Annotated in this window: 48 protein-coding genes, 1 tRNA gene and 3 rRNA genes (2 of these 52 only partly in view); 17 read left to right on the top strand and 35 right to left on the bottom strand. The window is 67.0% G+C overall.

The genetic code is table 11. The annotated features are described in order from the left end of the window. From TPAU_RS06350 to TPAU_RS06335, 4 genes are all read right to left on the bottom strand, one after another. A protein-coding gene (locus TPAU_RS06350; RefSeq protein WP_013125937.1) for a tetratricopeptide repeat protein crosses the window boundary here: on the bottom strand, positions 1-963 show its 5' portion. Its footprint begins 9 nt before the window's first position; 963 of the gene's 972 nt are visible here — the first part of the coding sequence; it begins with the start codon at positions 961-963; its stop codon lies off the left edge, out of view. A gap of 88 nt (positions 964-1,051) precedes the next feature. After that, on the bottom strand, positions 1,052-3,997 hold the full coding sequence (locus tag TPAU_RS06345; RefSeq protein ID WP_013125936.1) for an AMP-binding protein: 2,946 nt from the start codon (positions 3,995-3,997) through the stop codon (positions 1,052-1,054). A 70-nt stretch (positions 3,998-4,067) separates the two neighbouring features. Further along, on the bottom strand, positions 4,068-4,424 hold the full coding sequence (locus TPAU_RS06340) for a DUF3817 domain-containing protein (protein WP_245537851.1): 357 nt from the start codon (positions 4,422-4,424) through the stop codon (positions 4,068-4,070). Between the two features lie 2 nt (positions 4,425-4,426). After that, complete coding sequence (locus tag TPAU_RS06335; RefSeq protein ID WP_013125934.1) at positions 4,427-5,629, bottom strand: acetyl-CoA C-acetyltransferase; 1,203 nt, start codon at positions 5,627-5,629, stop codon at positions 4,427-4,429. Between the two features lie 64 nt (positions 5,630-5,693). On the opposite strand from TPAU_RS06335, the gene mce reads away from it, so the two are divergent. Together mce and TPAU_RS06325 are read left to right on the top strand one after the other, a co-directional pair. Next, a complete protein-coding gene (gene mce, locus TPAU_RS06330) occupies positions 5,694-6,197 on the top strand; it encodes a methylmalonyl-CoA epimerase (protein ID WP_013125933.1) in 504 nt (167 codons plus the stop codon). A 99-nt stretch (positions 6,198-6,296) separates the two neighbouring features. Continuing rightward, a complete protein-coding gene (locus tag TPAU_RS06325; protein WP_013125932.1) occupies positions 6,297-7,343 on the top strand; it encodes a coiled-coil domain-containing protein in 1,047 nt (348 codons plus the stop codon). On the opposite strand, the gene TPAU_RS06320 is transcribed toward TPAU_RS06325, so the two are convergent. From TPAU_RS06320 to murA, 6 genes are all read right to left on the bottom strand, one after another. Next, a complete protein-coding gene (locus TPAU_RS06320; protein ID WP_041944320.1) occupies positions 7,324-7,569 on the bottom strand; it encodes a hypothetical protein in 246 nt (81 codons plus the stop codon). The two genes, TPAU_RS06325 and TPAU_RS06320, sit on opposite strands and share 20 nt — an antisense overlap. Before the next feature lie 47 nt (positions 7,570-7,616). After that, complete coding sequence (gene nucS, locus TPAU_RS06315) at positions 7,617-8,312, bottom strand: endonuclease NucS (RefSeq protein ID WP_041944776.1); 696 nt, start codon at positions 8,310-8,312, stop codon at positions 7,617-7,619. Positions 8,313-8,444: 132 nt separating this feature from the next. Continuing rightward, positions 8,445-8,561, bottom strand: a 5S ribosomal RNA gene (gene rrf / locus TPAU_RS06310). A 132-nt stretch (positions 8,562-8,693) separates the two neighbouring features. Further along, positions 8,694-11,781 (bottom strand): 23S ribosomal RNA (locus TPAU_RS06305). 402 nt (positions 11,782-12,183) lie between these two features. Continuing rightward, positions 12,184-13,702: ribosomal RNA gene (locus TPAU_RS06300) — 16S ribosomal RNA — on the bottom strand. Together the 16S, 23S and 5S rRNA genes form the textbook arrangement of a ribosomal RNA operon. 712 nt (positions 13,703-14,414) lie before the next feature. After that, the gene (gene murA / locus TPAU_RS06295; RefSeq protein WP_013125928.1) at positions 14,415-15,668 is read right to left on the bottom strand and encodes a UDP-N-acetylglucosamine 1-carboxyvinyltransferase; all 1,254 of its coding nucleotides are present in this window, start codon (positions 15,666-15,668) and stop codon (positions 14,415-14,417) included. Positions 15,669-15,731: 63 nt separating this feature from the next. Between murA and TPAU_RS06290 the strand changes: the two genes are divergently transcribed. Then, the gene (locus TPAU_RS06290) at positions 15,732-16,328 is read left to right on the top strand and encodes a cob(I)yrinic acid a,c-diamide adenosyltransferase (RefSeq protein WP_013125927.1); all 597 of its coding nucleotides are present in this window, start codon (positions 15,732-15,734) and stop codon (positions 16,326-16,328) included. Between the two features lie 3 nt (positions 16,329-16,331). Here the strand turns inward: TPAU_RS06290 and TPAU_RS06285 are convergent, their stop codons facing one another. From TPAU_RS06285 to TPAU_RS06235, 11 genes are all read right to left on the bottom strand, one after another. Further along, positions 16,332-16,766: a DUF2550 domain-containing protein gene (locus tag TPAU_RS06285; protein WP_013125926.1), complete on the bottom strand. Its 435-nt coding sequence runs from the start codon at positions 16,764-16,766 to the stop codon at positions 16,332-16,334. 93 nt (positions 16,767-16,859) lie between these two features. Beyond that, a complete protein-coding gene (locus TPAU_RS06280) occupies positions 16,860-17,243 on the bottom strand; it encodes a F0F1 ATP synthase subunit epsilon (RefSeq protein ID WP_013125925.1) in 384 nt (127 codons plus the stop codon). A 7-nt stretch (positions 17,244-17,250) separates the two neighbouring features. Further along, positions 17,251-18,696, bottom strand: coding sequence for a F0F1 ATP synthase subunit beta (atpD, locus tag TPAU_RS06275; protein ID WP_013125924.1), 1,446 nt, complete (start codon positions 18,694-18,696; stop codon positions 17,251-17,253). Positions 18,697-18,714: 18 nt separating this feature from the next. Beyond that, positions 18,715-19,635 (bottom strand): F0F1 ATP synthase subunit gamma, encoded by a 921-nt coding sequence (locus TPAU_RS06270; RefSeq protein ID WP_013125923.1) that lies wholly within the window; start codon positions 19,633-19,635, stop codon positions 18,715-18,717. Beyond that, positions 19,628-21,262, bottom strand: coding sequence for a F0F1 ATP synthase subunit alpha (atpA, locus tag TPAU_RS06265; protein WP_013125922.1), 1,635 nt, complete (start codon positions 21,260-21,262; stop codon positions 19,628-19,630). Before atpA ends, TPAU_RS06270 begins: the two co-directional genes overlap by 8 nt. Positions 21,263-21,309: 47 nt before the next feature. Further along, entirely contained in the window at positions 21,310-22,656 is a 1,347-nt protein-coding gene (locus TPAU_RS06260) for a F0F1 ATP synthase subunit B/delta (RefSeq protein WP_013125921.1), read from the bottom strand. Then, the gene (locus TPAU_RS06255; RefSeq protein WP_013125920.1) at positions 22,657-23,169 is read right to left on the bottom strand and encodes a F0F1 ATP synthase subunit B; all 513 of its coding nucleotides are present in this window, start codon (positions 23,167-23,169) and stop codon (positions 22,657-22,659) included. Positions 23,170-23,198: 29 nt separating this feature from the next. Then, positions 23,199-23,444, bottom strand: a complete 246-nt coding sequence (locus TPAU_RS06250) for a F0F1 ATP synthase subunit C (RefSeq protein WP_013125919.1) — start codon at positions 23,442-23,444, stop codon at positions 23,199-23,201. 77 nt (positions 23,445-23,521) lie between these two features. Beyond that, entirely contained in the window at positions 23,522-24,274 is a 753-nt protein-coding gene (atpB, locus tag TPAU_RS06245) for a F0F1 ATP synthase subunit A (protein ID WP_013125918.1), read from the bottom strand. Continuing rightward, positions 24,271-24,684, bottom strand: coding sequence for an ATP synthase subunit I (locus TPAU_RS06240; RefSeq protein WP_013125917.1), 414 nt, complete (start codon positions 24,682-24,684; stop codon positions 24,271-24,273). Before TPAU_RS06240 ends, atpB begins: the two co-directional genes overlap by 4 nt. Before the next feature lie 204 nt (positions 24,685-24,888). Further along, positions 24,889-26,049, bottom strand: a complete 1,161-nt coding sequence (locus TPAU_RS06235; protein WP_245537892.1) for a glycosyltransferase family 4 protein — start codon at positions 26,047-26,049, stop codon at positions 24,889-24,891. Between the two features lie 326 nt (positions 26,050-26,375). Between TPAU_RS06235 and TPAU_RS06230 the strand changes: the two genes are divergently transcribed. From TPAU_RS06230 to TPAU_RS21825, 8 genes are all read left to right on the top strand, one after another. Further along, positions 26,376-27,233 (top strand): MlaE family ABC transporter permease, encoded by an 858-nt coding sequence (locus TPAU_RS06230; RefSeq protein WP_013125915.1) that lies wholly within the window; start codon positions 26,376-26,378, stop codon positions 27,231-27,233. A gap of 48 nt (positions 27,234-27,281) precedes the next feature. Further along, positions 27,282-28,145, top strand: coding sequence for an ABC transporter permease (locus tag TPAU_RS06225; protein WP_013125914.1), 864 nt, complete (start codon positions 27,282-27,284; stop codon positions 28,143-28,145). A 3-nt stretch (positions 28,146-28,148) separates the two neighbouring features. After that, complete coding sequence (locus TPAU_RS06220; protein ID WP_013125913.1) at positions 28,149-29,303, top strand: MCE family protein; 1,155 nt, start codon at positions 28,149-28,151, stop codon at positions 29,301-29,303. Between the two features lie 6 nt (positions 29,304-29,309). Then, positions 29,310-30,344, top strand: coding sequence for an MlaD family protein (locus TPAU_RS06215; RefSeq protein ID WP_013125912.1), 1,035 nt, complete (start codon positions 29,310-29,312; stop codon positions 30,342-30,344). Next, a complete protein-coding gene (locus TPAU_RS06210) occupies positions 30,329-32,452 on the top strand; it encodes an MlaD family protein (RefSeq protein ID WP_013125911.1) in 2,124 nt (707 codons plus the stop codon). Before TPAU_RS06215 ends, TPAU_RS06210 begins: the two co-directional genes overlap by 16 nt. Beyond that, positions 32,452-33,507: an MlaD family protein gene (locus TPAU_RS06205; protein WP_013125910.1), complete on the top strand. Its 1,056-nt coding sequence runs from the start codon at positions 32,452-32,454 to the stop codon at positions 33,505-33,507. The genes TPAU_RS06210 and TPAU_RS06205 overlap by 1 nt, the downstream gene beginning before the upstream one ends. Next, the gene (locus tag TPAU_RS06200; RefSeq protein ID WP_013125909.1) at positions 33,504-34,466 is read left to right on the top strand and encodes an MlaD family protein; all 963 of its coding nucleotides are present in this window, start codon (positions 33,504-33,506) and stop codon (positions 34,464-34,466) included. The genes TPAU_RS06205 and TPAU_RS06200 overlap by 4 nt, the downstream gene beginning before the upstream one ends. A gap of 70 nt (positions 34,467-34,536) precedes the next feature. Continuing rightward, positions 34,537-35,388: a hypothetical protein gene (locus tag TPAU_RS21825; RefSeq protein WP_013125908.1), complete on the top strand. Its 852-nt coding sequence runs from the start codon at positions 34,537-34,539 to the stop codon at positions 35,386-35,388. Positions 35,389-35,458: 70 nt separating this feature from the next. On the opposite strand, the gene TPAU_RS06190 is transcribed toward TPAU_RS21825, so the two are convergent. The 4 genes from TPAU_RS06190 to rpmE all read right to left on the bottom strand — a co-directional run bounded on the left by TPAU_RS06190 (position 35,459) and on the right by rpmE (position 38,360). Then, positions 35,459-36,109 (bottom strand): L-threonylcarbamoyladenylate synthase, encoded by a 651-nt coding sequence (locus TPAU_RS06190; protein ID WP_013125907.1) that lies wholly within the window; start codon positions 36,107-36,109, stop codon positions 35,459-35,461. After that, positions 36,106-36,948: a peptide chain release factor N(5)-glutamine methyltransferase gene (gene prmC, locus TPAU_RS06185; protein ID WP_013125906.1), complete on the bottom strand. Its 843-nt coding sequence runs from the start codon at positions 36,946-36,948 to the stop codon at positions 36,106-36,108. The genes TPAU_RS06190 and prmC overlap by 4 nt, the downstream gene beginning before the upstream one ends. A gap of 5 nt (positions 36,949-36,953) precedes the next feature. Continuing rightward, positions 36,954-38,042, bottom strand: coding sequence for a peptide chain release factor 1 (gene prfA / locus TPAU_RS06180; RefSeq protein ID WP_013125905.1), 1,089 nt, complete (start codon positions 38,040-38,042; stop codon positions 36,954-36,956). An 87-nt stretch (positions 38,043-38,129) separates the two neighbouring features. Further along, positions 38,130-38,360, bottom strand: a complete 231-nt coding sequence (rpmE, locus tag TPAU_RS06175; RefSeq protein WP_013125904.1) for a 50S ribosomal protein L31 — start codon at positions 38,358-38,360, stop codon at positions 38,130-38,132. 220 nt (positions 38,361-38,580) lie between these two features. Here rpmE and TPAU_RS06170 point away from each other — a divergent pair, with 220 nt between their 5' ends. Then, positions 38,581-40,200 carry a serine/threonine-protein kinase gene (locus TPAU_RS06170; RefSeq protein ID WP_013125903.1) on the top strand — a complete coding sequence of 540 codons (1,620 nt, stop codon included), beginning with the start codon at positions 38,581-38,583 and terminating at the stop codon, positions 40,198-40,200. A gap of 63 nt (positions 40,201-40,263) precedes the next feature. On the opposite strand, the gene rho is transcribed toward TPAU_RS06170, so the two are convergent. The 6 genes from rho to argS all read right to left on the bottom strand — a co-directional run bounded on the left by rho (position 40,264) and on the right by argS (position 48,999). Further along, on the bottom strand, positions 40,264-42,225 hold the full coding sequence (gene rho / locus TPAU_RS06165; protein ID WP_013125902.1) for a transcription termination factor Rho: 1,962 nt from the start codon (positions 42,223-42,225) through the stop codon (positions 40,264-40,266). 338 nt (positions 42,226-42,563) lie between these two features. Then, a complete protein-coding gene (thrB, locus tag TPAU_RS06160) occupies positions 42,564-43,556 on the bottom strand; it encodes a homoserine kinase (RefSeq protein WP_013125901.1) in 993 nt (330 codons plus the stop codon). Between the two features lie 7 nt (positions 43,557-43,563). Next, complete coding sequence (gene thrC / locus TPAU_RS06155; RefSeq protein ID WP_013125900.1) at positions 43,564-44,664, bottom strand: threonine synthase; 1,101 nt, start codon at positions 44,662-44,664, stop codon at positions 43,564-43,566. Beyond that, a complete protein-coding gene (locus tag TPAU_RS06150) occupies positions 44,657-45,973 on the bottom strand; it encodes a homoserine dehydrogenase (protein WP_013125899.1) in 1,317 nt (438 codons plus the stop codon). Before TPAU_RS06150 ends, thrC begins: the two co-directional genes overlap by 8 nt. Beyond that, complete coding sequence (lysA, locus tag TPAU_RS06145; protein WP_013125898.1) at positions 45,973-47,334, bottom strand: diaminopimelate decarboxylase; 1,362 nt, start codon at positions 47,332-47,334, stop codon at positions 45,973-45,975. Before lysA ends, TPAU_RS06150 begins: the two co-directional genes overlap by 1 nt. A gap of 12 nt (positions 47,335-47,346) precedes the next feature. Next, on the bottom strand, positions 47,347-48,999 hold the full coding sequence (argS, locus tag TPAU_RS06140) for an arginine--tRNA ligase (RefSeq protein ID WP_013125897.1): 1,653 nt from the start codon (positions 48,997-48,999) through the stop codon (positions 47,347-47,349). A 132-nt stretch (positions 49,000-49,131) separates the two neighbouring features. Between argS and TPAU_RS06135 the strand changes: the two genes are divergently transcribed. Together TPAU_RS06135 and TPAU_RS06130 are read left to right on the top strand one after the other, a co-directional pair. Beyond that, positions 49,132-49,204 (top strand) — tRNA-Arg (locus tag TPAU_RS06135). Positions 49,205-49,355: 151 nt separating this feature from the next. After that, positions 49,356-51,008 carry an FUSC family protein gene (locus TPAU_RS06130; RefSeq protein WP_041944316.1) on the top strand — a complete coding sequence of 551 codons (1,653 nt, stop codon included), beginning with the start codon at positions 49,356-49,358 and terminating at the stop codon, positions 51,006-51,008. Positions 51,009-51,348: 340 nt separating this feature from the next. Here TPAU_RS06130 and TPAU_RS06125 read toward each other — a convergent pair whose 3' ends face one another. Further along, positions 51,349-51,810: a hypothetical protein gene (locus TPAU_RS06125; protein WP_013125895.1), complete on the bottom strand. Its 462-nt coding sequence runs from the start codon at positions 51,808-51,810 to the stop codon at positions 51,349-51,351. Between the two features lie 147 nt (positions 51,811-51,957). On the opposite strand from TPAU_RS06125, the gene TPAU_RS06120 reads away from it, so the two are divergent. Continuing rightward, positions 51,958-52,815: a universal stress protein gene (locus TPAU_RS06120; RefSeq protein ID WP_041944314.1), complete on the top strand. Its 858-nt coding sequence runs from the start codon at positions 51,958-51,960 to the stop codon at positions 52,813-52,815. Positions 52,816-52,819: 4 nt separating this feature from the next. Here TPAU_RS06120 and TPAU_RS06115 read toward each other — a convergent pair whose 3' ends face one another. The 3 genes from TPAU_RS06115 to TPAU_RS06105 are packed head-to-tail and all read right to left on the bottom strand — an operon-like array spanning position 52,820 to position 56,260. Continuing rightward, positions 52,820-53,344 carry a hypothetical protein gene (locus TPAU_RS06115; protein ID WP_013125893.1) on the bottom strand — a complete coding sequence of 175 codons (525 nt, stop codon included), beginning with the start codon at positions 53,342-53,344 and terminating at the stop codon, positions 52,820-52,822. Between the two features lie 51 nt (positions 53,345-53,395). Then, positions 53,396-53,797, bottom strand: coding sequence for a hypothetical protein (locus tag TPAU_RS06110; protein ID WP_013125892.1), 402 nt, complete (start codon positions 53,795-53,797; stop codon positions 53,396-53,398). A 3-nt stretch (positions 53,798-53,800) separates the two neighbouring features. Beyond that, the gene (locus tag TPAU_RS06105) at positions 53,801-56,260 is read right to left on the bottom strand and encodes an HAD-IC family P-type ATPase (protein WP_013125891.1); all 2,460 of its coding nucleotides are present in this window, start codon (positions 56,258-56,260) and stop codon (positions 53,801-53,803) included. A 67-nt stretch (positions 56,261-56,327) separates the two neighbouring features. Between TPAU_RS06105 and TPAU_RS23425 the strand changes: the two genes are divergently transcribed. Both TPAU_RS23425 and TPAU_RS06095 read left to right on the top strand, forming a co-directional pair. Further along, positions 56,328-56,771 (top strand): hypothetical protein, encoded by a 444-nt coding sequence (locus TPAU_RS23425; protein ID WP_245537850.1) that lies wholly within the window; start codon positions 56,328-56,330, stop codon positions 56,769-56,771. Beyond that, positions 56,768-57,671, top strand: the 5' portion of a protein-coding gene (locus TPAU_RS06095) for an MFS transporter (RefSeq protein WP_013125889.1). The gene runs 230 nt beyond the window's last position; the window shows 904 of its 1,134 coding nt (coding positions 1-904); its start codon is at positions 56,768-56,770; the stop codon falls past the right edge of the window. Before TPAU_RS23425 ends, TPAU_RS06095 begins: the two co-directional genes overlap by 4 nt.

Genomic DNA, 57,671 nt, shown 5'->3' with positions numbered 1-57,671 from the left:
GGCGGCAGCGAGGTCCCGGCGGGCCGCGAGCACCATCGCGTCGGACGGGTCGAACAGCTCGAACAGCTCCAGAAGCCGGGTCCGCAGCGCAGCCCGCTGGTCACCGGCGGTGATTCGAATCGCGCTGATCAAACGAGCGAATGCGGCCTGCGGGGCACCGGTCAGCAACTCCTCGTCGGCGGCGGCCAGCGCAGCGTCCACATCTTTCGGGTCGGCATCGGCGCGGGCCACCGCCCCGGGCTCGGCGGCGGTCGCGCGGGCGAAGAATCCCATCTGCTTCACGGCGGCGGCCGCCTCCGCATCGCCGGGATCGGCGTGCAGGATGGCCTCGTAAGCGGCCTGCGCCCCGGCGTAGTCGCCGTCCGCAGCCAGTTGCTCGGCCGCCTCACGCCGCGGATCCGACGCCGCCTCGGCCGGCGCGTCCTCGGCGCCGCCCAGCGCGGGGCCGATCTGGGCCAGGACATCGTCGAGCCACTGCCGCACGGCGGACTCGGGCTGGGCCCCCGCGAACGCGGTCACGGCCCGGCCACCGGCGACCGCGATCACCATGGGCACGGACTGGGCGCCGAAGGCCTGCGCCACCCCGGGCGCTGCGTCGACGTCCACCCGGACGAATTTCCACCGGCCGCCGTCCTGCGCGGCGAGCTGGGCCAGCACCGCCGTCATCGCCGCCGACTGCTCGCTGTAGGACGCGGTCAACGCCACCACCACGAGCTGCCGCGCCGAGGCGTCGATGACCTCAGCCGGGAAGGTCTGGTCGGTCACGTCGAGGACGGCGCCGCCGCCGGCGGGCGCACCGTCCGGCTCCGCACCCGCCGCGGAACGGGCCTGCTGCGTGGCCTTCGCCTCTGCGCGGGCCTTGAGACCCGACAGGTCGACCGCCCCCGACATGGCCGCTGCGGTGCGCAGCGCTCGCTCCTGATCCTGCCTCGATGCGCCCCGGGGCGCGCGCGGTGTGCTCACTCCTCCATCTTGGCACGGGGCCTCGAACGGGCGCCGTCCGGAAGTGTCCGACCGCGACCGGACGCGGCCGGACGCGCTGCCGGAACCGCTACACGTACCGAGCCGCGACGGCGTCGTAACGCCAGGACGCGGGACCCGGCTCAGGCATGCCCCGAGCCGCGAGTTCGCCGCCACGGGGCCGGTACCAACTGGTGAGCGGCACCTCGTCGACCACCTGGACCGCATCGGGATACTGCTCGTGCCGCCCGGCGAAGGCGTCGGTCACCTCATGAGCGGTGAGCGCTCCGCCGGGGCGCAGCGTGACCGCGGCGACCACCCGGGGCGGTGCCGCCTCGGTCTCCCCCGGTACTCGGTACACGACCGCCTGGTCCACCTGGCCGAGTTGCTCGAGGACGTCGGCGATCGGGATCGAGTACACCGGGCCCCGCTCGGTCAGGGCGACGGTGCGGACATCGTCGACGAGCCAGTAGTCACCGTCGTCGTCCTGCCGGAACAGATGTCCCGTGGAGAACCAGGCGTCGCCCGGCCGGAACGCACCCCGCAGCAGCACATCGCGCTGGGTGGTATCCGGGTCGGCACGGCCGATCAGGACGCCCACCTGACCCCGCTCGACCTCTTGGAGGTAACCGTCGTCGGTCTCGACGAACCGTCCGGAGTCGATGTAGAAGTCCACCAGTGTCACCTCGGCGCTGCCGGGCAGCCGGCGCCCCTTGGCGCCCGGCTTGCCGCCGCCCACCTTGGCGAGCACGATCTCTCCCTCGGTGGAGGCGTAGAACTCGACGACGCGGGCGCTGAAGGCTTCGCTCACGCGGCGGGAGAGTTCGGACGACATGCCGGAGCCGATGAACGCGCGGATCGGGTGGTAGCGCGGGATCTGCAGGTCGGGCTCGTCGAGCACGGCCCGCATCAGGTTCCAGGTGTAACAGACCACCGTGACGCCGTAGCGCTGCACCTCGATCATGAACCGCGCCGGATCGAAATCGCGGGTGAGCGCGATCCGGGAACCACCGGCGAGCGCGCCGCCGAGGCTGGTCATCAGGCCGGAGCTGTGGCTGAGCGGGGTGAGGCAGTAGACGGTATCGCTCTCCGAGAGCCGGGTGGCCGAGGCCGTACCGAAGGCCGACAGCGCCCACCGGCCGTTGGTGACCCGCTTCGCGCGCAGCGTACCGCCGACTGCGGAGAACATGACGAAGGCCAGGTCGCGGCCGAGCCCCGCATCGGGGCGGTACCAGCGCGGGATCCGGACGTTGTCCGGGTCGACCTGCTCGAGGTCGACCAGTTCGGCGGCCAGGTCCTGGCGCGATGCACCCGGCCGGTCGCGACGGTCACCGCCGCCGACGACGAAGACGCGCTCGGCGACCGCACTCGCCTCCTCGGCGTGCTCCGGGTCGGTGATGACGGAGGTGGCCTCGCCCAGTTTCAGCGAGGCCGCGTAGTCGGTGCCCGGCGACAGCAGCACGGACACCGCACCGAGCCGGGACAGCGCAGCGATGGTGACCAGCGCCGAGGGACGGGTGTGCATGAGCACGCCCACGTGCTCGCCCTGTCGGACGCCCACTTGCAGCAGTCCGCTCACCACGCGGTCGATGCGCTCGTTCACCGCCTGCTTTGTGTGCACCCGGTCCTCGTAGAGGAACAGCTCGCCGTACGGGTCCTTCGCGGCCTGCTCGGCGAGCAGCTTGCCCAGCGAAACGCGGGTATGCGCCTGAAGCTGGTCCAAGCGGGCCAGTTTGGGCAGGCCGCGGGTCACTTCGCGGGCCACCGCGCTCGCGCCCGCAGCGGCGCCGGCCGCAGCGTCGATCACGTCGCGGGCGGCGACGAAACCGACGGTCGCGAGGCCTGCGACACCGGCGACGAGCGGATTCACCGGCGCGTCGAGGCCGTCATGGGGCTGCATCCGGTCGATATTCGCCGGCTCGGTGCCGCGGCCCTCGCGCCACTTCACCCATTCGGCCACCGTCGGATAGGTGACGCTACCGGCAGTACTGCCCACCACGAGCCCGAAGTGTCCGGCGGAGGCCTGCGCCTCGTAGACCGGCGCCGACGGTGCCGCCTGCAGGATCCCGCGCACCGCGCTGGGCCGTCCGATCTGGTCGGACAGTCCGACGAAGGCGAGCACGGGACAGGTGATCGAGGCCAGCGAAACGGCCTCGCCGTCGATGGAGAAGCCACCGGTGAGCATTCGGTTGTGCACCACGAACTGCTTGAGCAGGTCGGCGACGGCGGGACCGGAGTAGGCCACCCAACCGTCGGACTCGAGGAACCGGCGCTGGTCCTCCCGGGGCAGCAGTGCGGACCGGTCGTGCAATTGGCGCACGAAATCAACCCGTGAGCGGACCGCCTTGACGGGATTGAGCAGTTCGAAACCGCGCTGCGCCATCCAGCCGGGGAGGAAGAAGCGGTTGAAGACGTGGTCGGCGACGAACTCGGCGCCCTTGTTCACCAGAGCGGGCGGCGCGCCGAGCGGGAGTCCGGCCGAGATGTCGACGGGGCTGCCGAAGGTGATGAGGCTGGCGAGACTCCGGGACTGCCGGTAGGCGGCAACCTGATAGCAGAACATCCCGCCCTGCGAGTACCCGCCGAGGTGCACATCGCGGGCGCGCAGCGCCACGATCTGGTCGATGGCGCGCGAGATCGCGACCACATGGTCGGCGAGGTTGCGCTCGAGACCGCCCTCCTCCCGGTCGGGCGAACCGAAGTCGATCACCCACGGGTCGAGACCGGCTCGGTGCAGCACGGAGACCGCGCCCTTATCTGCGGTGACGTCGAAGACGTTGGCGTCCACCATCATCGGCGGGACGAGCAGGATCGCCGGACGATCGTCGTCGGCGGGGTCCGGCGCGGTCTCGGCGTAGTAGCGCCGCAGCCGGTACATCGGGCTGCGCTCGACGACGGTGAACGGCGAGGGCTTGGCTCCGGTCTCCAGGCCGCCCTGCCGCAGCACCTCCATGCCGTTGCGCGCGGTAGCCGCGAGCCGGTTCACCGAGGCCTCCAGTGCCCTCGCGCCCGGCAGTCCTCCCAGGATGTCCACCATCTCCCCGCTTCCAGTGAAGAATCGATCCGGTCAGCGAGTCAACGTACCGCCGGGCGGGACGGATCGTGCGTCAACCGCTGATTGCGTTGGCCGACTCGGGCTCCGCAGCCGGTGCGTCGAGCTTGCCCGCCTTCTGCGCCCACACCTCGAAGACCACCGAACAGAACGGCAGAACAGTGGCGGCGAGGCCCAGAACCAGGGTCTTGACGTCCCACTTGCGCACGTACGCGACGGCCAGGGTGAGCACCACCAGCACCATGAAGACGATGCCGTGGGTCATGCCGGGCGTGGCGACGGCCTCCTCGTTGCCGCCGACCCACTTGCCGTACATGCCGATCAGCAGCCAGACCCACGTGAGCGCCTCGGCGAAGGCGACCACCTTGAAGGCCAGGACGATCTTGGACGCGGTGGACTCGTTCACGCTCACGCTCACTTCTTCGGGACGGTCAGGATGAGGGCGTCGCCTTGGCCACCCGCGCCGCACAGCGCCGCGACGCCGGTGCCGCCACCGCGACGCTGCAACTCGTACGCCAGGTGCAACACCACGCGGGCACCGGACACCCCGAGCGGGTGACCGATGGAGATGGCACCGCCATCGACGTTGACGATCTCATCGGAGACGCCCAGATCGGCCATCGACGCCAGGCCGACGGCGGCGAACGCCTCGTTGATCTCGATCAGGTCGAGATCGGCGACGGTCAGGCCCTGCTTGCCGAGCGCCTTCTTGATCGCGTTCGAGGGCTGGTGCTGCAGCGTCGAGTCCGGCCCGGCGACCACACCGTGCGCGCCGATCTCGGCGACGTAGTCCAGGCCCAGCTCCTGCGCCTTGCTCTTCCGCATGACGACCACGGCGGCGGCACCGTCGGAGATCTGGGAGGCGTTGCCGGCGGTGATGGTGCCGTCCTTGGCGAACGCGGGTCGCAGACCGCTCAGCGACTCAGCGGTCGTGGATCCCCGCACGCCCTCGTCCTCGGCGAAGACCACCGGATCGCCCTTGCGCTGGGGGATCTCGACGGGGACGACCTCGTCCTTGAACCGGCCCTCCGCCCAGGCGGCGGCGGCGCGCTGGTGCGACTTCGCCGCGACCTCGTCCTGCTGCTCGCGGGTGAAGTTCTGTCCCTCGACGCGGTTCTCCTGCTCGGTCAGCCCACCCATCGGCTGATCGGTGAACACGTCATGGAGGCCGTCGTAGGCCGTGTGATCGAGCAGCTCGGCGGCGCCGTACTTGAAGCCCTCGCGGCTGCCCTTGAGGATGTGCGGGGCCTGGGTCATCGACTCCTGCCCACCGGCGACGACGACCTCGTACTCGCCGGCCCGGATCAGTTGATCGGCCATGGCGATCGCGGTCAAACCCGACAGACACATCTTGTTGATGGTCAGAGTGGGTACGTCCCAGCCGATGCCGCCGCCGACCGCGGCCTGACGAGCCGGCATCTGGCCGGCGCCCGCGGTGAGCACCTGGCCCATGATCACGTAGTCGACGAGCTTCGGATCGACGCCGCCCTTGTCGAGAGCCCCCTTGATGGCGATCGCCCCGAGGTCGGTGGCCTTGAAGCCCTTGAGCGCACCGAGCAGCTTCCCGATCGGGGTCCGGGCCCCGGAGACGATGACGGACGGATCGGGGTTGGACACAGCTGACTCCTCGAGTTCGTACACCTGCGAATGATCGCACCTGCTTCCACGCTACATTCGGACAATGACCGCAAGCCAATCGCATCCCGGCGCTCATCCGGCCGCCGCTGACCTGCCCGCCCAGTACGTGCTCGGCATCGATCATGTGGGGGTCGCCGTCGCCGACCTCGATGAGGCGGTGCAGTGGTATGCCCGCGTCCTCGGCTTCGTCTGCACCCACGAGGAGATCAACGAAGCGCAGGGCGTCCGCGAGGCGATGCTGTCCCCCGCGAAGCTGCTCGCCGAGGGCGCCGAGCCGGCTGCGGCAGCGCAGTTGCAGGTGCTGGCCCCGCTCACCCCGGAGTCGACGATCGCGAAGTTCCTCGATCGCAACGGCCCGGGCATGCAGCAGCTGGCATACCGGGTCTCGGATCTGGACAAGGTGACCGCGCATCTGCGCGACCAGGGCGTCCGGCTGCTGTACGACGCGCCGCGCAACGGCACCGCGGGATCGCGGATCAACTTCGTGCACCCCAAGGACGCGGGTGGGATTCTGGTCGAGCTGGTGGAGCCGGCGGCGGCGCACTAGATCGTCGCTGCACAACCGGGAGTTCGGGGCCGATAACGATTCGGACGCTACGGCCCTGCTGATCAGAGCGTGGCCGGATCGGCCACGTACCATCGGGCTATGGCGAATTCGGACAATCCCTCGGCCGGGCCGGCCCCCGCGCCGTTCGCGGTGGTCCTCCGTGGATACGACCGCGAGCAGGTCAGCGAGCAGTTCCATCGTTACCAGGCTGAGCTGCGGGTTCTCGCGTCCGACCGGGATGCGGCGTCGGCGCACGCGCGCGAATTGACCGACCTCCTCGACGAGGCGCAGGACGAGATCGACAACCTGCGGCGCGAAGTGGACCGGCTCAGTGTCCCGCCGACCACGGCGGAGGGCATGAGCGACCGCATCGCCCGCATGATGCGCCTGGCCTCCGATGAGGCCTCCGAGATCCGTGCCGCTGCCGCCAACGAAGCCGCCGAGGTGCGTTCGCTCGCCCGCCAGGAGGCCGAGGCCACCCGCCGCGAAGCCGATCGCATCCGCTCCGATATGACCAACCGCCGCCAGGCGATGGAGGACGAGCACAAGGAGACGATGCAGCGCGCCGCCGACGAGGCCGCACGGATCATCGCCGAGGCGAAGGCCGAGGCGGCCAAGCTCCAGCGCACCGCGGAGGAGAACCGCGAGCGCGTACAGAACGACTTCGACCTCGCGATGTCGATGCGCCGCGATAAGGCGATCCGCACCATCACCGAGCTCGAGGACGCGTCGAAGAACGAGGCCCGCGAGCGGGTCGACAGTGCGAACGAGCGGGCGGAGCAGACGCTCAACACCGCGAACGCGACCGCACAGCAGAAGCTCGATGAGACCAACACCCGGATCTCCTCGCAGGTGGCCAATGCACGCCGCATCACCGAGGACATGCAGGCGCTGCGCTCGTCGATCCTGGATCAGCTGGAGACGGTGCGCCGGCAGCTCTCGTTGGTGCCGGAGGCCCTCGCGGCCGGCAGCGGCGAGGCCGAGGTGGTCGACAAGCACGTGGAGCCGGCTGCCTTCACACCGGCGCGCCCGCAGCTGGCCGCGCATGTCAGCGATGCCCGTCCCACGGCCTCCGAACGGGCCGACAAGATTCTCGGTGCCGACGATTTCGCGGCACCCGATCCGGCTACCGCGAGCGCCGACTGACCTCGCGTCGCCAGCACCCGGTGTGCCAGTGCCGGCGTTCGGTCACGCCGCCGGATTCGGCGGCGGGCCACGCCACGATATGCGCGGTGCCCGATGCGATCACCTGTGCGCACCCCGGACACCGGTAGTCCTTGGCCGCGGCCGTCCCGGTGACGGTGCGTACCTGATAGGCGTCGTCACCGAGGTCGACCCGGGAGCCGAACCCACCCGCGCTGAGCGGACGCACGGGCCCACCGGCCCGCCGCCTCGAGACCGGCCGCTTCCCCATCGTCGTCAGAAGAGCTTGTAGGACGTGTCCTCGGTGCCGCGGAGCACGTCGTAGTCGACGGTGACGCACCGGATTCCGCGGTCCTCGGCGAGCGTCCGTGCCTGGGGCTTGACCTGTTGGGCGGCAAGAATGCCCGTGACGGGCGCGATGAGCGGATCGCGGTTGAGCAGTTCGAGGTAGCGGGTGAGCTGCTCGACACCGTCGATCTCGGCGCGGCGCTTGACCTCCACGGCCACGGTGCCGCCGTCGGCATCGCGGCACAGTAGGTCGACGGGTCCGATGGCCGTCATGTATTCACGCCGGATCAGGGTGTAGCCCTCACCGAAGGTATGCGTGTGCTCGGCGAGCAATTCCTGCAGGTGTGCCTCGACACCGTCTTTCACCAGGCCGGGATCGACACCGAGCTCGTGGCTGCTGTCGTGTTCCACCTCGCCGATCAGGATCCGCAGTTGCTCGTCCGCCTTGTTCCGGACGATCCACAGCTGCTGCCCCTCGGGCACGTCCTTGGCGTCCTCGCCCGACGGCGCGGTCTCGAGCCAACACGGCGGGCTCATCCAGTTGAGCGGCTTGTACGCGCGGTCGTCTGCGTGGATGCTGACCGATCCGTCGGCCTTGACCAGGATGAGCCTGCGGGCCATGGGGAGGTGGGCGGTGAGCCGTCCCACGTAGTCGACCTGGCAATCGGCAATAACGACACGCACGAGCTCCACCATACGGCACGGAGGTACGCCGATCGCGCTGCCCTTTCCCTCCCCCGAGAACGACGAAAACCCCCGGAGGCGGGAGCATTTCTGCTCACCAGCCTCCGAGGGCTTCATCTGTATCTAATTTTAGTCCGGCGGTGTCCTACTCTCCCACACCCTCACGAGTGCAGTACCATCGGCGCTGGAGGGCTTAGCTTCCGGGTTCGGAATGGAGCCGGGCGTTTCCCCTCCGCTATGGCCGCCGTAACACTGCGAAACAACACATGTGTTGTCTCAGACATTGCATAGTGGACGCGAACCAAACCCTGCGGCTTGGTTTCTTTCATTGTTACATGCTCTTGTTAGCACACACGTGTTCGTTTTGGCGAATGTTATGTGTGTGGTAAGTCCTCGACCGATTAGTACCAGTCACCTGCACGCATTACTGCGCTTCCAGTTCTGGCCTATCAACCCCATAGTCTGTAGGGGGTCTTACCCACTCAAGGTGGTGAGAAACCTAATCTTGGAACAGGCTTCCCGCTTAGATGCTTTCAGCGGTTATCCCTTCCGAACGTAGCCAACCAGCCGTGCTCCTGGTGGAACAACTGGCACACCAGAGGTTCGTCCGTCCCGGTCCTCTCGTACTAGGGACAGCCTTCCTCAAGTTTCTAACGCGCGCGGCGGATAGAGACCGAACTGTCTCACGACGTTCTAAACCCAGCTCGCGTGCCGCTTTAATGGGCGAACAGCCCAACCCTTGGGACCTACTCCAGCCCCAGGATGCGACGAGCCGACATCGAGGTGCCAAACCATCCCGTCGATATGGACTCTTGGGGAAGATCAGCCTGTTATCCCCGGGGTACCTTTTATCCGTTGAGCGACACCGCTTCCACTTGCCGGTGCCGGATCACTAGTCCCGACTTTCGTCCCTGCTCGACCTGTCAGTCTCACAGTCAAGCTCCCTTGTGCACTTGCACTCAACACCTGATTGCCAACCAGGCTGAGGGAACCTTTGGGCGCCTCCGTTACATTTTGGGAGGCAACCGCCCCAGTTAAACTACCCACCAGGCACTGTCCTGAACCAGATCATGGTCCGAGGTTAAGGTATCCAATACGATCAGAGTGGTATTTCAACAACGACTCCACGAACACTGGCGTGCCCGCTTCACAGTCTCCCACCTATCCTACACAAACCGAACCGAACACCAATACCAAGCTATAGTGAAGGTCCCGGGGTCTTTTCGTCCTGCCGCGCGTAACGAGCATCTTTACTCGTACTGCAATTTCGCCGAGTCTGTGGTTGAGACAGCAGAGAAGTCGTTACGCCATTCGTGCAGGTCGGAACTTACCCGACAAGGAATTTCGCTACCTTAGGATGGTTATAGTTACCACCGCCGTTTACTGGGGCTTAAATTCTCAGCTTCGCCTTACGGCTAACCGGTCCTCTTAACCTTCCAGCACCGGGCAGGCGTCAGTCCATATACATCGTCTTACGACTTCGCATGGACCTGTGTTTTTAGTAAACAGTCGCTTCTCTCTGGTCTCTGCGACCCCACCCAGCTCCGACCGTAAAGATCATCACCAGACGAGGTCCCCCTTCTCCCGAAGTTACGGGGGCATTTTGCCGAGTTCCTTAACCACAGTTCTCTCGATCTCCTTGGTATTCTCTACCTGACCACCTGTGTTGGTTTGGGGTACGGGCCACATCAGATCTCGCTAGAGGCTTTTCTCGGCAGCATAGGATCATGGAATTCGCCGCAACGGCTACGCATCACCTCTCAGGCATCATGAGATCCGGATTTGCCTAGATCTCGCCCTACAGGCTTACACCAGTACAACCACTGACTGGCCCCACTACCTTCCTGCGTCACCCCATCGCTTGACTACTACCAGCCGAGGTCCCGTGCATCCACACCACCGTCACCCGAAGGTGATCAAGGTGCTTCAGGACGGTTAGTACAACTGATTCATCAGGGGCGATCTGACACGGGTACGGGAATATCAACCCGTTGTCCATCGACTACGCCTGTCGGCCTCGCCTTAGGTCCCGACTCACCCTGGGAGGATTAACCTAGCCCAGGAACCCTTGGTCATCCGGAGGACAAGTTTCTCACTTGTCATTCGCTACTCATGCCTGCATTCTCACTCGCGCAGCCTCCACAACTAGGTCACCCTGCTGCTTCTACGGCTGCACGACGCTCCCCTACCCACCCACAGTCAAAACTGTGAGTGCCGCGGCTTCGGCGGTGTACTTGAGCCCCGCTACATTGTCGGCGCCCAGCCACTAGACCAGTGAGCTATTACGCACTCTTTCAAGGGTGGCTGCTTCTAAGCCAACCTCCTGGTTGTCTTCGCGACCGGACATCCTTTTCCACTTAGTACACGCTTAGGGGCCTTAGCCGGCGATCTGGGCTGTTTCCCTCTCGACTACGAAGCTTATCCCCCGCAGTCTCACTGCCACGTTCTCACTTACCGGCATTCGGAGTTTGGCTGACGTCAGTAACCTGTGAGGGCCCATCGGCCATCCAGTAGCTCTACCTCCGGCAAGAAACACGTGACGCTGCACCTAAATGCATTTCGGGGAGAACCAGCTATCACGGAGTTTGATTGGCCTTTCACCCCTACCCACAGCTCATCCCCTCAGTTTTCAACCTAAGTGGGTTCGGGCCTCCACAACATCTTACTGCTGCTTCACCCTGGCCATGGGTAGATCACTCCGCTTCGGGTCCAGACCCGGCGACTCACACGCCCTATTCGGACTCGCTTTCGCTACGGCTACCCCACAACGGGTTAACCTCGCCACCGAGCACTGACTCGCAGGCTCATTCTTCAAAAGGCACGCCATCACCCCACAACGAGGGCTCTGACGGATTGTAAGCACACGGTTTCAGGTACTATTTCACTCCCCTCCCGGGGTACTTTTCACCTTTCCCTCACGGTACTAGTCCGCTATCGGTCGCAAGGTAGTATTTAGGCTTACCGAGTGGTCTCGGCAGATTCACAGCGGATTTCACGGGCCCGCTGCTACTCGGGAATCCATCACAACAGTCACCACGTTTTCGGTTACAGGACTCTCACCCTCTCCGGCAGACCATTCCAGGCCACTTCACCTAACATGATGATTTCTTACTGTCGTCCAGCCAGGTAGAACTGAAACGATGAACCCCACAACACCACACACACAACCCCTACCCGGTATCACATGTGCATGGTTTAGCCTCATCCGCTTTCGCTCGCCACTACTCACGGAATCACTATTGTTTTCTCTTCCTGAGGGTACTGAGATGTTTCACTTCCCCTCGTTCCCTCCACACCGCCTATATATTCAGCGGCAGGTAACACCACATGACTGGTGCTGGGTTTCCCCATTCGGAAATCCTCGGATCACAGCTCGGTTGACAGCTCCCCGAGGCATATCGCAGCCTCCCACGTCCTTCATCGGCTCCTTGCGCCAAGGCATCCACCGTGCGCCCTTAGACACTTACAACACACAAAACACACACCAAACACACAACAACGCATGCTCAATGCATTCTCATGACATAAGCGCCAAAAAAACACAAACAAAATGCTTACACAGAAACATGTAAAATTACAGAAACAAAAACCACTGAACCAGAAAACTGGAACAGAAGTTGATGCTCGCGTCCACTATACAATTCTCAAACAACACACACCACCCCACCGACACCCACAACCGCAGGCACAGACATGAAGCAGCAAGAGAAGAACGTGCCCTCTCAGACACCCAACAGTGTATCGATGAACCCCGAACCCCCAACCCCCACACACAGCAGGAGAAAAGAGCCCAAGAAAGTCAGTGTTCCACCCATAATGAGCGACCGCGCAGCCACACTCGGGCTGACAAACGGCACTAAATGCTCCTTAGAAAGGAGGTGATCCAGCCGCACCTTCCGGTACGGCTACCTTGTTACGACTTCGTCCCAATCGCCAATCCCACCTTCGACAGCTCCCTCCACAAGGGTTAGGCCACCGGCTTCGGGTGTTACCGACTTTCATGACGTGACGGGCGGTGTGTACAAGGCCCGGGAACGTATTCACCGCAGCGTTGCTGATCTGCGATTACTAGCGACTCCGACTTCATGGGGTCGAGTTGCAGACCCCAATCCGAACTGAGACGCGCTTTAAGGGATTCGCTCCACCTCACGGTATCGCAGCCCTCTGTACGCGCCATTGTAGCATGTGTGAAGCCCTGGACATAAGGGGCATGATGACTTGACGTCATCCCCACCTTCCTCCGAGTTGACCCCGGCAGTCTCTCACGAGTCCCCACCATTACGTGCTGGCAACATGAGACAAGGGTTGCGCTCGTTGCGGGACTTAACCCAACATCTCACGACACGAGCTGACGACAGCCATGCACCACCTGTATAGAAGGCACAAGGCAAACCACATCTCTGCGGCGATCCTCTATATGTCAAACCCAGGTAAGGTTCTTCGCGTTGCATCGAATTAATCCACATGCTCCGCCGCTTGTGCGGGCCCCCGTCAATTCCTTTGAGTTTTAGCCTTGCGGCCGTACTCCCCAGGCGGGGTACTTAATGCGTTAGCTACGGCACGGATCCCGTGGAAGGAAACCCACACCTAGTACCCACCGTTTACGGCGTGGACTACCAGGGTATCTAATCCTGTTCGCTACCCACGCTTTCGCTCCTCAGCGTCAGTTACTGCCCAGAGACCCGCCTTCGCCACCGGTGTTCCTCCTGATATCTGCGCATTCCACCGCTACACCAGGAATTCCAGTCTCCCCTACAGTACTCAAGTCTGCCCGTATCGCCTGCAGGCCCGAGGTTAAGCCTCGGGTTTTCACAGACGACGTGACAAACCGCCTACGAGCTCTTTACGCCCAGTAATTCCGGACAACGCTTGCACCCTACGTATTACCGCGGCTGCTGGCACGTAGTTGGCCGGTGCTTCTTCTGTAGGTACCGTCACTTGCGCTTCGTCCCTACTGAAAGAGGTTTACAACCCGAAGGCCGTCATCCCTCACGCGGCGTCGCTGCATCAGGCTTGCGCCCATTGTGCAATATTCCCCACTGCTGCCTCCCGTAGGAGTCTGGGCCGTGTCTCAGTCCCAGTGTGGCCGGTCGCCCTCTCAGGCCGGCTACCCGTCGTCGCCTTGGTAGGCCATTACCCCACCAACAAGCTGATAGGCCGCGGGCCCATCCTGTACCGCAAAAGCTTTCCACCAACCCCCATGCAGGAGAAGGTCATATCCGGTATTAGACCCAGTTTCCCAGGCTTATCCCAAAGTACAGGGCAGGTCACCCACGTGTTACTCACCCGTTCGCCACTCGTGTACCCCCGAAAGGGCCTTACCGTTCGACTTGCATGTGTTAAGCACGCCGCCAGCGTTCGTCCTGAGCCAGGATCAAACTCTCCATAAAAAACACTAGAAACACAAAATGTTTCAGCGTAATCCAGGAAATCCTGAACAAAACGAAAACACTGACAAAAATCAATGTCTTCAAAAAAATATCTCGCAAAGAAATAAACGAGAAAAGCCACAACACAAAACAACAAAAATTGTTATTGTGCGTGCCAAAAATTGGCACTGACAATTCATCGACACACTGTTGAGTTCTCAAAGAACACGCCCAACGCGGCCCGCACCGCCCGAAGAACCCCGAAGAGTTCGTTGTTTTTTGGCGGATTGGATACCTTCGCAGGCAACCGTTCCAGGTTACATCCTCGCTCTCCGCCTGTCAAGGCGGGCTGCTTGGAGCAACCGTTCTAGCTTAGCAGACCGGATTCTGGTCCGCAACTCGCCTTCCGGCTGGTTGCGGCCGGACCCGGTATGAGTCCGCCGCACCACATGGGAGAACCTCACGAACCCGCATGAAGCGCGTTCGAGATCGTAGGTTCTCTTCCGTGGTGGCCAGCGCGATGATCGTTTCCGATCGTCCCGGTTTCCTAGCATCCGGGGAGCGGCTTCGAAATCCCAGCTAGAAGCTGGTCTCGGTGGGCCCTCCGGGCGGCGCCGTGGCGCGCTGACTTGGAATAAGTTACACACATCGAGCGCGGTACACAAATCGCCTGCTCAGGGGGCACAAACCGATGTGCGCCGTGCAGCGATCGAGCCCCGGACGGGCGATCGCGTCAGGACACGCGCTCGATCCGGCCGCCCAGGGCGGTCAACGTGCCCACGAAGTTCGGATATCCGCGGTCGATATGGAAGACGTCGTGCACCTCGGTCACCCCGTCGGCGCACAGACCGGCCAGCACCAGGCCGACGCCGGCGCGGATGTCGGTCGACCAGACCGGCGCACTCGAGAGCTGCTCCACTCCCCGGATCACCGCGTGATGGCCATCGGTCCGGGCATCCGCACCCAGACGCACCATCTCTTCGACGAACCGGAAGCGCGCCTCGAAGACGTTCTCGGTGATCATCGACGTACCGTCCGCGACGCACGCCATACCGATCGCCATCGGCTGCAGGTCCGTGGGGAATCCGGGGAAGGGCAGAGTCGCCACGTTCACCGCATGCGGCCGCTCCGGGGATGCGATCCGGAAGCCGTCCGCGCGCTCGGTCACGGTGGCTCCGGCGTCCTGGAGCTTCTGCAGCACCACCCCCAGGGTCTCGGGCGCGATACCGTTGACCGTGATGTCACCGCGCGTCATCACTGCGGCGAATCCCCACGTCGCAGCCACGATGCGGTCGCCGATCACCCGGTGCTCCGTGGGATGGAGCTTGTCGACGCCGCGCACCATCAAGGTGTCGGTACCGACTCCCTCGATATCGGCCCCCATCTGCACGAGCATCGTGCACAGGTCCACGATCTCCGGTTCCCGCGCGACATTGCTGATCACCGTCAGCCCCTTCGCCAGGACCGCGGCCATCAGGATGTTCTCGGTGGCCCCCACCGAGGGGAACTCCAGGGTGATCTCCGCACCGACCAACGAATCTGCTTGTGCCACAACGCAACCGTGTTCGATGGAGCTGGTGGCGCCGAGCGCGCGCAGGCCCGACTGATGCATATCGAGCGGCCGCGAGCCGATCGCATCTCCGCCGGGAAGCGCAACCACCGCGCGGTGCTCACGCGCCATCAGCGGACCGAGTACACAGACCGAAGCGCGGAACTGCTTGACCGCGTCGAAATCCGCGCGGTGGTTCAGCACCGCCGGCGTGGTGATCCGCGCGGTCTCACCGTCCAGCTCCACCTCGGCGCCCAGTCCGCGCAGCACGTCCGCCATGAGCGGTACGTCCAGGATCTCGGGACAGTTCGTCAGGACCGACGTGCCCTCCGCGAGCAATGCCGCCGCCATGAGCTTGAGCACGCTGTTCTTCGCTCCGCCCACGGTAACCTCGCCGGTCAATCGGGCTCCGCCGTGCACCAGAAACTTCTCACCCACGGCCCTCACCCTAGGGCACGCCAGCGCACCGCCACATGTCACCCACGGCGATACGCTGTACGTATGGCGGTACACCTCACCCGGATCTACACCCGAACCGGCGACGACGGGACCACCGGTCTCGGCGACTTCTCGCGGGTTCCGAAGTCCGATGCCCGTCTGCGCGGCTACGCCGACTGCGACGAGGCGAACGCCGCGCTCGGCGTCGCGGTCACCGTCGGCGCTCCCCCGCCGGAGCTGCGCGCGGTACTGCTGCGGATCCAGAACGATCTCTTCGACGTGGGCGCCGACCTCTCGAATCCGATCGTTCCGGACCCCGAGTACCCCCCACTTCGGGTGACGCCGGACTACATCGATCGGCTCGAGCGGTGGTGCGATGAGTTCAATGCCGATCTGCCCAAGCTCGATTCATTCGTGCTGCCGGGCGGCACTCCCCTGGCCGCGTATCTCCATGTGGCGCGCACCGTCGTCCGTCGGGCCGAACGGTCGGCGTGGGAGGCCGTGGCCGAGCACGGCGAGACGGTCTCCGCGCTCCCGGCGAAGTACCTCAACCGACTCTCGGACCTGTTGTTCATTCTGTCGCGGGTGGCCAATCCCGACGGCGACGTACTGTGGCGGCCGGGCGGCGAACCGGCTCCGGGCGCGGCACCGCCGGATTGACGCTCAGATCGGTCGGTTGCGGCGCGGAGAGGGCCGCGATTCGAGCCAGGACTGGAACGCGGTGAGACCGTCGCGGGCGAAGGCGAGTTCGGTCTCGCCGTCCGGGGTGACCGCATGGACGATCACCATATCGGGATCGATCACATCCAGTTCGGTGCCCGACGGTGCGCGGCGACCGACGATCTCGGTCTCGCCGCGCGGCAAAGTCCAGCTCGGTCCGAGCCGAATACTGCTGAGCCGGTAGTACTTCAGCTCGTGATCGTCGTACCGGAGGGTGCCGTGTCGCCATCCCTGCTCCGGCTCTGCCGGCAGGTATCGCAGGATGATCGGCACCCCCGCGACGCGGAGGCTGTACAGGCGCAGCGCGAGCACGGCACCCACGGCGAGCAGCACGAGGATCAGTACTGCCGCACCGAACACCACCGCGCCCACATCCACCGTCGCACCGCCGCCTCTCGCACGCCCTACGAATATGCGTGAAGCCGGTGGCCCGTTTTACCGGGCCACCGGCTTCACGCTGCTATCTCTATGCTACTTGCCCGCGAGGTACTCGAGCGCGCGCAGTCGTCCCTGCGCGACGACCTGCTCGTCCGAGCCGTCCGCCGCACCGTCGAGCTCGCGACGCACCGCGGCCTCGTCGAGCGAGGACGCCCACTCGGCACCGTCGGCCAGCACGGTGACCTTCTCGCCGGTCACCGAGAGGAAGCCGCCGCGGATCGCTGCTGCCAGTCGCTCGCCGGCCGTCGTCTGGATGGCGACAGCGCCACCCTGAACGAGCTGGCCGAACAGCGGCTCGTGATGGGCCAGGACTCCCAGCTCACCCTCCGTGGTCTGGGCGATGACGTAGGTGGCCTCGCCCGACCACAGCCGCTCCTCGACGGAGACGACCTCTACTTGAAACGCCGTGTCAGCCACTGGACGGTCACTTCCCGGCGATCTTCTTCGCGGCCGCCTCGACGTCGTCGAGACCACCACAGCTGTTGAACGCCTGCTCGGGCAGGTGATCGAACTCGCCCTTGCACACGCGGTCGAAGGCCTCGATGGTGTCGGCCAGCGGCACGACGGAGCCCTTCTCACCGGTGAACTTCTCGGCGACGATGAAGTTCTGGCCGAGGAACTTCTGGAGACGGCGAGCGCGCTGCACCGTGACCTTGTCCTCCTCGGAGAGCTCATCCATACCGAGGATGGCGATGATGTCCTGCAGCTCCTTGTACTTCTGCAGGATGCGCTTGACCTCGTTCGCGACGCGGAAGTGCTCGTCGCCCACGATCGAGGCCTCGAGGATGCGGGAGGTCGAGGTCAGCGGATCCACGGCGGGGTAGATACCCAGCTGCGAGATCGGACGCGAGAGCTCGGTGGTCGCATCGAGGTGCGCGAAGGTGGTGGCCGGCGCCGGGTCGGTGTAGTCGTCGGCGGGCACGTAGATGGCCTGCAGCGAGGTGATGGACCGGCCCTTGGTCGAGGTGATGCGCTCCTGGAGCTCACCCATCTCGTCCGCCAGCGTCGGCTGGTAACCCACGGCCGAGGGCATACGACCCAGCAGGGTCGAGACCTCGGAACCGGCCTGGGTGAACCGGAAGATGTTGTCGATGAACAGCAGCACGTCCTGATGCTGGACATCGCGGAAGTACTCGGCCATGGTCAGGGCCGAGAGGGCGACGCGCATACGCGTGCCCGGCGGCTCGTCCATCTGGCCGAACACCAAGGCGGTGTCCTGCAGCACGCCCATCTCCTCCATCTCGAGGTGGAGGTCGGTGCCCTCACGAGTACGCTCGCCGACGCCCGCGAACACCGAGGTGCCCGAGAACTCGCGCGCGATACGGGTGATCATCTCCTGGATCAGAACGGTCTTGCCGACACCGGCGCCACCGAACAGACCGATCTTGCCGCCCTTGACGTACGGGGTCAGCAGGTCGATGACCTTGATGCCCGTCTCCAGGATCTCGGTCTTACCCTCGAGCTGATCGAAGGCCGGGGGCTTGCGGTGGATGCCCCACTGCTCGCCGTCGCGGCCGAGTCCGGGGGTGTCCAGGCAGTCGCCCAGGGCGTTGAACACGTGGCCCTTGACGACATCGCCGACGGGGACGCGGATCGGGTAGCCCGAATCGGTGACCTCGGTGCCGCGGACCAGGCCGTCGGTGGGCTGCATGGAGATGGCGCGCACCAGGTTGTCGCCGAGGTGCTGCGCGACCTCGAGGGTCAGCGTCTTGGCCACGGACGGGAGGGTGATCTCCGCGCGCAGGGCGTTGAACAGGTCGGGAACGGCGCCGCGCGGGAACTCGATGTCGACGACCGGGCCGATGACCCGCGTCACGCGACCGGTGGCCGCAGCGGTGCCCGCCGACGCGGGCTCGGTTGCTGTAGTCATGTCTCTGCTTTCCGGTTTCTAGTTCGCGAGGGCGCCGGCGCCACCGACGATTTCGCTGATTTCCTGGGTGATCTGCGCCTGGCGGAGCTGGTTGGCCTCGCGGGAGAGCGAGACGGCCAGATCGTTGGCGTTGTCGGTGGCCGCCTTCATGGCCGTACGACGCGCGGCGTTCTCGGACGCAGCCGAGTCGAGCAGCGCGGCGAACACGCGGGTCGCGACGTACTTCGGGAGCAGCGCGGACAGCAGGCTGTCGGCACCGGGCTCGAAGGTGAAGTTGCGCGCGGGCTCATCGTCGGTCGAACCGGCCTCGGCCTCCTGGACGACCAGGGGGGCCATGCGGCGGACCTCGGGGGTCTGCGACAGCATCGAGACGAACCGCGTGTACACGATGTGCAGCTCGTCGACGCCGTGGGTCTCCACGCCGTCGATGGTCACGTACTCCTGCGAGCCGGCCTCGAACAGCTTCACCAGGGTCTCGGTCGCGGCGACCGCATCCGTGTGATGCGGCTGCTGCGAGAACCCGGTCCACGATCCGGCGACCTGCTGGCCGCGGAAGGTGAAGTAGTCCAGGCCCTTCTGCCCCATCGTGTAGAGAACGGGTTCCTTACCCTCGTCCTTGAGCAGCTGGATCAGCTCGCGGGTCTCCCGCAGCACGTTGGAGTTGTAGCCACCGCACATGCCGCGGTCCGAGCTCACCACGAGGATCGCCGCGCGCTTGGCGTTCGGACGCTCGACCAGCAGCGGGTGATCCAGCGAGCCCGACTTGCTGGCGAGTTCCGACAGCACGGCCGTCATCTCCTCGGAGTACGGCTTCGCCGCCGCGACTCGGGCCTGCGCCTTGGTGATCCGCGAGGTCGCGATCAGTTCCTGCGCCTTGGTGATCTTCTTGGTCGAGTTGACCGACCGGATCCGTGAGCGCAGCTCTCGGATACTAGCCATTGCGCTTGACCTTGATCGTCTCCTGCTCGACGTCCTCGGCGGGGAGGGCGTCGGCATCGGCCTCGTTCACCACGCGCGAACCGTCGGAGGCGAGGAAGCTCTGCTTGAACTTGTCGGTCTCGGCCTCGAGGATCTTCGCCTGGTCCTTCTCGAGCACCGCGCCACCGGCGATGGACTCGTACACGCCGGCGGCGGCGTGGTGCAGGTGGCTGAGCAGCTCGGCGTCGAAGCGACGGACGTCGTCGACGGGAACCGAGTCGTAGTAGCCCTCACCGCAGAGGTAGATCGAGACGATCTCGTCCTCGACCGACACCGGGCTGTACTGATCCTGCTTGAGCAGCTCCACCCAGCGGGCGCCACGCGCCAGCTGCGCCTTGGACGCATCGTCGAGGTCCGAGGCGAAGGCCGAGAAGGCCTCGAGCTCGCGGAACTGGGCCAGCTCCAGACGCAGCGAACCGGAGACCTTCTTCAGGCCCTTGGTCTGCGCGGCGCCACCGACGCGGGACACCGAGGTGCCGACGTTGATCGCGGGGCGGACGCCCTTGTTGAACAGGTCGGACTCCAAGAAGACCTGGCCGTCGGTGATGGAGATGACGTTGGTCGGGATGAATGCCGAGACGTCGTTGGCCTTGGTCTCGATGATCGGCAGTGCGGTCATCGAGCCGCCACCCAGGGCGTCGGACAGCTTGGCCGAACGCTCCAGCAGACGCGAGTGCAGGTAGAAGACGTCACCCGGGTACGCCTCGCGGCCCGGCGGGCGGCGCAGCAGCAGCGAGATGGCGCGGTACGCCTCGGCCTGCTTCGACAGGTCGTCGAACACGATGAGAACGTGCTTGCCCTGGTACATCCAGTGCTGGCCGAGGGCCGAGCCGGTGTAGGGGGCGAGCCACTTGAAGCCGGCCGAATCGGACGCGGGGGCTGCGACGATGGTGGTGTACTCCATGGCGCCGGCCTCGTCGAGCGCGGACTTCACGCCGGCGATCGTCGAGCCCTTCTGGCCGATGGCGACGTAGATGCAGCGGACCTGCTTGGTGGGATCGCCGGTCTCCCAGTTGGCCTTCTGGTTCAGGATCGTGTCGACGCAGACGGCGGTCTTGCCGGTCTTGCGGTCGCCGATCACCAGCTGGCGCTGGCCGCGGCCGATCGCGGTCATGGCGTCGATGGCCTTGATGCCGGTGGCCAGCGACTCCTCGACGGGCTGACGCTCGAGCACGGTGGCGGCCTGCAGCTCGAGAACGCGCTGCTCCTCGGCCTCGATGTCGCCGAGGCCGTCGATCGGCTGGCCCAGCGGGTTCACCACGCGGCCGAGGAACTTGTCGCCGACCGGCACCGAGAGCACGTCGCCGGTGCGGCGGACCTGCTGGCCCTCCTCCAGCGACTCGTAGTTACCGAGGATGACGGCGCCGATCTCGTCCTCGTCGAGGTTCAGGGCCACGCCGAGCACCCCACCGGGGAACTCGAGCAGCTCATTCGCCATCGCGCCGGGGAGCCCGGTCACGTGGGCGATGCCGTCGGCGGTGTCGGAGACGGTGCCGATCTCCTCGCGGGAGGCGTCGGCCTCGAACGTCGAGACGTACTGCTCGATCGCGCCCTTGACGTCGTCGGTTGAGATCGTCAACTCAGCCATGAGTACTCGTTTCCCTCTTTTGTGTTTCTGGGTGGAAGTGTGTGGGTTTAGCGGGGCAATTGTTCGGCGGCCTTATCGAGACGCGACGCGATGTCGGCCTCGATGACCTCGTTGCCCACCGTGATGCGCAGGCCGCCCAGGAGCTCGGGGACAACCTCGGTCTGCACCGCGATCTTGCGCTGGTAGATGCGGGCGAGCAGATCCGCGGTGCGAGTCCGCTGCTCCTCGGTCAGGGCGACGGCCGACTCGACCACCGCAACGGACTCGCCGCGGCGGGCCGCGGCCAGCTCGGCGATCGACGCGACGGCCGCGTCCACGCGGCCGACCCGCACCAGCCGGACGGTCTGGCGCAAGAGCGCCGCGGTGAACTGGTTGACCTTGCCACCGAAGATCTTGTCCAGCAGCGCGATACGGTTCGCGGCCGGCACCCGGGTGTCGGAGAGCGCGGCGGTCAGTTCGGGCTCTCCCTCGAGGATGCGTCCCGCGCGGAACAGCTCGTCCTCGGTCTCGTCGAGCTTGCCGGCCCGCTCTGCGCCGAGCAGTACGGCCACGCGGGCCTGGCGCTCGATCGCGGTGGCGAAGTCGGCCGGCGACGACCACTTGGCAGCGGCGGCGTCCTGCACGAAGGCATTGGCCTCGGCGCTGATCTTGCCGCCGAAAAGCTTGTCGACGAGCTGACGCTTGGCCTCGGGGGCCTCCGCCGATTCGGCGAGGTGCTTGCGCAGCACCGGCTGCTCGTTCAGCACGTTGACCACGTTGGCGAGGTCGTCGGCGACCTGCGCCAGAGCGGCCTCCTCGACGGTGGCAGTGCGCTGGTCGAAACCGGCGGCCAGCTGGCGCACGGCGTCGCGGCTCGACGCACGCAGGGAGCGCGTACCGATGCGGTCGGCCTCGGTGACGCGCACCTCGTCGGCGCCCTGGGTCATCGACTCCAGCTCGGTGAGCGACCGGTCGACCGATGCGGACTGATTGGCCGGGTCGGCGAGGTGGCCACGGACGAGCTGTCCGGCCACGTCGACTGCTTCGGCGCCGAGCTCGGAGCGGAAGCCGCGCACCAGGTTGCTGCGGTTCAGCGAGACCTGCCCCTGGCCGTGCTCGCCGATGCGGGCGACCTCACGGTCGGTCTGGGCACGCAGCTCCTCGCGGATGGCGTCGGCGTCGCCGCGGGCCTCGTCGCGGATCTGGCTTCCCTCGCGGGCGGCGTCGGAGCGTGCGCGCTCCCCCGCCTGGCCTGCCTGCGACAGCTTCTCCTGCGCGGTGCGCGACTCCTCGAGCTGCGCCCGGACGGTGTCCTGACGCTCCTTCATGAGCCGCTTCACCGGCGGAACGACGTACTTCCACAGGACGAAGAGGATGACCGCGAAGGCGACGAGGTTACCAATAAAGACACCCATTTAGTTCTTCACCACCTTCTCGCTCGTGATCTGATCCAGCTTCGTCTTCAGGGCCGGGTCCTGCGTCACGTCGAAGCCGAGCACGCGGCTCGCCAACGACGCCGAGAGCGGAGCGAGATCGGCGCGCGCCGCCGCGGCCGCGGACTCGCCCGCGGCACGCAACTGCTCGGTCTTCTCCCGCGTGATCGCGTCCGCCTCGGCGCTGGCCCGCTGCTTCTGCTCCTCCAGCGCGGCGCGGCCGCTGGCGCGGGCCTCGTCGCGGATGCTGCCGGCCTCACCCCGGGCGGAGGCGAGCCCCGCGCGGTACTCGGCCTCGGCGTCCTCGAATCCCTTGGCCGCGGCACGGCCGTCGTTCGCGGTCTGGTTGATCATCTTTTCGCGATCATCCAGAACCTGCTGGATCGAAGGAGCCACGAAGAACCAGATCACCCCGAGCACGATCAAGAAGATGATCAGGCACGTGATGAAGGTTCCCGCGGTGGGGAGGAGGAAATTACCCTCAGCGAGCTGCATGACGTCAGTTCCCGTTTCTTACGAGCGATTTAGGAGATCGGGGTCGCGAACACGAACAGGGCCATGAAGGCCAGGTTGATGAAGTACGCGGCCTCGACCAGACCAACGGTGATGAAGAACGGGGTCATCAGGCGGCCCTGGGCCTCCGGCTGCCGCGCGATGCCGGCGACGAGCTGGGAACCGGCGAGACCGTTACCGATACCGGCGCCGATGGCGCCGCCACCCATGATCAGGCCGCCGCCGATGAGGGCACCCTGCGCGATGTTCGGATCCATTTATCTTTTCCCTTTCGGTTTCTGGTAGTCGGCCTACCAGGGTCTTATGGCCGTGGCCCGTGCGGGCCGCGGACAGGTCAGTGGTCCGTCTTCTCCATGGAGGTGGCGAAGTACAGAATGGTCAGGAGCGAGAAGATGAACGCCTGGATGAGACCGACGAAGAGCTCGAAGGACTTCCACAGGGAGTTCGGGAACCAGAGCAGGTAGGCCGGCAGCAGCGCGATGACGGCGACCATGACCGTGCCCGCGAAGACGTTGCCGAAAAGTCGCAGGGCGAGCGAGAGCGGCTTGGAGATGAGCTCCTCGATCACGTTGATCGGCGCCAGGCCGATGGCGTGGCCCTTGACCACCTTCGCGGGGTAGCCGAACAGGCCGTGCGTGCGGAAACCGGCGAAGTGGTAGCCCAGGTAGACGACGAGCACCAAGGCGTACACGAAGCTCACGTCGGCGGCCGGCGGCAGGAAGATCTCCGTGGGCGCGCCATCGGGGCCGCTGTACTGCTGCGGCAGCACCGCCAGCCAGTTGGCGGCGAGGATCAGCGTGAACAGCGCGATCGCCAGCGGCAGCAGGAAGGGCGCGACGCGCATACCGATCGCCGATTCGATCTGGCCGCGGAGCTGGATGGTGATGGCTTCCCAGAACAGTTGGACGCCACTGGGCACACCGGTCGAGGTGACCTTCGCCTTCAGGATGAACGCCAGGATGAGGACGATCGTGGCGGCGATGGCCGTCGCCAGGATCGTGTCCCAGTGAAAGGTCATGCCCCACAACTCGAACGACTTGTAGTGGGCGACCTTGATCGAGCCCTCGGCGTACAGATTCGTGTTCATGACTGCTGGCGAAGCCCTTTCAGAACGGGAATGACGGTGTTCAGGACGAGGACGATCTGACCGACGGCGAGGCCGAAGATCACGCCCAGCCCATCGGGCCGGAAGAAGTAGGCGATGACGATCGCGATGACCGACACCACGCCCAGGCGGACCATCGAATTGACGGCGACCGGGGCCTTACGAGGCTCGTCCTCCGCGGTGACCGTGGCCACCTTGAGAACGGCGAGCTTCGCATTGAGAACGGCGAGCAGACCACCGACGAGGAACCAGGCGGCGAACCACGGGTGGCCGAAGGCCGCTCCGATGCCACCGGCGATCACGGACAGTCCGATCACGATGACGATGGGGTTGATCATGCTCACGCCGACAGGCCGCTGTGCCTCGTCAACGGAGGGGGCTGGCGTCGTCATGTCCCCTCCTTCGGGGTCTGGGTCGCGGCCCTGATCAGGGCGCTGCGACCGGCGGCGTCTGCCGAATCCGCGACATGGGTCACATCACGAATTCTTTGTGATTCGCTGAGACTCTACCAAGAAGTAGGGACGCTCCCCACATGGGGGCGGCTGCCGGATCTCACCGATCAACTACAACCGATAGTACTACATAACGGCCGTACTTTATAACCGGGTACTCCCGCCGGACGATACGCCTGACCTCCGGGTTTCGGAGTAGCGTTCCCGCAGCCTCGGCACGATTCGGGGCACGACTGTGAAGACGAGCGCGCTGAGCAGGCCCGCCCCGAACAGCGGCGCGATCAGCGTGGGCGGCAGCAGCGTGGACGCCGCGGCACTCAGGCCCAGCACACCCACCCACAGGTAAATGACCACCACTACGCGGCGTTGGCTGTGGCCCAACTGCAGCAGTCGGTGATGCAGATGCATCTTGTCGGCCGTGAAGGGGTGCACCCCGGCGCGCGTGCGGCGCACCACCGCGAGCAGCAGGTCGAGCATCGGCACGAACATCACCGCGACGGCCAGCAGGAGCGGCAGCAGGAGGGTGAACATGTCGGTCGCGCCGTAGGCATTGGCGGATATCCGCCCCGTGGCCGAGGTGGCCGCCGCAGCCAGGGTCAGACCCAGCAGCATCGAACCCGAGTCACCCATGAAGATGCGCGCCGGTTGGAAGTTGTGCGGCAGGAAGCCCATACACGCACCGAACAATGCGGCCGCGATCATCGCGGGCGGGTACGACGGCGCGTCGCCCCCGGAGTCGAGCATGAGACCGACCGAGAACACCAGGATCGACAGCGCAGCGATCGCCGCGACACCGGCCAGCAGGCCGTCGAGCCCGTCGATGAAGTTGAGCGCGTTGATCGTCGCGACGGTGAGCAGCACCGTCAGCAGGCCCGCCTCCAGCTGGCCGAGAACCACCGTCGTATTGGCGATCGGGTTGTAGATGACGTTCCAGGACACACCCATCACCACGAGCACGCCCGCCGCGAAGATCTGCCCGACGAGCTTGGTGAGCGCGTCGATGCCCCACCGATCGTCGATCACCCCGACGAGGACGATGACCCCGCCTGCGACCACCACGGCCACCACGTCGCGGGAGTAGAGGAAGCCGCGGGTCAGTGCCGGCAGCTGGGCTGCGACGAAAATGCCGAGAGCGAGCCCGATATAGATGCCCACGCCGCCGAGACGGGGCGTCGGGACGACGTGGACGTCGCGGGTGCGGGGCACCGCGACGGCCCCGAACCGGGTCGCGAGAACGCGCACGAGGGACGTGGCGAAGAATGTGACAACTGCAGCAGTCAATCCCACTACCAGCAATTCGCGCATCGGTATGCCGGCGCCGCCGGTCCCGATGACCGCTCCGCCCGCCGCCTCGATGTGCACGCGTGCGAATGTACTCGCCCCGACGATCCGAACCCGTGCACCGGGCCGCGCGTTTGCGATACAAGAACCTCGCCACCCGGGTTGACCTGAGGCGATGGCGTTATCGCAGCCTGCGGCGGGTATTGCTCTACCGGTCAGTAACTTCAGCCCCGGCGAAGCAGGCCAATGCCGCACATCGCCCTGGTGACCGATATAGTGTGCTCGGTCATACGCCCGATTGCTTGTCATTCGGGTCACAATTCGGCCACTGTCGAGAGGGGACGGGCGCAGTGACGGAAACCGTTGCGGGAAGTGCGGGCGCGGCGAAGCGTCCCTCGTACTGGTCCATCATCAGCAAGAACTTCTCCAGCACGGTCGTCGACTCGATCCGCACCATGGGACGTGCCGTCCGGATGCTCGTCCTCACGTTGGTCTCGATGGTCACCGACATCGTGCGCGGGCAGCTGCAGTGGAAGGAGACGCTGTACCAGACCTGGTACATGATCGGCGTCACCGCCTTCCCCGGCATCCTCATCGCCATCCCGTTCGGCATCGTCATCTCGATCCAGGTGGGCAACATCATCCACCAGCTCGGCGCCGACTCGCTGTCCGGCGCGGCGGGCGGCCTCGCCGTCATCGCACAGGGCGCACCGATCGCCACCGGCCTCCTCCTCGCCGGTGCCGGCGCCTCCGCCATCGCCGCCGACCTCGGCGCCCGCACCATCCGCGAAGAGACCGATGCGATGCGCGTGATGGGCATCAACCCGATCAACCGGCTCGTGGTGCCCCGCCTGCTGGCGGCGTGGATCGTCTCCCCGCTGCTGAACCTGCTCATCATCGGCGTCGGCACCATCGCCGGATACCTCGTCGCTGTCGGCGGCCAGGGCGTCACACCGGGCGCCTACTGGCTGTCCTTCGGCTCCTTCGCACACCCCATCGACGTGTGGATCTCGCTGGTCAAGTCGATCATCTTCGGCACGATCATCGCGATCATCGGCTGCCAGCGCGGCCTCGAAGCCAAGGGCGGATCGCGCGGCGTCGCGGACGGCGTGAACGCCACGGTGGTGCTGTCCTTCGTCGTCATCTTCGCGGTGAACCTGCTGATCACGCAGATCACCACGATGTTCTTCCCGATGCAGGTGGGCTGACAAATGACCGTGTACGGCAACGACTTCCACATCCAGGCGGGCTGATCAATGGCAACCGTTTACCGCCCCCGGGGCACACGCTGGTTCTACAACCTGTTCGGCAGTTCGGGTAAGGCCTGGACCGGCTTCGATTCGCTGGGCCATGTGGTCTCGTTCATCGCCGAGGTGATCCGCACCGTCCCGCACGCGATCAAGCACTACCGGTCGCAGATCATGTACATCCTCACCGATATCACTTGGGGCCGTGGCGCTCTCGTGGTCGGCGGCGGTACCGCGCCGGTACTCGCGGTACTCGGCATCACCGTGGGCGCGATCGTCGCCGTGCAGGGCTTCGCCATCCTCAACATGCTCGGCATGGGCCCGCTCACCGCCGTGGCCGCGAGCTTCGCGAACACCCGCGAGTTCGCTCCCCTGCTCGCCGGCGTCGGGTTCGCCGCCCAGGCCGGCTGCCGCATGACCGCCGAGATCGGCGCCATGCGCATCAATGAGGAGATCGACGCGCTGGAGTCACTGGGCCTGCGCTCGGTGTCGTTCGTGGTGACCACCCGCGTGCTGGCCGGCCTGATCGCCGTCATCCCGGTGTACCTGATCACCCTGATCCTGTCCTGGCTGTCGTGCGCCTGGATGGTGACCTCGGTCTACGGCATGCCCACCGGTACCTACCAGCACTACTTCAGTCAATTCGTGAGCGCCTCCGACATCATCTTCTCGGTGATCAAGGTGGCCGTCTTCCTCGTCGCGGTGATCATCATCCACTGCTACCAGGGCTTCTTCGCCTCCGGCGGACCCGAGGGCGTGGGCACAGCATCCGGGCGCGCGATCCGCGCCAGTCTCGTCGCCGTCGTCATCCTCAACCTCGTCATGACCGTCGCGCTGTGGGGCTTCAGCTCCCCGGTCTACTTCAAGGGGTAAGCAATGGGAGTCGTCTCCGTTCCCGGAATGTCGATCGACCGGCCCGTGCTGCGGCGCCGGGGCCTGATCGCGGCCGCAGTCATCCTGGTGATCGCACTCATCGTCTGGATCGCGCAGGCGGTATGGCCGAAGGATGAATTCTCCTTCACCCTCCGCACGCCCACCGTCGCGGCCGGCATCGTCAACGGTGCGCCGGTGCGCATCCAGGGTGTTCAGGTGGGCGAGGTCACGGGCGTCAAGGCCGTCTCGAGCGGCCAGCAGGGCGTGACAGTCACCATGAAGTCGGCCGATGGGAAGTCGCTGACCAACAATGTCGAGGCGGCGTTCTCCGCGGGTAACCTGTTCGGCGTCTCGGAGGTCATCCTGACCCCGCGTGACGGCGGCGGCGAGCTCAAAGACGGCGCCACCATCTCCCCCACCAAGCAGATCACCGATAACACGGTCTCGAACATGATCGTCACGATCGGCGACGTCAACAACGACGCCCTGCGACCCAATATGAGCACGATCCTGCTCAACTTCGACGCCTCGTCGAAGGCGATGCTCCCGCTGTTCACCGCGCTCGGCAACGTCGCGCAGGCGGTGCAGGACACGCAGCGGCTGACCACCGCGCAGACCTTCCCCGTGATCACCGACACCCTGATGGGCGCCGATTCGGCGATCGCCCAGATCATTCCCTCGGTGCGCACCCTGTTCAATTACGCGCCCGTGCACGACAAGGGCTGGGTGAACCGTGGCGCAGCCACGCTGGACGCGATCACCAACCAGAAGGACAGCCTCAGCGCGGCACTGCAGAAGCTCCTCGACGCCAAGGCCCTCAAAGGCCTGGAGACCGCGACGCCTATGCTGGTGAACCTGATGCAACCGCTGCTCAACGCCTTCCCGAACGGAAGCGCCACCGGTGTGGGCATCCAGATCGGGCAGCTGCTCGACAACGTGCGCAAGGCCATGCCGAACACCCCGAACGGCCCGGTCCTCAACGTGCGGCTGTCGGTCGACTTCCCCGCGATCGCGGCGGGACTACCGCCCGCGCCCACGTTCACCTACGTGCCGCCGAACCCGGGAGCCAAGCCCGGCGACGCCAAGCCGAGCGCCAAGCCCGCTGCGGGCAGCAGCACCGCGACCCCGAGCACCCCGACCCCCAAGCCAGGGAGCTGACCGACCATGAAGTCCATCAAGTCGACGGCCATCAAGATCGCGATCTTCGCGGCCCTGATGATCCTGATCCTGGTGCTCACCATGCAGGCCCTGACTCGGCCGCCGGCGGGCAAGCTCGATACCTTCCACGCCGATTTCAAGGACGTCTCCGGCCTCAAGGTCGGCGACGACGTGCGCATGCTCGGCGTGCAGGTCGGCAAGGTCACCGATGTCGCGGTCCAGCAGTCCTCGGACCACCGCCTGTCGAACGCCTCGGTGTCGTTCACGGTCCAGCGCGACCGGAAGTTCCGCGCCGACGACACGCTCGCCATCCGCTACCAGAACCTGACCGGCTCACGGTTCCTCGAAGTGCAGACCAACGCGAAGAGCACGGCACCGATCGTGCAGGCCGGCACCACGATCGATGAGAAGCAGACTCAGCCCTCGTTCGATATCACCACCGTCTTCGTCGGGCTCAAGCCCGTACTGTCCACGCTGAACGCGGATGACATCAACCACCTGTCGCAGTCGGTACTCGCCGTCATCAACGGCAACGGCGAGGGCCTGGGCCCGCTGCTCGGTTCCCTGGACAAGCTGATGTCGGTCACCAACGACCGGCAGCGGGTACTGACCCAGCTGATCACCAACCTCGGCTCGATCTCGCAGACCATCGGCGGGGCCTCCCCCGGTTTGACCAAGGTGATCAGCGAGCTCGAGCTGTTCGCCCGCACGCTGGCGAGCAACGTCGACTCGATGCGCGAGTGGTCGGACACCACCTCGGGCGTGGTGAGCAGCACCAACGCACTGCTCGCGGCGCTCGGCCTGACGCCCAACCAGAACCCGCCGCTCGACGCGATCGTGGCCAACGCCATGCCGCTCGCCGAGCAGGCGGTGAACGCGCTGGCCACTCTGCCCGGCATCGTGCAGCTGCTCAACGAGGGCACCCGACCGCAGGCGGACGCCGGGGTGTCGCTCAAGTGCAGCAACGGCACCGCAAAACTGCCGGGCATGATGAACCTGTTCGTCGCGGGTCAGAAGGTGACGGTATGCAACGCAAAATGAACCTGTTCAACCGTCCGATGCCGACGGCGACCCAGGAGCGGCGCAACCAGCTCAACTGGGGCATCTTCGGCGCCGTCGCGACGGCGATCATCCTGCTCATCGCCGGATACCTGTTCGTCTTCCAGCCGGGCACCAAGGAGTACTCGGCGGACTTCAAGGAGGCGCAGGCGGTACAGAGCGGCGTGGACGTGCGCGTGGCCGGCATCAGCGTGGGCAAGGTCTCCGACGTCGAGCTCCTCGACGACCGGGTCCGGGTGAAGTTCCGCGTGGACAACAACATCTTCCTCGGCGACGCCACCACGGTGTCGATGAAGATGCTCACCACCGTGGGCGGCTACTACATGGCGTTGAGCCCCATGGGCACCAGCGACCTGGGCAGCAAGCCGATCCCGCCGGAGCGCGTCTCGATGCCCTACAGCCTGTTGGAGACCTTCCAGGCCGCCACACCGAAGGTCGAAAAGGTGCAGGCCACCCCCATTCGGCAGTCGATGAGCCAGCTCAACGAGGCCCTGGAGCAGCAGCCCGAGTCCATCCGCAACACCGTCGGCACGTTCAACCGGATGCTCGACAACATCCTGCGCCAGCAGGACCAAGCCGGTGACTTCGTCAAGGTGATGGCCGAGTACTCGACCACCGTGAATCAGAACGGCCAGCTGCTGCTGTCCCTCATGCGGAACATGAGCATGTTCTTCGCCGCGGCCGAGGTGAACCTCGCGGGCTTCAAGAGCTACCTGACCAACACCACGCAGCTCGTCCAGCGCCTGGCCCCGCTGCTGAACGTCTACCTCAACAATGTGGATCCGCTGGCGAGCCGGTTCGACGCCCTCGTCGCGAAGGCGCGCGAACTGGTCAAGCAGGCCGAGCCGGCGATCCAGAACGCGAAGGACATGCTCGCGAACCTGCAGAAGACGATCTGCACCGGACGGCACGCTCCAGATCAACCAGTCGGAGCAGTCCTTCCTCGCCACGAACGTGTGCATTCCGACCCCGGGGGTGACCTGCTGATGCGTAAATTCCTCGCCTCGCGCGGCGCGATGTCCGCGCTCGTGGTCATCGTGGCCGTGGTCGCCGTGGTCGGTGGCTTCTCCATCAAGAATCTGACCACGCAGACTCAGGCGTACTGCGCGGAACTCGACAACTCGGTGGGCCTGTACAAGGGCAACACGGTGGCCCAGTTCGGCTACCCGATCGGCAAGATCACCGACATCACCCCGAACGGCGCCACCACCCGCGTCGACTTCGAGATCCCCGCCGACCGCAAGCTGCCCACGAACGTGGGCGTGGTCGCGGTGGCCGACTCGCTCGTCGCGCAGCGCCGCATCGAACTGCTCGAGACCTACAAGGGCGGGCCCACGTGGCAGCCCGGTAAGTGCATCACCAACTCCAAGACCCCGCTGTCGATCACGGAGTCGCTGCAGGCGGTCTCGAAGGTGGTCAACGATCTCACCAAGGCCGGCGGCGACGAGGAGTTCAAGAAGGCGATGGCGTCCATCCCGGCGCTGAACAAGGCCACCCAGGGCACCGGACCGGAGATCTCCGAGGCCACGAACAAGCTGGGTGAACTGATGCGCAACCCCGGCCCCGGTATGGGCGATGTGGCAGCCATCCTCGACGCCTTCGCTCCCGCCTCGGACGGCCTCGTGCAGAACTGGGGCGAGATGCGCGAGTTCTTCGCCAAGTACGCGTTCCGGATCAAGAACGTCGGCGAGCCGCTGATGGACACCGGTATCGGCGCGTTCCCGCAGCTGGTTCCGCTGCTCAAGACGCTGTCCACCATCTTCGACAAGTACGGCGCGTTCATCGCCCCACTGCTGGAGGTCACGGTGCCGGCCACCACGGTGCTCGCGGCGACCAGCAAGCAGTTCGGCGATCTGCTGAACATCCTGCCGCCGCTGATCCGGGCCTTCCAGGTCAGCGTCGACAAGAAGACGCTGGCCACCAAGATCACGTACCGGCCACCGTCAAGCCTGGTGCCCTCGAAGAACCCGGCCCAGACCTGCAACAACCTGAACCGGTTCGCGCCGGGTCAGTGCACGGTCGCGGACCCGGGGCACGTGAATGTGGACCTCATCTCCACCGTGCTGCGCGGGACGGGAGCGGCGTACTGATGCGAATTCCGACGAAGAGGTCCGCCCTGCGGGCCGCCCGGACCGGGGTGATCACGGTGACCGCCGGGGCGATGCTGACCGGTTGTGCCGGCATGTTCAATCCGTCCTCGATCCCCGCCCCCGGTCAGCCGGGCGGCGGCTCGGGGTACACGGTCCACCTCGACTTCACCAACGTCCTGAACCTGCCCGATAAGGCGCGCGTGGTGTTCGACGGCGTCAACTCGGGCCGACTGCAGAAGGTGACCCTGCAGGAGGGCAAGGCCGTCGTCGACGTCAAGATCAACGACGGCGTGCAGGTTCCGAACACCGTCATGGCGACGCTGCAGCAGGACACGATCCTCGGCGACACCTATGTGGCGCTGAAGTCCACGCCGGGCAAGCCGGGATCGCCGCTCAAGCCGGGCGATACGGTTCCGCTGTCGCAGACCAAGCCGCCGACGCAGATCGAGGACATCCTGCGCGATCTGGCGAACTTCCTCGGTAGCGGCAGCCTGATGCAGCTCCAGGACACGTTCAAGCGGATCAACGACAACCTGCCTGCCGATCCGCAGCAGCTCTCCGGCGTGATCAAGACGGTCTCGCAGTCCGTGGTCGATCTGGGCCAGCAGAGCGACAACGTGAGCCAGTCGATCACCTCCGTCGCCAGCCTGGTGAACACGGTGAACTCGAACGACGATCTGCTGGTCGCGCTGCTCAAGCCCTCGGATGATTGGCTGGGTGACTCGCTGAGCCTGACCACCGGCGCCATCAAGGTGCTCAGCCGACTGTCCGATGCGCTCGCTCCCCTGAGCTTCACGCAGCCGCTGCTGAACACCTCGACCGCGGTCGTGGCCGGGGTGATCAAGCCGCTCATGTTCCCCGGCTGGCCGAACATGAACGGCCGTCAGGCGAACCTCGCGAACCTCGAGGACCTGCTCAAGAACAAGATCCTGCCCTTCCTCGCCAGCGGCGCGAAGGTCAACGTCAAGGAGATGGGCGCTAACGGCGGAGTCCCCAACGCCGAGGTCGCCCAGCAGACGGTCAAGAACCTTCGGATGGTGGGAGCAGTTCCGTGAAAAAGAGCACCTTCTTCAGCCTCCTCACCTTCGCGCTGGTGATGGTGCTGGGCACCGGGTACATCGCGTTCTCGGTGCTGAACTGGCGGCCGCTGACCGACTACAAGGCGGCCACCCTCAAGCTCAACGATGCGAACCAGCTGCTCAAGGGATCCTCGGTGCTGCTACGCGGCGTCAAGGTGGGCGATGTGCAGTCGATCGAGCGCCGCGACGGCAAGGTCGAGATCAGGCTCCGGTACGACGGGAAGTACCAGATCCCGCAGGCCACCGGCCTGAAGATCGAGCAGCTGTCCGCGGTCGGCGAGCCCTACGTGGACTTCATGCCGGATTCGCTGAACGGCCCGTACCTCAGCGACGGTGCAGTGATCGACACCGCGAAGGTCAAGGAGCCGCTGCCGCTGCCCGAGACCTTCAAGTTGATCGCAGGTCTCACCAGCAGCATCAACTCGACCGATCTGGGCGGTGTCACCACCACCCTGGCGCAGGCGACGAGCAACACGCAGGGTTCACTGCCGAACATCGAGTCGGCGGGCAACATCCTGGCGCAGACGATCATGGCGCGGATGCCGAACATCCGGCGGATGCTCGAGAACACGCAGAACTACCAGTCCGATATGGCGTGGCTCCCCGACTCGCTCAGGGAGTTCGGGCCGGCGACCGCGACCTTCGTGACGAAGGACGTCGAAGTGCTCAAGGCACTCGACATCCTGATGAACGGCTCCGGCTCGCCCGATGTGCTCACCAACTCGATCAACCCGTACTTGTTCAAGATCGCCCCCGATGTCAGCAAGCTGCTGTCGAACCTCGGCACGATCAACGAGCCGCTCGTGCCTGTTGTGCAGGCGCTCACCGACGTCATGCCGCAGATCGACGTCGCCGCGCTACTCTCGCAAGCGTTGAAGACCGTCGGCAGCGACGGGCAGGCGAACCTCACGGTGGTGATTCCGCCTAAGAAGTAGCAGCGCCCGGAACTCCGGCAGACGGCCGCCCGGCGGCCGACGAACCACGACATGATTGGCATTGCGAGAAGTGACTGAGAACGCCCCGGACGACAAGACCCCGGCTGCCGAGGACGCGGTCGACGAGAGCGCCGCGGAGGCCGCGACTACCGCCGACGAGGCCGAGGACGCGGTGGCCGAAACGGCACCGTCGACACCCGCAGCGAAGCCCGCCGCGACGACGAAGCCGAAGCCCGCCCCTGCGGGCGATGAGGACGAGGAGGAGACGGAGGTCGTCCCCGTCACCCGGCGGCGTCCGCCGCGACCGGCGACCGCCACCGCCCCGTCGGCGCCGAGCACGCCCGCGACCGTCGCCGTCACCGTGCTGGTGATCGCTCTGGTCGCGGCGACCACGATCTTCGGCTTCCTGTACTTCAAGACTCGCGGCGAGCTGAACGATCAGAAGGCCGCCGATGCCGATCGTGCTCATGCGGAGAAGGTCGCCACCGATTACGCGACCGGCGCGTCCACGTTCGACTACCGCGACCTGGGCCCGTGGAGCAAACGCCTCACCACCGGTGTCTCGACCGAGCTCAAGCAGCGCTTCGAGCCCACGGTCGGTGCGATGAACCAGCTGCTGCAGCCCTTGCAGTGGGTCTCGAAGGGCACCGTCACCGATGCCGTGGTCAGCTCGCAGTCGGGCTCGATCTACAAGGTCAACGCCTACGTCAACGTCGATATGACCAACGCTCAGGTCCCTTCCGGCCGTACCACGTTGACCGTGTACAACGTCACGATCAACAAGGATGCGAACTGGGAGATCACCGATGTCGGTGGCACCGGGGCCGCGCCCGGGATCCAGTCCAACGAGCAGACCCCCGCTCCGGCGCCCGCGCCCACCGAGACGGCGCCGGCACCCGCGCCGGCCGGTCCCGGCAACTGACGGCTGCATCACGACGAAAAACCCCGAGACCATCCGGTCTCGGGGTTTTTCGTCGTCTGCGGCAGCGCCCTTAGGCCAGGGACTGCGCGTCGACGCCGAGTACCTCGGCGATCCGGGCGCTGGTGACCGCCCCCTCGCGGAGCACCCGCGGCTGCGGGCCGGACAGGTCGACGATGGTCGACGCGACCGCATGCTCGGCCGGCCCACCGTCGAGGTAGACCTCCACCGAGTCACCGAGCTGATCGCGGGCGTCGGTCATGGTGGCGGCCGGGGGCTTGCCCGAGACGTTGGCACTGGAGACGGCCATCGGGCCGACCTCACGGAGCAGCTCGATGGCGACCGGATGCAGCGGCATGCGCAGCATGACGGTGCCGCGGGTATCACCCAGGTTCCACGCGAGGCTGGGCGCCTGCTCGACGACCAGGGACACGGCTCCGGGCCAGAACGCGTGGGTCAGCTCGCGGGCGGCGGGGCTGACCCGGCTGACGAGGCCGTCGATGGTGTCCCACGAGCCCACGAGCACTCCCACCGGCATATCGGGGCCCCGGTGCTTGGCGGCGAGGAGATCGCCGACCGCGCGGTTGTCGAAGGCGTCGCAGCCGATGCCGTACAGCGTGTCGGTCGGCATCACCACGAGGTGGCCACCCTTGAGCGCGGCTCTCGCCGCGGCGATGCCGGCGGACCGGGAGTCGGGGTCGGTGCAGTCGTACGCGATGCTCACGCGTCCATCCTGCCAGTCACGTACCGGGGTCTCCCCGCGAGGTCCCGGTGCTGCTCGACATCACGGAAACCGGCGGCGGCCAGCAGCTCAGCGGCGGCGGCGCCGTTGGAATCGTCGTGTTCGATCGCGACCGCTCCCCCAGTGCGCAGCAGGCGCGTACACAGTGGCGCCAGCGACCGGATCAGGTCGAGTCCGTCGGGGCCGGAGAACAGCGCGGCGGCGGGGTCGAGGGCGGCTTCGACGTCGAGCGGTGCACCGTCGGGCACGTAGGGCGGGTTGCACACCACCAGGTCGACGGTGCCGCCCAGAGCCGCCTCGATCTCCGCATCGAGCCCCACAGCGGTCACATCGCGGTCGAGCACCGTGACCCTCCCGGCGAGACCCGCAGCATTGTCGTTCAGGTAGCCGAGGGCGTGCGGATCCCGTTCGACGAGCGCTACCCGGGCGGCCGGGACCGTCGCCGCGAGGTACAGGCCGAGCGCACCGGAGCCGGCGCAGAGGTCGACGATCGCGGCGCCACGGCCCACCTGCCGGGCCGCCCACACGGCGAGCAGTTCGGTTTCCGGGCGCGGTACGAACACGCCCGGGCCTACCCGCAGATCGAGCGGACCGAACGGGGCGCGTCCGAGGATGTGCTGCAACGGTTCCCGGTCGGCGCGACGAGCCACCAGGGCCTCGTATTCGCCGGCCTGGGCGGCGTCGACATCGGCGATCACCAGCCGCCCGCGGTCCACCCCGAGAACGTGGGCCAGGAGCACCTCGGCGTCGTTGCGGGGCGACGGTACGCCGGCTTCCGCCAGGCGCGCGGTAGCGCCGATGACGAGGACGCTGGGCCTCACCCGGTCTACTCGGCCTCGAGCCGGGCTTGACGGTCCGCGGCCTGGAGGGCGTCCAGCAGCGGATCGAGCTCGCCGTCGAGCACCTGGTCGAGGTTGTGCGCCTTGAAACCGATGCGATGGTCGGCGATGCGGTTCTCGGGGAAGTTGTACGTACGGATCCGCTCGGACCGGTCGACGGTGCGGATCTGCGCGGCCCGGGAGTCCGACGCAGCGGCCTCGGCCTCCTCCTCGCGGAGGGCCTGCAGGCGAGCGGCCAGCACCTGCATGGCGCGGGCCTTGTTCTGTAGCTGCGAGCGCTCGTTCTGGCAGGTCACGACGATGTTCGTGGGGAGGTGGGTGATACGCACCGCGGAGTCGGTGGTGTTGACGCCCTGGCCGCCCTTGCCGGAGGAGCGGTAGACGTCGATGCGCAGGTCGGACTCGTCGATCTGCACCTCCTCGACCTCGTCGGGCTCGGGGTAGACGAGCACGCCGGCGGCGGAGGTGTGGATGCGGCCCTGGCTCTCGGTGGCGGGGACGCGCTGCACGCGGTGCACTCCGCCCTCGAACTTCATCCGCGCCCACACGCCGTCGATCGCGCCGTCAGCACCGGGGCCGCGGGATTTGATCGCGAAGGTGGCGTCCTTGTAGCCGCCGAGATCGGAGTAGGTGGCGCCGAGGGTCTCGACCTTCCAGCCGCGCTGCTCCGCGTACCGCAGGTACATGCGGGCGAGGTCGCCGGCGAACAGGGCCGATTCCTCGCCGCCCTCGCCCGACTTGACCTCGAGGACCACATCGTCGGAGTCATGCGGGTCGCGCGGCGCGAGCAGGTCGGTGAGCTGCTGTTCGAGCGCGTCGATCTGCTCGGTCAACACGGTCACCTCGTCGGCGAACGAGGAGTCGTCCGCGGCCAGCTCCTGGGCGGCGGCGCGGTCCTCACGCGCGGCCTCGAGTTTGCGGTGCGTGGCCATGATGGGAGCGAGCTCGGCGAACCGCTTGCCCACCTTGCGCGCCGCCGAGGCGTCGTTGTGCAGCGCCGGATCGGACATCTGCTGCTCCAGGCCGGAGTACTCGGCCAGGATGTCGTCGATCGCGGAGGGGGAGCCGGCGCTCATGGGTGAGATCCTTCGTGCTGGGGAGAAACGGGGCCGCAAACGCGCCGACGCCCGGCCTGCAGCGCAGGACGGGCGTCGGCGGGACGGCTACTCGGAGGCCGAGGCCTTGCTCGGACGCTTGCCGTAGCGCTTCTCGAACCGGGCGACGCGGCCGCCGGTGTCGAGGATCTTCTGCTTGCCCGTGTAGAACGGGTGGCACTGCGAGCACACCTCGACGTTGATGCGGCCATCGGCCTTGGTGCTGTGGGTCTCGAACGTGTTGCCGCAACCGCACACGACGGTGGTGGCCACGTAATCGGGGTGGATGCCCTGCTTCATGTCTGCCGTTCCTTCTCGTTTGTGGTCGCCGGGTCGCCCCTGGCCATCGCCAGGGCCGTGAACCGGAACCGATACCGACATTCCAGTATGCCAGAACGCCCCGCGTACGGAGAAATTCCCGCGCTCCGCGACGCGGCCCCGTCACCGGTCGGTAGGTTCTGACGTGAGCGGCCGGGTGTGCGCTGATCGGTGGAGGATTGCACGACGTGGAGGGCACCGAGTGAGCGAAGCAGGCGATGGCCGGGTGACGACCGAGCCCGTGGGCACCGTGATCGCCGGGTACGTGGTGGAGGGGGTGCTGGGAGCCGGGGGTATGGGCGCGGTGTACGCAGCGCGGCATCCCCGTCTGCCCCGGGTGGACGCGCTCAAGGTGCTGCCGAGGGGCTTCTCCACCGATCCGACGTATCGTGCCCGGTTCGAGCGGGAGGCCGATATGGCGGCCCGGCTCGATCACCCGAACATCGTGCCCGTGTACGACCGCGGTGACGACGGGGGCCGGTTGTGGATGTCGATGAAGCTGGTCCCGGGGCAGGACGCCGCGGCGGTGCTCACCCATTTCCCGCACGGTCTGCCCGCCGAACAGGCGACCGCCATCGTCAGCGCCGTGGCCGCCGCACTGGACTACGCCCACGGCATGGGGTTGCTGCACCGCGACGTCAAACCCGGCAACATCATGATCGACACCACCGGCACATCGCCCCGAGTGATGCTCGGCGATTTCGGCATCGCCCGCCAGCAGCAGGAACGCAGCGACCTCACGTCCGTGGGCATGGTGGTCGGCACCCTCGACTACGCCTCCCCGGAGCAGCTCAGCGGCGACGCCGTCGACGGCCGCAGCGACGAGTACAGCCTGGCCTGCACCGCCGTGCAGCTGCTCACCGGCGTCAAACCCTTCGGGGCCAGCAGCGGCACCGCAGTGATCCGCGACCACCTGATGACGCCACCGCCCGTCCCGTCACGGTTCCGGCCCGACCTGCCGCCCGCCGTCGATGCGGTGATCGCGCGCGGCATGGCGAAGTCACCGCAGCAGCGGTATCCCACCTGCACCGACTTCGCGCAGGCGCTCCGTGCGGCGGCTGCGCAGCCGGTGCCCCCACCCACGTCGGGAACCGTGCCGCGGGGTCAGGTGCCGCGGCCCGTGGCCTCCCCGGCGCCGGGCTGGCCCGGCCCGCACACGCCACCGCCCGGCCCGTCCTACCCCGCACCGCCGAGTGGGCCGCATACCGGCGGGCAGGTGCCGATGGGGTTCGTGGCGGCGCCGCAGCGTCCGCCACGCAGGCGGCGCGGGCTGCTGATCAGTGCGGTCCTCGTCGCGGTGGTGGCGATCATCGCGTTGATCGGGATCGTCGCGGTCGGGTTCACGGGCGGCGACGACGAACAGGCCGCTCCCCCGACGTCGTCCGCGGCATCGACGCCCCCGTCGGTGGCGAATGCGGCCGCGATGCTTCGCGAGGGCTACATCGATCCGTGCCTGCTGCCGGTGACGGTGTTGACCCCGCTCGGCCTCTCGGCGCCGGCGGACGATCCGGAGCAGCGTGCGGTGGCGGGCGTGAAATTCGCCTGTCAGAGCCTCGATTCGGCGGCGGCGGGCGCATCGGTGATCTTCGCTACCTTCACCTCCCCGCTCGACTGGGAGAAGGGCACACCCCTGCCCGATAACGCCAAGTGGCGGCGGTTCGAGCTGCCGTCGACCGTGAAGGATCAACCGGCGTACTGCGTGACCGGGTACCGGTCGACGGCGAACGGAGTGCTCTACATCGCCATGCAGAAGGTGCCGGGCCGCGACTGCGAACGCGGTCCGTTGATCGCCCGCGCCATCACCGCCTATCTGCCGCTGTAACTCCCGCAACGACAGCGGCGCCCCCGGAGTTGTTCTCCGGGGGCGCCATCGTTTCGTCTCGGCCTACTCGGCGTCGGCGAAACCGCTGTTCTTCTGCACCATCATCAGGAACTCGATGTTGTTCTGCGTCTTCTTCAGCTGACTGATCAACAGCTCGATCGCCTGCTGGCTGTCCAGGCCCGACAGCAGACGGCGCAGCTTGTGCACGATGGCGGCCTCATCGGGAGCGAGCAGCAGCTCGTCCTTCCGGGTGCTCGACGGGTGCACGTCGACCGCCGGGAAGATCCGGCGCTCGGAGATCTTGCGGTCCAGTTTGAGCTCGGCGTTGCCGGTGCCCTTGAACTCCTCGAAGATCACGGTGTCGCCGGTCGAACCGGTCTCGACCATCGCGGTGGCGATGATGGTGAGCGAGCCACCGTTCTCGATGTTGCGGGCTGCGCCGAGGAACCGCTTGGGCGGGTACAGCGCGGTGGAATCGATACCACCGGACAGGATCCGACCGGAAGCGGGGCTCGAGTTGTTGTAGGCACGGCCGAGACGGGTGATCGAGTCGAGCAGCACCACCACGTCCTTGCCGCCCTCCACCAGCCGCTTGGCCCGCTCGATCGCGAGCTCGGCGACCGAGGTGTGATCCGACGGTGGGCGGTCGAAGGTGGAGCTGATGACCTCGCCCTTGGTGCTGCGCTGCATATCGGTCACCTCCTCCGGACGCTCATCCACCAGCACCACCATCAGGTAGCACTCGGGGTTGTTGGTGGCGATCGCGTTGGCGATGTCCTGCATGATCGTGGTCTTACCGGCCTTCGGCGGTGCGGAGATCAGCGCACGCTGCCCCTTGCCGATCGGCATGATCAGGTCGATCACACGGGTGGTGAGGATATTCTGCGCCGTTTCCAGGCGCAGGCGCTGGTTCGGGTACAGCGGCGTGAGCTTGTTGAACTCGGGCCGGTTCTTGGCCGAATCGACGTCCTGGCCGTTCACGCTGTCCAGGCGCACCAGCGGGTTGAACTTCTGCCGGTTGGACTGGTTACCGCGGCCGCCACCGCCGCCCTGGTTACCGCCGTCATTGCTCTCTCCGTCGCGCGGCATCTTCACGGCGCCCACGATGGCGTCACCACGGCGCAGGCCGTTGCGGCGGACCATGTTCATGGAGACGTAGACGTCGTTGGGTCCCGCGATGTAGCCCGATGTCCGCACGAAGGCGTAGTTGTCGAGCACATCCAGGATGCCGGCCACGGGCTGGAGGACGTCGTCCTCACTGACCTGCGGCTCACCGTCGTTCTGGTTGCGGTCACGTCCACGACGACGCTCGCGGAACCGCCGCCCGCGACGGCCCTGCCCGTCACCGTCGTCGTCCGGTCCGTTGTTCTGGTTCCGGTTGTTCGGACCGTTGTTGTTGTTGTTCTTCTGGCCCTGCTGCCGGTTCTGGTCGCGGTCCGGACGGTTCTGGTCACCGCCCTGCCGGTCGTTCTGGTTCTGGCCATCGGCGTTCTGGCCGCGGCGCTGGTTCCGCTCGCGGCGGCCACCCTCGCGCTGCTGCTGCGGCTGGTCGCCGTCGTTCTTCGCGCCGCTCTTGGCGTCGTCCTTCGGGGCATCCGCCGGGGCGGCGTCGTTCTTCGGGGCGTCGTTCTTCGGGGCGTCGTTCTTCGGGGCGTCGTTCTTCGGCGCCTCCGTCTTCGGAGCCTCCGCCGTGGTGGCCTCCGCCTTCGGAGCCTCCACCTTGGCAGCCTCCGCCTTCGGAGCGTCCGCCTTCGGAGCCGCGGCCTTGGGAGGCGCGGTCTTGGCGGGCTTCTCCGCCTTGGACGTCGGGGCCGCGCCCGAGCCCTGCTGGGCGGTGATGGCGGCGATCAGGTCGCCCTTGCGGAGGCCGGAGATCCCCTTGATCCCCAGGTCACCCGCGATGGTGCGGAGTTCGGCCAGCACCATGCCGTTCAGGCCGGAGCGGCGCCGCTCGTCGGCGCGCTGTGCGCTGGCCGAGGTGGAGGCAGCCGTGTCCGGGCTGGTGGTCACGTCCGTTTCGGTCACGGAGTTCCTTTCAGTTCCCCACCCGCGTCGCGGATCCGGGGGCGTACCGCGCCCCGGTCGACGGATTCGCCTGCGGGACATGCAAGTACGTCTCGCGGGAGGGGCACGAATATGAGTGCGTTCGTTGCGCTTCGGCTGCCGGCCCGTGCGGGTAGCGGGATCGATTCGACTCGGCCTGCGTAAGGGACCGGCGTACCAGTAACTCTGAGCTGAGTGTCAGGCGTTCGTGGCAAGGGTGCCGAAGTGCGTCCGATTCATTCGTCGGATACCTCTGCCATGGTAGCGCGACCTGTCAAGCCCCGGCAATCACGGGTACCCGCGTGTCGCATCGCGCCGGATCAGGACCGGGAGACCCCGTCGGCGATGACGAGTTCGTGCACCGTGAACCCCGCGTGCTCCGCGGACTCCGCGAGCGCGGCCGGCAGCGGCTCGGGGGTCAGGGCGAGCACCGTCGGCCCGGCGCCGGAAATGGCGGCTGCCACTCCCCCGGCACGCAGCCGCTCGACCAGGCCGAACGAGTCTTTCATCGAGGCCGCGCGGTAGCGCTGGTGCAGCCGGTCTTCGGTGGCGTCGAGCAGCAGATCGGGGTGTGCCGTGAGTGCGAGGACCATGAGCGCGGCGCGGGAGGCGTTGAATGCGGCGTCGGCGTGCGGCACCAGCCGCGGCAGCATGCCGCGCGTGACCGATGTCGACGACTGCACGTCGGGCACGAACGCATAGGCCCGGATGTCGGGGTGCACATCCACCCGGCGCGCGTCGTAGCGGGTCGGACCCGACGCCGCCTGACCGTGACCGAGGGACTGATCGCGGTAACCGGCGGAGTCGGGGACGGGTGCGGCCGGAACGGTCCACGCGACGACGGCTCCGCCGAGCACGCTGGCGGAGGCGTTGTCGGGGTGCCCCTCGAACTCCGAGGCCAGCTGCACCATCTCGGCCGCGGTGAGCGCGCGCGGGAAGTCGGCATCGGCGGCCAGTGCGGCGGCCGCGGCGATGCCCGCCACGGCGGCTGCGGCCGAGGAGCCGAGGCCTCGCGAGTGCGGAATCCGGTTGACACAGTGCAGCTTCAAGCCCGGAGCGCTGGTGCCGAGGTGCGCCAGGGTGCGGCGGAGTGCGACGACCACGAGGTGTCGTTCGTCGAGCGGAACGTCGTCCGCACCCTCTCCGTCGACGGTGATCTCCAGGCCGCCGTCCGTGGTCTCGACGGTCACGTCGTCGTACAGCCCGAGAGCCAGGCCCAGGGTGTCGAAACCGGGACCGAGGTTGGCGCTGGACGCGGGGACGGTCACCGTTGCCGCGAGACCGGACGGGAGGGTGTGCTGAGCGGAGGTCACCGGTGCGCTACTCCGTCAGGCCCATGGCGGCGGCGACGGCCACGGGGTCGATGCCGACGCGCGCGATCTCCGGCACGCCCTTCAGCGCGGTATCGGGATCCTTGAGGCCGTTGCCGGTCACAGTGCACACCACGGTGGAGCCCTTCTCGATCCAGCCGTCCTCGGTGGCGGCGAGCAGTCCGGCGACCGATGCCGCAGAGGCGGGCTCGACGAAGACCCCCTCGGTCCGCGCGACCAGGCGATAGGCCTCAAGCAGCTTCTCGTCGGTGGCGGCACGGAACTGGCCGTTCGACTCATCCTTGGCGGCGACAGCCTGATTCCACGACGCTGGGCTGCCGATACGGATGGCGGTCGCGATGGTCTCCGGGTTCTTGACCGGGGCGCCGCCCACCAGTGGCGCGGCGCCCGCGGCCTGCACGCCCAGCATGCGCGGACGAGCCGCGATCACGCCGTCGGCGAAGTACTCGCTGTAGCCCTTCCAGTACGCGGTGATGTTGCCGGCGTTGCCCACGGGCAGCGCGTGCACGTCGGGGGCCTTGCCGAGCGCGTCGACGATCTCAAACGCCGCGGTCTTCTGCCCCTCGATGCGCACCGGGTTCACCGAGTTCACCAGCGCGATGGTGTCGAACGTGGCGGTGGTCTTGCGGGCGAGTTCGAGGCAGTCGTCGAAGTTACCGTCGACTTCGATGATCTTGGCGCCGTACATCACGGCCTGGGCCAGCTTGCCCATGGCGATCTTGCCCGCGGGCACCAGCACGGCGCATTCGATGCCGGCGATGGACGCGTACGCCGCCGCGGAAGCGGAGGTGTTGCCGGTGGACGCGCACAGCACGCCCTTCTTCCCGGTGGCCTTGGCCTCGGTGACCGCCATCGTCATGCCGCGGTCCTTGAACGAGCCGGTGGGGTTGAGCCCCTCGACCTTGAGGTACACCTCGCAGCCGGTGCGTTCGGACAGCGATTTCGCCGGCAGCAGCGGCGTCGCACCCTCGCGGAGGGTCACCGGCTCCCACCCCGGCTCCCAGGTGTCGCACACGGGAAGGCGGTGACGGTACGCCTCGATGAGGCCCGGCCAGGGCGTATGCACGGCTCCGACGTTGCTGCTAGTCATTGGTTCCCTCCAGACGGAGCACGGAGGACACGGCGGTCACCACGTCCAGGTTCTTCAGGGCTTCGACGGTGGCGGAGAGCGCCGCGTCGGGAGCCTTGTGGGTCAGGATCACCAGCCGTGCACCACTGCTCGGCAAGTCGGCCTGCTGGCGGACGGTGCTGATCGAGACGTTGCGGGCGGAGAACTCGTTGGCGACGGCGCTGAGCACACCGGGCCGGTCGGAGACCTCCATGGCCACGTAGTAACGGGTGAGCACGTCGCCGATGGGCGCGATGGGCAGGTTGGCGTACACGGAATCGAGGGGGCCGCGACCGGAGAACACCTTGTTGCGGGCTGCCGCCACGAGGTCTCCCATCACCGCGGAGGCGGTGGGCGCACCGCCGGCACCGGCACCGTAGAACATGAGCCGGCCGGCGTTCTCGGCCTCCACGAAGACGGCGTTGTAGGCGCCGTCGACGCTGGCGAGCGGGTGCTTGAGCGGAACCAGAGCCGGATAGACGCGCGCCGAAACTCGTTGCTCGCCAGCGGCATCGGTGAACCGCTCACAGATGGCAAGCAACTTGATGGTGCAATCGAAGGCCTTCGCGGCCTCGATATCGGCGGCGCTGACGGCGGTGATGCCCTCGCGGTACACGTCGTCGGCCTTGACCCGCGTGTGGAAGGCGATGGAGGCGAGGATCGCAGCCTTGGAGGCCGCGTCGTAGCCCTCGACGTCGGCGGTCGGATCGGCCTCGGCGTACCCCAGGCGACCGGCCTCGGCGAGCACGGTCTCGTAGGCCTCACCCTTCTCCGCCATGTTGGAGAGGATGAAGTTGGTCGTACCGTTGACGATTCCAGCCACCAGCTCCACGGTGTCGCCCGCGAGGGACTGCTGCAACGGGCGGATCACCGGGATCGCGCCAGCCACGGCGGCCTCGAAGTACAGATCGGCGCGGGCCCGGTTGGCGGCATCGGCGAGCTCGCCGGTGTACTCGGCGAGCAAGGCCTTGTTCGCGGTGACCACGGACTTTCCGGCTTGCAGTGCGCGCAGCATGTGGGTGCGGGTGGGCTCGATGCCGCCCATCACCTCGACCACGATGTCCACGTCGTCACGATCGATGAGCGCCTCGGCGTCGCCGGTGAGCAGGGCGGGATCGACGCCGCGGTCCTTGTCCGTGTCGCGCACGGCGATTCCGCGGATCACGAGCCGCGCACCGACGCGGGCCGCGAGGTCGTCGGCGTTGTCGATGAGGATGCGTGCCACCTCGGTACCCACGGTGCCCATGCCGAGCAGGGCCACTCCGAGCTCACGGCTTACGGGTTCGGTCATCAGAGCACCTCCAGGCTCACCAGGTCGTCCACGGTCTCCCGGCGCAGGATCAGCCGCGCCGCGCCGTCCTTGACCGCGACGACAGCCGGTCGCGGCTGCATGTTGTAGCGGCTGGACATCGAATAGCAGTAGGCCCCGGTGGCGGCCACGGCGAGCAAGTCGCCCTCGGCCAGGCCGTCGGGGGTCGTGGTGTCACGCACCAGGATATCGCCGGTCTCGCAGTGCTTGCCGACGATGCGCGAGGGAACCGGTGCACCTTCGGGGTCGCGGTCGGCGATGGCGACCGTGTACTCGGCGCCGTACAGCGCCGGGCGGATGTTGTCGCTCATGCCGCCGTCTACGGAGACGTACCGGCGGAAGGCCGGATCACGCTCGTCCTTGCCGTCCAGGACGACGTCCTTGATCGTGCCCACCTCGTACAGGGTGATGCCGGGCGGACCGGCGATGGCACGGCCGGGCTCGACGGCGAGGTGCGGTGTCTGCAATCCCAGTGCGGCAGATTCGGTCTCGACGATGTTCCGGAGCTTCGCGGCGAGATCGGCGACCGGGGGCGGATCATCGGCGGCGGTATAGGCGATCCCCAGGCCGCCCCCGAGGTCGATCGTGTTCAGTTGGGCGGTCTTCTCTGCGCCGAAGCGAGTCACGATGTCGCGCAGCAGCTCCAGCACTCGACGGGCGGCGATCTCGAAGCCGTCCACATCGAAGATCTGTGAGCCGATGTGGCTGTGCAGGCCCACGAGCCGGATGTTGTCGGCCTCGAAGACCGCGGTGACGGCGCGCATCGCTGGTGAGTCGCCCTCGTTCGATGCGAGGGAGAAGCCGAACTTCTGGTCCTCGTGGGCGGTGGAGATGAACTCGTGGGTGTGCGCCTCAACGCCGGGGGTCAGCCGGATCAGCACGTCCTGGACACTGCCACGCTCCCCCGCGATCGCGTCGAGCCGGGCGATCTCGGAGAGCGAGTCGATCACGATGTGCCCGATACCCGACGCCACTGCGTAATCCAGCTCGGCGACCGACTTGTTGTTGCCGTGCAGCGCGATCCGGTCGGCGGGGAAGCCGGCGCGCAGCGCGATGGCGAGCTCGCCGCCGCTGCACACGTCCAGGTTCAGTCCCTCGTCGCGCACCCAGCGGGCGATCTCCATCGAGAGGAACGCCTTCGAGGCGTAATGCACGGCCGCGTCGTCGCCGAAGGCGTCGCGCATGGCGCGGCACCGGTCGCGGAAGTCGTCCTCGTCGATCACGAACAGCGGGGTGCCGAATTCCTCGGCAAGGGCGCGAGCGGAGACGCCGGCCACGCTGACGCCACCATCGGCCTCGCGGCGCGCGTGCGTCGGCCAGACGCCGGGAGCGAGTTCACTCACTTGCGGGGCCTCTCACATCCGGTCGGGCGCCGAAACGCCCACGAGGGACAGGCCGTTGGCGAGCACCTGGCGGGTGGCGGCGCACAGCGCCACCCGGGCGCGGTGCAGATCGGTGGGCTCCTCGTCGCCGAGGGGAAGCACGCGACACTCGCTGTAGAAGCGGTGGTACGCCCCCGCCAGCTCCTCGAGGTAGCGGGCCACGCGGTGCGGCTCACGCAGCGAAGCGGCGGCGGCCGCGACGCCCGGGAACTCACCCAGAGTGCGCACCAGGTCACCTTCGCGCGGGTTGTCCAGCAGGCCAAGGTGTTCCGTCGAACCCTCAATGCCCAGCTCGGCGGCCGAGCGAGCGATCGCGGACAGCCGAGCGTGCGCGTATTGCACGTAGTACACGGGGTTCTCGTTGCTGGCCTGAGTCAGCAGGTCCAGGTCGAGGTCGATGGACGTGTCCACCGAGCTGCGGATCAGCGAGTACCGCGCCGCGTCCACACCCACGGCATCGACCAGATCATCGAGGGTGATGACCGTGCCGGCCCGCTTGCTCATCCGCACGGGCTTGCCGTCCTTGACCAGGTTTACCAGCTGGCCGATCAGCACCTCGACCCGGGCCGGGTCGTAGCCCATGGCCGCGGCGGCGGCCTTGAGCCGGCCGATGTAGCCGTGATGGTCGGCGCCCAACATGTAGATCGCCAGGGTGAAGCCCCGGTCGAACTTGTGCTTGAGGTAGGCGATGTCGCCGGCGATGTAGGCGGCGTTACCGTCCGACTTGATGACCACGCGGTCCTTGTCGTCACCGAAATCGGTGGACTTGAGCCACCACGCTCCGTCCTTCTCGTACAGATTGCCCTGCGCCTTGAGCTGGTCGACGCTCTGCTCGACGAGACCCGAGGAGAACATCTCGTCCTCGTGGGTGAACACGGCGAAGTCGGTGCCGAACTCGTGCAGGGTGCGCTTGATGTGGTCGAACATCAGCTCTACGCCGTCGGCCCGGAAGGCTTCGACACGCTCGGCGTCGGGCAGATCCAGAATGCCCGGATGGTTCTGCACGACGGTGGCCGCGATCTCGCCGATGTAGTCGCCGGCGTAGCCGTCGTCGGGCGTGGGTTTGCCGGTGGCGGCGGCGTCGAGCGAGCGAGCGAACCGGTCGATCTGCGCGCCGTGATCGTTGAAGTAGTACTCGCGGGTGACCTCGGCGCCCTGCGCCTCCAAGACGCGGCCCAGACTGTCGCCGACAGCGGCCCAGCGAGCGCCACCGAGGTGCACGGGGCCGGTGGGGTTGGCGGAGACGAACTCGAGGTTGATCACCTGGTCCGCGAGTGTGCTGCCGTGCCCGAAGGCGTCCTTCTGCTCCAGAATGCTCACGACGAGCTGATTCTGCGCGTCCGCCGCCAGGCGGATGTTGAGGAAGCCGGGGCCCGCGATCGTCGCCTCGTCGATACCGTCCGCGCTGGCCAGGGCCTCAGCGAGCCAGGTCGCGAGGTCGCGCGGGTTCACCCCCGCCTTCTTCGCGACCTGCATCGCAAGATTGGTGGCGTAGTCGCCGTGCTCGGGGTTGCGCGGGCGCTCGACGGTGACGCGTTCGGGCAGCACCGAGACGTCGAGGCCGCGCTCGGTGAGCACGGTCGTCGCGGTCGCATGCAGGAGTTCCGAAAGGTCAGCGGGAGTCACCGGTCCATCCTATGGTGCGAGCAGTTCACCCCAGCAGGCAGGACGCACCGACCGCGTGACCGCAACGCACCGCGGGCCCGCCGGCCGGTTTCTCGTCTGCCGCGGCGATGCGCTAACCTTGCTACGCCCTGCGCCCCCGTAGCTCAGGGGATAGAGCGTCTGCCTCCGGAGCAGAAGGCCGCAGGTTCGAATCCTGCCGGGGGCACTTTCACCCTCCGGGACTCGCCGCAATCCTTCCCCGTGAACGGCTTCGCCGCGCTGGTACGAGCACACCGGCGACGTCCCATTCCCGCTCAGTCGGTACGAGCCCGGTCCGCGATTCGAAGCACGCCACCCTCCGGTGATGAAATGGACGGGTGACAGCAGGCGAACCCAACCCAGACCCACTTCCGCCGGTCGGCCGGGTGCGGTCGCTGGTGCTCGCACAATCCTCGGCGATCGCCTGGCGCTGGGGCGCGGGCCTGCGGGCCGCGGCGACGGTGGCGATTCCCGGCGCGGCGCTGGTCGCGGCGGGGCACGCATCGTCGGCGTTGTTCGCGACGTTCGGCGCGTTCGCGGTGCTGTACGGCGAGGGCCGGGCGTACCGGATCCGGGCACAGGTGGTGGGACTGGCTGGACTCGCGCTCCTGCTGTGCGTCATCGCCGGCGCGGCGCTCGGCTCCGTGATTCCGGAGAGCAGCGTTCCCATCCGCATCGCCTCAGTGCTGCTGGTCGTGGTCCCCGGCGTCCTCGCGGTGTACGTGGTCGATGCGCTTCGCCTCGGCCCTCCGGGTGCGCTCTTCTTCGCGCTGGTGGGTTCGGGGGCGTTGATCGCCACCGAGGCCGGAGCTTCGCCGGCCGCGTTGATCGCCGGCACGGCTCTGGGCGCGGTGTCGTCGATTATCGTCTCGATGGTCGGCGCGATCCGCGATCCGTCCCGCCCGCAGCGTGATGCGGTGAATCGGGCCGTCGCGGCCGTCGACGCCTATCTCACCCCCGGCGGAGCGCGCTCGGCGACGCAGCGCAACGCCGCCGGTTCCGCACTGATCGCCGCGTGGTCGACGATGGACGATGCCGGCGCCCGGCCGGTCGACGCGCCGCTCCTCGAACGTCTTCAGGATGCCAATCATCGCTTCGCCTCCGCGTCTGCCGAGGATGCGGAACCCGCCGAACTCGACCCCAGCCGCGAGGTCACCACCTCCACGATGCGGCCGACGACGGCGCACCGGCTGCGCCGGTCGCTGACCCTCTCATCGCACGCGATGATCACCGCGGTGCGTGTCGGAATCGCTTGTGTCGTAGCAGGGGCGGCGAGTCTGGCACTGGGGTTCGACCGGCCGCACTGGGCCGCGATCAGCGCGCTCGTCGTGCTGCAGGCGGGCGTCGACCGGGTGCACGGCACGGTCCGCGGACTACAGCGGTTCCTCGGCACCGCCGCAGGGCTCGTGCTGTACACCGGTTTGTCGGCGTGGGGTCCCACCGGATACGCCCTCATCGCCGTGGTGGCGGCACTGCAGTTCAGCATCGAAATGCTGATCACCCGGAACTACGGCGCAGCAGTCACCTTCATCACCCCGGTCGCCCTGCTCGCTAGTGGGGCCGGCATGGCGACCGCGTCGGCGGGGCCTGTGATCAGGGACCGTCTGCTCGAAACCGCGATCGGCGTGATCGTCGCCTTCCTCGCGATGTACTTCCTGTTCCCGAACGCGCATCGTCGGACCTTCGACTGGGCCGCGGAGCGGGTGCGAGAGACGGCACGACGACTCACCGCCCAGACCGATCCGACCGGATCGGAGACCGTCCGGGAAACGGCGCGCTGCCTGCATTTCGAGGTCGAGGGGTGTGTCCGCGCCGCCGTGGACTCAGCGCACAATGAGCCCGAGTGGGCGCGCCAGCAGTGGCCGGCGCAGGCGCAGCTCGTACACGCCGGGTACGACCTTCTCTCCGCGTTCTGGACCACTCCCCGCGACCGCCCACTGCCCGACGGTGCCGCTTGGTCTCGCCGATTCGGTCCCTCCTCGTCGGATTAACGCAACCGAGGGTTCGCGACTATCGCAAGCGCCGCGGACACCAACTACTGGCAAGCGGTGAGGATTGCCCACGGCGCCGCGAGAATGCCGAAACCACGAGCACTTACCCGCGATGTCATTCACGCCGACAGACGTTGCACCGCGCCGGCGCTCATCGGTGACCGCCCAACCGCACTGCCAGGATCACGGTCGCTATCGTCGCGGCAGCACCGTTGAACCGGTCCCACTCCGTGTTCGGTGTGAGTGAATCCACCAGCAGAGCAGGGCATCCAACTGCGAGTGTGATCGATGAAGCCTAGGCCAACCACCGTGGCGGATCGGCCACGTACGCGTCGGCCACCTATGCGCCTCGCCCGCCAAGAGCCCGGAAGACGAGCTGATAGATCCCGGCGACCACCGCAATCGCGAACAACACTCCCTCGACGATCATGTACCCGAGGTAGCTTGCGAAAGTGGCCTGGGGATCGTGGAGCCAGATGTCCGGCGCGAGAACCGCGGCGTGCACGAGCAGTGTTCCGGTGCAGCCGGTCAACGCCATTCGAGCTGTCACGCTCAGCATCCGCGCGGCGCTGGCCGCGAAGAGCGCTACCAGGGCGAGAACCGCCGCCACGATCACGAAACGGATCGCCTGCCCGGTCATATCGTCCGGCACGGATACCGTGACCGTCTGCGCCTTGGTGTACACCGCGTCGAGCCTGTCGCGTACCTGCCACAGCAGAACAAACGCAACAGCCGGAAGTACCAGCGCGGCACCCACGAGCGATTGCGCCGGCACCGTCGACCGCTCCCCTTCTGCACTCATTCGATAAATCCTAGACGCAGTTACTGATCACGAATAGAGATCGGTCTCCGCAATGGCGATCGCCGCGTTGACCGCAGAAGTCCCCGTTCGCGTGCTGTGATGGGAGGGGTGCGGAACCGATCGGCCGCGGATTGGAACTATGGACACATGATCGTCTACGTCGCGTACCTCGCCACCGACGGCGGCAAGGATGCCGTCGCCCTCGGCGCACAGCTCGCCCGCACACTCGACGCGGAGGTCGCGATCGGCATGATCGTCCCTCCCGACAACGCCGCAGCCATGGCACCGGGCGATTTCGACGAGGTGCTGACCGCCCAGGCCGACGGGTGGCTCAGCGACGCCCGGGACCTCATCACGGACGACATTCCCGTGTCGACGCACATCGGCGTCTACGACTCGATCGCCGGAGGCATCATCGCCGAAGCCGAGCGCGTCGGCGCGTCGATCATCGTGGCGGGCGGCTCGGGCGGGGGTCTCCTCGGTCCGTACTCACTCGGCTCTGTGGTCAACGACCTCTTGCACTCGGCGCCGCTGCCGGTCGCGATCGCACCGCGCGGATTCCGCAATCAGGGCGTGCGCACCGTCCGCGAGGTGACCTGCGCCCTCGGAACCCGGTACGGCGCGGAAGCGGTGCTGGAGACCGCCATCCGCGGCTGCCAGCGCGCCGGAGTGCCCCTGCGCCTCATCTCCCTCATCGCGCTCGACCTCATGCCGAGCAAGCGGCGCGAGGATTCCAATGCGGTGTACGCCGCGGAGAAGCACGCCGAACGCCTCCTCGATGAGGCCCGGGGCCGTCTGCCCGGTGTGGTCGAGGTCAGCTCGGCCGTCGCGACGGGGCCGAGTGTGGAAGATGCGGTACGACGGCTCGACTGGCAACCGGGTGACGTGATCCTGGTCGGCTCCAGCCGACTCGCGGCTCCGCGGCGACTGTTCCTCGGATCCACCGCCGCGAAGATGCTGCGGGTGGTGGCCGTCCCGATGATCGTGGTGCCCCGCGAGATCTGACGCCTCAGCCGCGTCGCGCGTGCTCCAGGGCGGCCGCGATCCGGTCCGCGACGAACGCGGCGCGTAGCGGACTAGTGACGAAATGGTGTTCCCCGCAAGCGAAACTGAACTTCGCGTAGTTCACGCCGCGATTTCGCCATCCGTTGCGCTCGTGTTCGAGGAGCGCAGCCACGACGACGGCGGAGGATTCCTGGAGACCGTCACCCGGTGACCGGCGCAGGTGCACCTCACCATCGACAGTGACCACATCCACATCGCCCATCTCCCGGTACTCGCGGGATGGCACCTGCTTCGCCTCGTCGAGCAACGTCCGCCGCTCCGGCTCGGTGCCACCGATCCGAAGCTCACCCACCTGGAGATACGGCCCATCGATGGTGAGGTCCGCGGTCTGCGCGGCGGTGAGCAGATGTACCCCGTCGTCCGTGCGGAAGGCGACCGCGACGGGGCTGGCGAGCGTCTCCCACACCGCTCGGACCCGGACGTCCCGGGCCTCGACCACGGCGTCCGACTGTGCAGCTTCCGTGTCCATACCCTGGACCCTACGCGTCTTCTCGGATCGGGGAAGCCGAGTGCGTTTCGATCAGGTGGGGCCGAGGAACCACTCGACGGTTGCCAGATAACGGCCCACCCACACACTCCCCAGTCCGAAAACCAGGATGGGGGCGGCGAAGAACCGTGCTCGCGGCGCTCGTGCGATCACCGAGTACGCGAGCCCGATCACCACCAGCGACAGCACCAGCGCATACACCCAGGACACCACGGTCAGGGCGGGCTCGTCGGTCAAGGAGGACACGGGCGAGAACAGGAACAGTCCCACGATGAACGCGACGACCGGCAGCAGCGGTAGCGAGAACAGAACACTGGCGGTCCAACCGGCTATCTCGCGCACTGTGGAACGCCGCACCGGATCGAGAACCGCGAAGGCGACGCACGCGACGAAACCTCCGACAACGCCGATCGCCGCGAGCGTGACAACGTCCACGGATCAACTCTTCCGGCGAGCCACCCCGTGGAAGATCTTCGGCGCGATGCGGCGGAAGATCTCGACCATCACGATCGCGGCGGCGCCGAAGGCGAAACCGGTGCCCACCATCTGCGGATCGCTGATGTCCAGGAAGAACTTCCGCTGCGCCCACGGAATGGAGAACAGCACCACGTAGAAGGCCACCGACACACCGACCAGCAGCACCTTCCACCACGTGTACGGCCGCGCAACGAGGGCCAGCACCCACAGCGAGCCGACGAGCAACGTGATCAGCGCGGCGGTCGACGCCTGAATCTGCTCGGTGGTCAGGGCCGCTGCCTTGCCACCCAGCGCAGCACCCGAGCCGCCGGGGTTCACCACCACGTAGCAGAGGAAGGTGGCCAGGCCCACCGCCACACCCGACGGTGCCGCCAGCCGCAGGACGCGGCCCACGAAGCCGGTCTTGGCGCGCTCGTTGTTCGGCGCCAGCGACATGACGAAGGCGGGGATACCGATGGTGAACCAGGCCGCGATGGTCACGTGAATCGGCTGGAACGGGTATGAGATCGGCGTGAAGCCGAACAGTTTGGCGCCGATGCCGGCGAGGCCGACGAGCCACGCGAGCAGCACCGCGTACACGGTCTTGGTGAGGAACAGGTTCGCGACCCGTTCGATGTTGCCGATCACCCGGCGGCCTTCGCCCACCACGTACGGCAGGGTGGCGAACTTGTTGTCCAGCAGCACGATCTGCGCCACCGACCGGGCGGCGGAACTACCCGACCCCATGGCGACGCCGATATCGGAGTCCTTGAGCGCGAGCACGTCGTTCACGCCGTCACCGGTCATGGCGACGGTATCGCCACGGGACTGGAGGGCTTTGACCATGGCGCGCTTCTGATCCGGGCGGACGCGGCCGAAGGTCACGTTATCGGTGACCACGTCGGCGAGCTCGTCGTTGTCGGCGGGGAGCTTGCGCGCGTCGACCGAGGAGTCCGGCGTACCGAGCCCGAGCGAATGCGCCACCGCACCCACGGAGACCGCGTTGTCGCCGGAGATCACCTTCACGGCGACGCCCTGCGAATCGAAGTAGTCGAGGGTGTCGCGGGCATCGACGCGTACTCGCTGTTGCAGCGCGATCAGCGCGCGCGGCACCAGGTTTCCGGGCGCAGCCAGATCACCGGTGTCGGTGTCGACGGGAACGTCGGTGGTGGCGACGAGCAGCACCCGCAGCCCCGTCGCGCCGAGTTCCGTGGCGCGCCGCGCACCGTCGGACTCCGGATCGAGGAGCACATCGGCGGCCCCGAGGATCCAGTTCCCCCGCTCGGCTTCGCCGTCGGCCAGGGAGATGCCCGACCACTTCTTGGCGGAGCTGAACGGCGCAATGGCGGCAGCTCGCCAACCGGGGGCGTCGGGATAGGCCTCGGCGATCGCCTGGACGCTGGCATTGGGCCGCGGATCGAGCGCGGCGATCGCGGCGAGCGCTCGTTCGATATCGGTACGGTCACCGTCGAGGACGTCGACCTCGGACAGGCGCATGCCGTTCTCGGTGAGCGTGCCCGTCTTATCGGCGCACACCACGTTCACGCGTGCGAGCCCCTCGATGGCGGGGAGCTCTTGCACCAGGCATTTGCGCTGACCGAGCCGGACCACGCCCACTGCGAAAGCGATGGAGGTCATCAGTACCAGGCCCTCGGGGATCATCGGGACCAGCGCCGCGACCATGCCGAGGATCGCCTGGTTCAGGCTCTGCCCCGAGATCACCAGTTGGTTGACCACGGTGAGCACTCCGGCGGGGACCAGCAGCCAGGTGATCACCTGCAGGATGCGGTTGATCCCCGAGCGCAGTTCCGAGTTGACGAGGGTGAACTTGCTGGCTTCGTCGGCGAGCTGCGCGGCGTAGGCGTCGGCGCCCACCTTGGTGGCCCGGTACGCACCCGAGCCGGAGACGACGAAGCTGCCGGAGAAGATCTCGTCTCCCGGTTGCTTATCGACGGGGTCGGCCTCGCCGGTGAGGAGTGACTCGTCGACCTCCAGCGCCTCGGAGGCGATGGTCTCGCCGTCGACCACGATCTGATCGCCGGGGCCGATCTCGATCACGTCATCGAGTACCACCTCGGACTGCGCGACCTCGACGGCCTGACCGTCGCGCCGGACCACCGGCCGGGCCTGGCCCACGATGGCGAGCGAATCGAGCGTCTTCTTCGCCCGCAGCTCCTGGATGATGCCGATCGCGGAGTTGAACACGATCAGCAGGCCGAACAAGCCGTTGATGAACGAGCCGGTGAAGAGCACGAGGACGAACAGCACGCCGAGCATGGCGTTGATGCGGGTGAACACATTGGCGCGGATGATGTCCCATGTGCTGCGACCGGAGCGGTTCGGCAGCGTGTTGACCTTGCCCTCGCGCACCCGCTCATCGACCTGCGCGGCAGTGAGGCCGGTGGCAGGAAGATCGGAGGCGGTATCGGGTGCAGCTGTCATGCAAGCGAGTCTAATGAAGCCGTCCCAGCAGCCGAGTCGTGCGACGCGTCACGGTAGCTTCATCGTCGTGAACAGGGTGCAGATCGTGCGCGGCATCGCCGATGTCGGATGGTGGGTGTTCGTGGTGGCGATGCTGCTGGTGTCCGCGACCTTCGGCGCCGGGTGGACCGCCTACGTCCCACTGACCGACGCGGCCACCAACTCCTCCCTCGACATCTCCGATTTCGACCCCGTCGCCCAGTTCAATGCGGTGTCGACGATCGGCGCCATCGGTCTCGGGGCCACGGTGACCGCCTCGATCGTGGCGGCGCTGTGGCTGCCGGGTCGCCGCACGAAGGCGGTGGCGATCGCAGCGCCGATCGTCGGAGCTTTGGTCGTCTGGTTCGCGACGACCTCGGGCATCACGGTCTATGTCCTCGCGGAGTTCCTCGTGGTGATCACCGGCATCGCCATCCGGGAGACCGGGTCCCGCTGGGCCCTCGGGCGGCTTCCGATGTGCGAGGTCTCGTGAACCGTTCCCTGTATCCGCTGTATGCGGCGGGCTTCGTCACGGCGTTCGGCGCGCACAGCATCGCGGCCAGCCTGGGCGGGCTCACCGGGTCGGCCGGATCACAGCTCCTGGCACTCGGGCTGCTGCTCGCGCTGTACGACGGTGCCGAGGTGCTCCTCAAGCCCGTCTTCGGCTCCCTGGCCGACCGGATCGGCCCGCGCCCGGTGCTGCTCGGGGGCCTGATCGGTTTCGCCATCGCTTCGGCCGCGTTCGTCGTGGCGGGAAATCCCGGCTGGATCGGGCTGGCCCGGTTCGGGCAGGGCGCCGCGGCTGCGGCGTTCTCCCCCGCCGCGAGCGCCATGGTCTCGCGACTGACCGCCGACGATGCGCAAGGGCGAGCTTTCGGCGGCTATGGGGCATGGAAGGGACTGGGCTACACGCTCGGCCCCTTGCTGGGCGGAATCCTGATCTGGGCCGGCGGCTACTCCCTGTTGTTCGCTGTACTCGGCGGCGTCGCGGCACTCACGGCCCTGTGGGCGACGATGTCGGTACCCGCACTCGATCCGCTGCCCCGCCAGCGGCAGACCATCGTCGACCTGGCGCGTCGGCTGGGTTCGCGGCAGTTCCTGCTCCCCACGGCCGCGCTCGCCGGTGCGACGGGGGCGCTTGCCGTCGGCGTCGGATTCCTCCCGGTCGCCGGGTCGGAGCACGGTATGGGCCCGCTCGCGACCGGTGCCGTGGTCTCGGTCCTAGCCCTCACCGCTTCCCTCGTGCAACCCCGCATCGGACGGGCGCGCGACGCCGGGAAGGTGTCCGACGGTGCCGGCATCGCCGCAGGCCTGCTTCTCGCGGCGGCCGGGCTCGCCGCCGCCGCGGTGCCGGGCCCGGTGGGGATCCTGATGGCCGCACTCGCGATCGGTG

The sequence above is a fragment of the Tsukamurella paurometabola DSM 20162 genome, from assembly GCF_000092225.1.
In the GTDB taxonomy this organism is placed as follows: Bacteria; Actinomycetota; Actinomycetes; order Mycobacteriales; family Mycobacteriaceae; genus Tsukamurella; species Tsukamurella paurometabola.
This window is presented reverse-complemented; position numbering and strand designations above follow the sequence as displayed.

What these genes read in the sequence shown, in the direction of transcription:
- TPAU_RS06345 (WP_013125936.1), bottom strand. Translation starts at nt 3,997, where the DNA reads ATGGTGGACATCCTGGGAGGACTGCCGGGCGCGAGGGCACTGGAGGCC.
- mce (WP_013125933.1), top strand. Translation starts at nt 5,694, where the DNA reads ATGACCGCAAGCCAATCGCATCCCGGCGCTCATCCGGCCGCCGCTGAC.
- TPAU_RS06325 (WP_013125932.1), top strand. Translation starts at nt 6,297, where the DNA reads ATGGCGAATTCGGACAATCCCTCGGCCGGGCCGGCCCCCGCGCCGTTC.
- TPAU_RS06290 (WP_013125927.1), top strand. Translation starts at nt 15,732, where the DNA reads ATGGCGGTACACCTCACCCGGATCTACACCCGAACCGGCGACGACGGG.
- atpD (WP_013125924.1), bottom strand. Translation starts at nt 18,696, where the DNA reads ATGACTACAGCAACCGAGCCCGCGTCGGCGGGCACCGCTGCGGCCACC.
- TPAU_RS06270 (WP_013125923.1), bottom strand. Translation starts at nt 19,635, where the DNA reads ATGGCTAGTATCCGAGAGCTGCGCTCACGGATCCGGTCGGTCAACTCG.
- atpA (WP_013125922.1), bottom strand. Translation starts at nt 21,262, where the DNA reads ATGGCTGAGTTGACGATCTCAACCGACGACGTCAAGGGCGCGATCGAG.
- TPAU_RS06260 (WP_013125921.1), bottom strand. Translation starts at nt 22,656, where the DNA reads ATGGGTGTCTTTATTGGTAACCTCGTCGCCTTCGCGGTCATCCTCTTC.
- TPAU_RS06255 (WP_013125920.1), bottom strand. Translation starts at nt 23,169, where the DNA reads ATGCAGCTCGCTGAGGGTAATTTCCTCCTCCCCACCGCGGGAACCTTC.
- TPAU_RS06250 (WP_013125919.1), bottom strand. Translation starts at nt 23,444, where the DNA reads ATGGATCCGAACATCGCGCAGGGTGCCCTCATCGGCGGCGGCCTGATC.
- atpB (WP_013125918.1), bottom strand. Translation starts at nt 24,274, where the DNA reads ATGAACACGAATCTGTACGCCGAGGGCTCGATCAAGGTCGCCCACTAC.
- TPAU_RS06240 (WP_013125917.1), bottom strand. Translation starts at nt 24,684, where the DNA reads ATGACGACGCCAGCCCCCTCCGTTGACGAGGCACAGCGGCCTGTCGGC.
- TPAU_RS06235 (WP_245537892.1), bottom strand. Translation starts at nt 26,049, where the DNA reads ATGCGCGAATTGCTGGTAGTGGGATTGACTGCTGCAGTTGTCACATTC.
- TPAU_RS06225 (WP_013125914.1), top strand. Translation starts at nt 27,282, where the DNA reads ATGGCAACCGTTTACCGCCCCCGGGGCACACGCTGGTTCTACAACCTG.
- TPAU_RS06220 (WP_013125913.1), top strand. Translation starts at nt 28,149, where the DNA reads ATGGGAGTCGTCTCCGTTCCCGGAATGTCGATCGACCGGCCCGTGCTG.
- TPAU_RS06215 (WP_013125912.1), top strand. Translation starts at nt 29,310, where the DNA reads ATGAAGTCCATCAAGTCGACGGCCATCAAGATCGCGATCTTCGCGGCC.
- TPAU_RS06210 (WP_013125911.1), top strand. Translation starts at nt 30,329, where the DNA reads ATGCAACGCAAAATGAACCTGTTCAACCGTCCGATGCCGACGGCGACC.
- TPAU_RS06205 (WP_013125910.1), top strand. Translation starts at nt 32,452, where the DNA reads ATGCGAATTCCGACGAAGAGGTCCGCCCTGCGGGCCGCCCGGACCGGG.
- prfA (WP_013125905.1), bottom strand. Translation starts at nt 38,042, where the DNA reads ATGAGCGCCGGCTCCCCCTCCGCGATCGACGACATCCTGGCCGAGTAC.
- rpmE (WP_013125904.1), bottom strand. Translation starts at nt 38,360, where the DNA reads ATGAAGCAGGGCATCCACCCCGATTACGTGGCCACCACCGTCGTGTGC.
- thrC (WP_013125900.1), bottom strand. Translation starts at nt 44,664, where the DNA reads ATGACTAGCAGCAACGTCGGAGCCGTGCATACGCCCTGGCCGGGCCTC.
- TPAU_RS06150 (WP_013125899.1), bottom strand. Translation starts at nt 45,973, where the DNA reads ATGACCGAACCCGTAAGCCGTGAGCTCGGAGTGGCCCTGCTCGGCATG.
- TPAU_RS06125 (WP_013125895.1), bottom strand. Translation starts at nt 51,810, where the DNA reads ATGAGTGCAGAAGGGGAGCGGTCGACGGTGCCGGCGCAATCGCTCGTG.
- TPAU_RS06120 (WP_041944314.1), top strand. Translation starts at nt 51,958, where the DNA reads ATGATCGTCTACGTCGCGTACCTCGCCACCGACGGCGGCAAGGATGCC.
- TPAU_RS06115 (WP_013125893.1), bottom strand. Translation starts at nt 53,344, where the DNA reads ATGGACACGGAAGCTGCACAGTCGGACGCCGTGGTCGAGGCCCGGGAC.
- TPAU_RS06105 (WP_013125891.1), bottom strand. Translation starts at nt 56,260, where the DNA reads ATGACAGCTGCACCCGATACCGCCTCCGATCTTCCTGCCACCGGCCTC.